The organism is Paenibacillus amylolyticus (assembly GCF_050990605.1).
In the GTDB taxonomy this organism is placed as follows: Bacteria; Bacillota; Bacilli; order Paenibacillales; family Paenibacillaceae; genus Paenibacillus; species Paenibacillus amylolyticus_H.
This window is the reverse complement of sequence record NZ_CP158832.1, coordinates 5,243,860-5,301,530: the sequence shown is the minus strand read 5'-3', so window position 1 is coordinate 5,301,530 and position 57,671 is coordinate 5,243,860. Positions and strand designations below refer to the sequence as shown.

The window sequence follows — 57,671 nt, the reverse complement described above, 5'->3', positions numbered from 1 at the left end:
GGTAAAGATTCCGTTGGTGCGGGACTATTCGTGTATCCATCATTAATGGCAGCTGATATTTTGTTATACAATGCTGACCTTGTGCCAGTAGGCGAGGACCAGAAGCAGCATCTGGAACTGACACGTGATCTGGCAGGACGTTTTAACCACCGTTATGGGGAGTACTTCACCATTCCAGATCCCTATATCCCACAGGTGGGTGCTCGGGTCATGTCACTTGATGATGCCTCTTCAAAGATGAGCAAAAGTAATCCTAACGCTGGCAGCTATATTGCCCTGCTGGATCCGCCAGATGTTATTCGCAAAAAAATCAGCCGTGCTACTACAGATTCGGGACGCGAAGTCGTATATGATCCGGCAAACAAACCGGAAGTTAGCAATCTGATGAGTATCTACGCTGAATGTGCAGGTATGACGCTTAAGGAAGTAGCTGAGCGTTATGAAGGCAAGATGTACGGTCCATTCAAAAAGGAACTGGCTGAAGTGGTTGTATCTGTGATTGAACCGCTGCAACAACGATATAATGAGATTCGTGAATCTGGCGAATTGGCTGAAGTGCTGGATACGTCAGCCCGTCGTGCAGAAGAAGTTGCTGCTCAAACGTTGGATGCAGTGAAAGAACGTATGGGATTTGTTCCGAGACGTAAACAGTAGTCCTGAACAAGATCTTCATATTTTACACAATGAATAGTTAACACAAATAAAGAGGAGCCCTATTGAAGGACTCCTCTTTATTTGTGCGTTCATTATTGAACTATCAAATGACCTGCTCAAGAAGTCGGCTCTGAAGCAGTCGAGCGAACTTCCTGACGTTCCTTTTTGGCGCGAATCACAAATCCCCAGCCAATGTTGGCAATGGACAGGACAAACAGTAGTGCAGCAAACCAACCGGAGTAGGAGATCATAATTGCTGAAACCGTTAACAAAATAATCGAAGAGAATGCGAACCATAAGGATAAGCCTTTACTCATTGGGAAAAACCTCCATCTACAAATTTAGTAAAACTCCGTATAACCTGTAGCCTACGAGCCATAATAATCTTGCAAGCTTGCAATTACATTACAGACACAGATTGAAAGGAGATTATAAATTATGGCTCAAGGATCTCGTTCTTCAAACAACTTGGTGGTACCTCAAGCGACTGCAGCACTGCAACAATTGAAAATGGAGGCTGCACAGGAACTGGGTGTAACGATCCCACAAGACGGTTACTATGGTAACTACACTTCCCGTGAAACAGGATCTTTGGGTGGATATATCACCAAACGTCTGGTACAAATCGCTGAGCAGTCTCTGGCTGGGTCTGGCAAATAATTTATTATAACCAAACAGCAACAAAACAGGATAAACAGAAAGCCCGGAGCGGAAACGCTCCGGGCTTTCTCGCGAATCAGTTCCTATGTTTGATTGTGCCTTGCCATGCTCACTTCGTCAAGGGCGTGCAGATAAAAGTTTTTTATCCATTTTCTCATCGCTTAACCAGCCTACATACGTATCAATCGTCTCAAAATTCCGATCCATCACAATCACCGCGACAAATGGATATTGTTTCCGGTGTCGATAACGTACATCTGCCCAGCGGACCTTGTAACCGGCAGGCAGTTCTTCAACCTCTGCCACCGCATAGGAGGTGAAATAGAGGAAGGCACTGACTTCCGGTGATTTGCGTGAAGCAGCAACAGCCGCATGAGTAGAAGACGAGGCGTGCAGACTCCATACCAGATTAGAACCATCCATTTTACCGATCACATAACTGCCGTCCTTAACTCGTTTAACCACATGCCAGCGGTTCCAGGATATCGTTGGAATAACGATGTATCTGGCCTGTTCTGGACTGTTGTCGAGACGTCTAACTTTTCTGACTGCTTGTGCACGAGCAATCGTTCGCCATATATAATATAAACCGGTCAAACTATACAACGTAACGAAGAGTGGTGCAGGGGCGATCAGATCAAAGGCCCATAACAGGATAGCTATGACATGGGTAGTGAATAGAAACGGATCAAAAATATGAATGATGTTCCAGGCGATCCAGCGTTCCGTAAAAGGCCGGGCGGCTTGGGTTCCATAGGTGTTGAACAGATCGGTGAATACGTGAAAGCCTACGGCCACAGCGGTCCAAGTGGCAACGTGTCCAATAGGGACACCAGGGAATATCAGTGCAATGACGCCGGTGATGAGCAAAACCCATAACAGGAGAAATGGCAGAGAGTGTGACAAGCCCCGATGATTCCGAATGTAAAGCGAATTGCTTTTGAGACGTAACGCAGTATCGATGTCAGGGGCCTGGGAACCGGCGATCGTGCCAACCATTACCGCAGTTGCAAGCATGGGACTCGCCGTGACGACAGGATCGACATAAGCCAGACCGGCTAGACCAATCCCCATGACAAAATGTGTAGAGGTATCCATAAACGTCTCCTTTGTGTGGTGTATCGTTCTAAGGCACATTACTTCTCTATCTAGGTGATACCCATATATAGTGTATAATATCCGTCTGTCTGGATGCAAAACACCCCTAATCTCCAAAGTTATTACAATTAACAGTATTATACCCAATAAATGTACGTAGTTTGTCAAACTATTTTGGCATTTCCTATGATAAACTTTATATCGGATACAGTGAGAAAAATCGCCAGCGAACGTACGATACTATTCGAATGATATACAACGCTAAAATAATTTATGGGCATTGTTCCTATAAACCGTTACAATAATATAGAATCTCATAAAAAGTAGGTTTCTTTGAATACATATGTCACAGTAGATGGATGAAGCGTAAAAAACGTGATTTTGGGTTCACATATGTATGCGTATTCATAAGAGAAGATACAGGAGGGACGAGGAAGATGCTGAAAAAGTACAAATGGACATGGATGCTGCTCGGGCTCGCACTCATTATGGCTGTGTATCTGATGTGGGGCACCGTATTTGCCAGTAAGGAAAAATTACCCGAGATTCGTGAAATACAATCCTTTTCCATGGAAAATGTAGATGGCAGTACGGTATCACTGGAGGATACTCAAGGGAAAGTCCGATTGTTCTACTTTTATTTCACTAGTTGTCCGGATGTCTGCCCTATTACGACCTTTACGTTATCCCAAGTGCAGGATCTGTTGAAAGAGGACGACACCTTTGGTAAAGATGTCTCGTTTGTATCCATTTCATTCGACCCGAAAGTCGACACCAGAGAGAAGATTAAGACGTTTGCGGACCGCTTCCATGCGGATTATTCCGGATGGTACTTCTTGCGAGGGGATATGGACAAAACAAAACAGTTCGCCAGGGAATCATTCCAGATCCTGATCGATGGGGAGACCAAGGACGATTTTGCCCATATGAACATGATTGGTCTGGTGGATGAGAACAACCAGCTGCGCAAGGTATATAATGCATTTAATACAGAGGACGTTGTGCCTGCTGTGATTGCCGAGGATATTCGCAATCTGATTAAGGAATAACACCTGATCTTCATACTGTAAAGGCTGCCTTCTGGTTATATCAACTCAAAGGCAGCCTTTTGGTATTTCATTTTAATACGAAGGATGTTCAGGGTATTGGATGTATGTCTCTAACCCGGCCTTTTCCAGTTGGGCAATGATATACTCATCAGGTGTTCCTTCCACACCCGCATATCCTCGTCTTGTATACATCTGTACTGCATCCGGGAAAGCATCCCGAAGAACACCTCTAATTTTTTTGCCGGAACTGTCATTATCCATAAATAAAAAGACTTCATCGTAACCGACCTGCTTGCGCAGATTCTCCAACTTAAGGGAATTAAGTGTCCCAAACGTACATAGAATGTTGATTTCGGGTCCAACCAGACGTTTTAGTTTGCTTCGATCATTCTTACCTTCCACAATGACATGAATAGGCATGGTATTCACCTCTTGTTCGAGAGCTTATGTCGACATTCCCCGGGAAATGTTGCAGCGAAAATCGACTGATTATATAAAATGGACTCCTTTCTTTACACTGTTTCACCACACGGACAGGAGCACCTCTGACTTCTAAGTTCTTTTTCACATACATCAGGAATTAATTACTGATTAACAGTGGCCGTTCTGGTTACGGATCGTTCCTTCGATCGCTGTTGTCTCCAAATTTCTGATTGATTTTTTATAGGTTGAAATATGGAGACAAAGGCGAACGCTACCGCTTCTTCGAAATCGATTCCGTCCCCTTCACTACTTCCAATGATCGTCCATACCTAATGATGATATTCAAGAAAAAGATGAAATCTTGAAGACGGCGCTTATGATCGTTTAGCCGCTCCGTTCGTGTGTAAAACGTTAGTCCATTTTATATAGTTTAGCTGTAAATGGGGGAATGATGCAAAGCTAACGAAAATACTGGCCTAATTGCTATATATAGAGGTAAGGAGACAGAGACAGATCGAAATTTAATTTAATATACTTTTGGGATCGGCAAGGGAAGCTTCGCTTCTGGTTGTATAGTATGGAAGCAGCAGCATACCAATCATTAACAAAAGAAACGCGATGAAATAGGGTGATAACCCGACACGAAGTTGCCCGGCTGTTATGGGGCCGATAAAAGAGCCGATGGAGGTGGCAATGGATTGCAGCGAGAAAATGCGGCCCAACTTGCTTCCTCCGCTCAGACGGATAAATAGGGTTGCCATAGCTGGAAAGATAATACCTTTGGACATCCCGAGAACAAATAATACGGTAGACAACGGGATTTGCGGAATGGCTGCCATCACAAAAAAACACAAGGACATTAACAGCACGCCCGAAACCAGACGCAGCTTGGGGGAATACCGATTGAGAAATAACATGCTGAGTGTGAAGAGTGCCCCAATACTGATAATAGAGAACAGCAGTCCGGTAGACATGATGGACGATTGTCCTCCGCCCCGCAGGGGTAATTCGAAGAAGAGAATCCCTTGGGCACAGGCAATAACCAGAGGCAAGGCAAAGTATCGCCAGGACACCGGCAGGAATGCACTTGTGGCATCTGCTGGTGAAACGTCAGGTTTGGCAGGTTCAGTTACTCTCTCCTGCTGCTTGATGATGCCGCGGGGCATGGTCAAGAAAGCAATGACACCTGTGAGAATAAGCAGATAGCCCAAGCCTGAAAATGTGGCCGAGAATCCCATGGAACCCACAATGATCGCACCGGCTGCTGGCGATACCACAGACGCGAGAGTATGTACTACCCCGTGTCCTGACATATACTTCCCCTGTTTCACCGGATCGCTGGATAACTGTGCAAGCAGGGCGAGACATGCGGGAGACAGGAAGGCCAGCACAAAACCGCTGATGGAACGCAGCGCCAGCAGTTGCCATGGTGTCTGGACATAGGCTTGCAGGAGCAGGATGAATCCTGCCCCTAGCAGACTGAATACAATGTAGCGGCGACTGCCATGTTTATCAATTTGGGTTCCGGCAATCAGATTGCCGGGAAGATGCGTTAAGGAATAGATGCCCATCATCCAGCCAATGAAAGTAGGGGCGGCTCCCAGCGAGATGGCAAAAGGGGTCAGAATGGGATACTGGGCGTGCAGATCAAATACAGCAAGGAACAAAAACAGGTATAACCAGATGGCCGTTTTCACATAAGCCCCTCCTTGTTAAGCGATGCATGTGCAAACTACGGTCTTGAACGTGTTCCCGTTCGCCAGCAGAACCTCATGGTACTACTTGTACGCCTGGCGGGACGAACTTAGACCGTTTATTTTTAAGGGAGAGGGCTTAGCTGACAGCAGCTTCGGAAATCATGTATAATATTCGGGAGTGTTACAAATGAATTCTAATACGGAAGGTGTAATCATGAACATAGAAGTAATCAAAGAGTTTCTGATGCAGAACTGGCTGGTGATCGTGGTTGCGTTGATCATATTGTTCTTCGTTCTGAATGTGGTCAAAACCGTGTTGAAATGGTTGATTGCCATCATCATTATTGCGGCTCTACTGATATACAGCGGCATCTCCATTGATCAGATCAAACAGACCGTGACAGACGTACAATCCAGCACGATGGACACATTGAAGAAGGAAGCAACCACCATGATGCTTAAGGAGGCTTCCAAAGCGAAATACGTCAAAGGACAGGATGGAGCGTTCACCATTACAAGTCCCAATGTGGAGATTAAGGGCAGAACTCAATCGGATAAAGTCGATGTGACCTTCCGCGGAATTTCACTTGGCGAATGGAAACTCGACAATGAAACCATACGTACGTTTGTCGAACAGGCACAGGAGAACAAAACAGCACCAGCATCGTAGTAAAGGGGGAATCGGTACGTGCTGCAGAATTGGCTGGACAGCCTGAAGGAATTGAATGGCATCACGATTATGTTGTTACTGATTGTGGCTGCTTCATTATTGCAGGGTTGGTCCAGAGGGGCTTCGCGTTCAGCAGGCAGACTCTTTGGGTTCCTGATGGATGGCATTATGGCGGTTATTGGTATTCTGTTGTCGATCGGTTTAACATTGTGGCTTGCGCCATATGTACAGCAGTGGCTGTCTGAATATGCCTCAGCCATGCCTAATCGTGAGTTGAACCGGTGGGAACAGATGTATTATACGTTGGTTACGGCGATTGCAGATTTTCCGCTGATGCGATTCGCTGTATTATTTGTACTTAGCTATGGACTCATCCGACTTATTCTCGGGTTTCTCTCTTCATTTATTTTCAGCAGCAGGCAGGGCTCAGCCGAGAAAAGTGCGCCTAAAGGTATGTTTAGTCGGTTGACGGGTGCATTCATTGGCACGATCATAGGCTCCGTCCGCGGAATGATTGTCATTGCGGTCTTGTTCATGATCGTCAGTCTTTACCCCGGGAGCATGTTCAGCCGATATGTAGAGGCATCTCCGATCTATATGCAAGGGGCCAAATCGGTTATCGAACCGTTGTCTGGCACATTTATCAAGGACAAGCTTCCCGTATTTACGCAGGCTGTGCAGAAGGAACTGGGCGGCATCCTGCAACGCAAATATGAAGTCATTGACCATAATATTCCGACGGACATTGAATCTGCCGCGCGTGAGGTTGTCAAAGGCCAATCGACAGATGAAGCCAAAGCAAGAGCGCTATATGATTGGGTAGGTTCACGTATTCAGTATGACTATGGTAAAGTGGATGACTATGAGCAAAAGGGCATATGGCATGAACAGAATCCGCAGAATACATTTGATACACGCAAAGGCGTATGTATTGATTATGCCCGTCTCTATGCCGTGATGGCCCGTTCACAAGGACTTGAAGTCAAAGTCGTTACAGGACTTGGGTATAACGGCCAGGGAGGATATGGTCCGCATGCATGGAATGAAGTGTATCTGAGTGATTCCGAGAGCTGGGTTCCGCTTGACCCGACATGGGCGATCAGTGGGGACTGGTTCAATCCTCCGAATTTTGCCGATACCCATCTGAAGGATCAATCAGCTTAGCAATACAACGGACATGGGTCCGAAATATGACGACGTTGCCAGGTTATCATGCCGCGAAGAATCAGTTTGAGCGGTATGCATCAAGTCATGAAAGAGGTAGGATGGATGAAAAAGCATTCCAATGAGAAGGATGAACTTACAGACAAACGGCGCTTTAGCTACCGAATGAACGTATTTTTCTTCGCTTCCTTTGTTATTTTTAGTGTTATTATCGTACGGTTGGCCTTTTTACAATTTGTTGAGGGTCCTGAACTCAGTCAGGAAGAAGCAAGTAACATTACCAAGGATGTACCGCTTCCTCCTGTAAGAGGCACGATCTATGATTCTACAGGTGAGGTGAAATTGGCTTACTCGAAGCCCATTCAGTCTCTATATCTGACGCTGTATAAGAATTATGGGGATGTTGATGGGAAACCGAGTCCTAACATAGGGGAAGTGCAGGATATTGCAACCCGGTTGCATGATGTCTTTGAACAGTACAAATTGAAGGATTCAGAGTCACTTACGGTGGAGAAAATTATTGAAGAGATGGACTTGAACTCCCGCAAAGCAAACGGTTTTATGCCACGTCTGATCAAGAGTGATCTGTCCGAGGAAGAAGTCGCTTATTTCCTGCAGCACAAGGACGAGTTCAAAGGTATTCAGATCGTCGAGGAGAGTGTGCGATTCTACGATCCGGATACGGTAGCGGTTCAGACAATCGGTTATCTGAAGAAGTTCAGAAGTTCGAAGTCCTTGAACAAATACAAAGAGGTGGACGAGGCCAATAAAAAGCAAACGGATCCGGGCCTGGTGTATACGGAGAATGAATTTGTAGGTTTTGATGGACTGGAACTGCAATATCAGGATGTACTGCGTGGCAAAAGCGGATATACGTCCGTCGATGTCGATTTGCGTAATTTGCCTGAAGGTGTGGCTGGTTCTACCCCGCCGGAGAAAGGTTACGACCTGATATCCAGCATTAACAAGAACGTTCAGGTGAAAACAGAACAGGCCATTCTAGATCAGTTGAGCTGGCTTCATCGAAACCCGGTTTCTGGTCGATTACATCCGAATGCAAAGACCGGATTTGCAGTTGCGATGGAAGTGGATACGGGGAAAATCGTATCTGCTGCCAGTATGCCGGATTATGATACCAATGTGTGGAGAACTGGCGGTATAAGCAATGAAGACTACGATAAAATAAAATATATCTATCAAAATGGTACGATCCGAGGCTTCCCGCCTGACGATACAGGCAAGCGGGCTGAGTCTGTAGTTTTGCTCGGTTCCACGATCAAACCGCTTAGTGTATTGATTGGTTTGAAAGAGGGTTTCTTTACGACCAATACCGTTTATCAGGATAGAGGTTCAACGACCTTTGGTGGGGACAACCGTAGAGTACAGAACTCATCAGGGCATGTGTATGGTGCGATGCGTCCACATGATGCGATTCGTCATTCCTCGAACGTGTTCATGATTGACGAGATTGGAAAGAAACTGTACTCGAAGTATGGTGCAGAGGGTGTTGACGTATGGGATAAATATATGGAGCAATTCGGTCTTGGTGTATCTACAGGGGTAGATTTGCCGAATGAGCGGCCTGGTCTCAAAGAATACATGGAAAGCTCCGAGAGTTCCTTGACCAAGTTGGTATATGCCTCCTTTGGACAACAAGGAAAATACACAACCATGCAGTTAGCACAATACACGACGATGCTTGCGAACAAAGGAAAACGGATGGAACCCCAATTGGTTAACGAGTTCCGGGATTCGGAAGGTAATGTGGTTGAGAAAGTTAAACCGAAGGTACTCAGCACGGTAGAGTTTAACGACGCCTACTGGAACGAGGTGCAACGAGGCATGGCTACCGAAGTTTCGGCATTTAGCGGCTTCCCTTATGATTTTGCCAGAAAAACAGGTACATCGACGCAACTTGTCGGCGGTAAACTGGTGGATAACGGGGTATTTATCGCTTACGCACCCCGAAATAATCCGAAGCTTGCTGTCGCTGTGGTTATTCCCGAAGGGGGATTTGGTTCGAGCAGTGCGGCTCCGGTTGCACGTGCGATCTTCGATGCCTATGACGAGGAATTCGGTCTTGATGGTGTACCGAAAAAGGACAAAAATAAAGATTCAGAATCGGAATCAGGCGCACAGTGATGTGTGCATTGATTACAGAGAGGACCCTTGGCGGGTCCTCTTTTTTGTTTTTACAAGGAGAATGGATCGTAAGAGTGAACTATTTAGTTGCATTAATATGTAACCATATGAGCTGTGCAACGTTTATATAAGGGAAGGGTAAACGCTTTTTTGAAGAACGAGATATCGTTGATATGTCAGTGCTTACATTGAAATTGGTAGATTGGTCAATGCAACATTTCTGATTACGAAAATGTAACCAAAAATTGAAAGACGTAACAGCTAACCTTTGGTAGACTTGGATGAGTAAGGATTAAATACCGGATTGAATACGTGCACAATAGGGATGAATTATTTTATTTTTATACAGGAACGGGAGAGGCTTAAAACGATGTTTAACCGATTGAAAAAGAAACCCATGTCCGAGGAAGATGCACCCGTCAACAAGCCTTCCACCGCAAGACTGAATCTGTTTTTTTTCGCGGCATTTGTCATATTCAGTATCCTTATCTTCAGATTAGCCTTTGTGCAATTTGTGGAGGGGCCTGAACTGACGTATATGGAAACGAGTCGTAATACCAAAGACATTCCGCTTGCACCTGTTCGTGGCCCCATCTATGATGCGACAGGTGAAGTGGCACTCGCTTACTCGGAACCTGTACAGTCCCTGTATGTGCTCTTATATGAGGATTATCGGAACGATGAACGCAGGCAGGAAGCAGAGGAACTGGCACATGACTTGGCCGCTGTGTTTAAGCAGTTTAATCCAGGGGACAAGGAACAGCCGGATGCGGAAGAGATCATCAAACGACTGGATCTGGATTACCAGAAAACGTTCGGATATGTGCCGAGGCTGGTGAAGTCGGATCTGTCGACCAAAGAGATCGCTTTTTTCATGGAGAAAAAGGCGGAATATCCAGGGGTGATGGTGCTGGAGGAGAACATACGGAAATATGACCCGGATGGTGTAGCGGTTCAGGTTGTCGGTTACACAAGAGAGTTCAAGCGAGCACCAGACAGCCTTGCCAAATATAAGGCCATCCGCGAAGGGGCAAGTACCCAGCGTGATCCTGGTCTTGTATACCATGAGGAGGAGAAGGTTGGCTTCGATGGATTGGAGCTTCAATATCAGGAAGAACTTCGTGGACGAAGCGGCTACCAGTCCATTGATATTGATGCACGTAATCTGCCAGATGGAACGATGTTACAGACTCCACCGGAGAAAGGCTACAGTCTGGTTTCCACCATTAACAAGGAAATTCAGATGGCTGCACAAGAGGCGATAACGGATGAATTGCGAAGACTTCCCAAGGCAATCACCGGATATGCAGTAGCCATGGAAGTGGATACGGGAAATGTGGTGGCTATGGCGAGTATGCCGGATTATGATCCGAACGATTGGGATTATGACAAAATCAAATATGTATTCCGGAACGGAACCACTGAGTCGTTCCCTCCAAATGATGCCAAGCCTAGTCGTGCTGAATCCGTAGTACTTCTTGGATCAGTAATCAAGCCGCTAAGTGTGCTTATTGGATTGAAAGAAGGACTATTTACAGCCGGACAGACCTATCATGATCCGGGATATGCCGTTTTGGGAAAAGACGGACGGCAAGTGAAGAACTCACATTCTGCTTATAATGGTTCTATTACGGCGAGAAGAGCGATCGAGAAATCCTCGAATGCCTTCATGATCGACATGGTGGGTAAACGTTTGTTAAGCAAATACGGCTCAGAGAAAAGCATCGATGTCTGGCACAAACACATGCAGGAATTTGGTTTGGGTGTATCAACCGGGGTGGATCTGCCAAGTGAATACCTGGGTACACTGGAATATAAAAAGGATCATGAATCAGCTCTAACACGTTTGGCGTTTGCCTCGTTTGGCCAACAAGCCAAGTACACCACGATGCAACTCGCCCAATACACGACCATGCTTGCCAATAAGGGAAAGCGGATGGAACCACATCTGGTGAAGGAAATCCGTGACGCGGACGGCAATGTGGTGAAAGAGATCAAACCTAAGGTGCTTAATGAAGTTGATTTTGCCGATGCGCACTGGAATGAAGTGCATAAAGGTATGGTTACCAAAGTAAGTTCATTTGACGGTTTTCCTTACGATTATGCTCGGAAAACAGGAACATCAGAGCAGGGGACTGGACCGAACAAAAAAGAGAATGGTGTATTTATTGCCTTTGCACCACGAGATAATCCGAAGCTTGCTGTCGCTGTTGTTGTACCGGAAGGTGGGTTCGGGTCAGTCAGTGCTTCACCAATAGCACGGAAAATTTTCGATGCATATGATGAAGTGTATGGTCTCGATGGAACGCCGAAAGGTAAGAAAGACGAAGAGAAAGACAACGAGTAATGTAAAAGAAACGCGGCAGATGTAGCGCTTTTACATCACATCTAACAGGTTAATGAAGTGAACAATATATGAATTTGGACAGGCAGGGGAAATAATCCCTTGCCTTTTTTTTTGGCTTCGGATAAAATTTGCACAAGGGAAACATTATTAGTCTAGATTAAAACTTAATACCTTGTACAACAAAATTAGATGTAGACAAGTATTTTAGGAGAGGGAAAGGGGACGGTTGAATTGTTAATGGTGAAAATGAGGAGTATTCAGAGAGGGGTCATTACGCTAGCCGCTCTGGTCCTGGTTGTTGTACTTTCGGCATGTTCCAGTGATGCAGAGACGAGCAGTGGTGGCAAGCTGAAAGTAACCGCTACAACGGGAATGATCGCTGACGTAGCACGTGAGGTAGGCGGGGCATATGTTGATGTTACCGGGCTAATGGGCCCGGGAGTTGACCCCCACTTGTACAAGGCATCCCAAGGTGATATTCGCAAGCTGGAACAAGCAAAAGTCATTTTCTATAATGGACTGCATCTCGAAGGCAAAATGACAGACATTTTGGAGAAAATGTCCTCAAGCAAACTGGTTACTGCCGTTACAGAGACTATTCCAGTTGAGGAGTTACACTCAGGCAAAGATACAGGCGGTACCGAATATGATCCACACGTCTGGTTTAACGTCAGCCACTGGATGCATGCGGCAGAAGCCGTACGCGATACGCTCGTGGAGGCGGACCCGGACCATGCGGAAGAGTACAAGGCTCAGGCAGAGGCGTATCTGGCGAAGCTCGAAGCACTGGATGCCGAGGTGCGTGAGAAGATTCTGGAGATTCCGGAAGCAAGCCGGGTATTGGTTACGGCGCATGATGCATTTGGATATTTCGGTCAGGCTTATGGAATGAAAGTAATGGGGCTTCAGGGCATCAGTACAGCAGCCGAATACGGTGCAAAAGATGTTAGCGAACTGCGGGATTATCTCGTAGATAACCATATCAAAGCAGTATTTGTTGAATCGAGTGTGCCTGCAAAAGCAATGGAAGCCATCATTGCCGGAGCAGCTCAAAAAGGACATACGGTCAGCATTGGTGGAGAACTGTTCTCGGATGCCATGGGGGCTGAGGGAACGGAAGAAGGCACATATATCGGTATGATTCGCCACAATGTTGAGACGATTGTAGAAGCCCTGAAATAATGAATCACATGAAGAGAGGAGTTACAGGATTATGGAAGATACCACTTTATTGGAACAAACTCCTACGAAACTGAACAACAGTCACTTGCAGGGAACGCAGCCAACATCGGCTCCTCTTAGTGTGAGGGATCTGGCCGTTGCATATCACAAAAAGCCGGTGCTTAGCAGCGTATCTTTCGATATTCCGGAAGGACAGCTCATCGGTATTCTTGGCCCAAATGGTGCAGGAAAATCAACACTGATCAAAGCTGTGCTAGGATTGGTACCGAAGATGCATGGTGAGGTACGAATCTTCGGACAATCGTACCGGGAACAACGTCGCCGTATCGGATATGTACCACAACGGGAATCGGTCGACTGGGATTTCCCTACGCATGCGCTCGATGTGGTGATGATGGGACGGTATGGTCATCTGGGCTGGTTCCGTCGTCCGGGGAAAAAGGAGCGGGACTTGGCGGCACACTGCCTGGAGCAAGTAGGCATGGGTGATTACATGTACCGCCAGATCAGTCAGCTGTCCGGTGGACAGCAGCAACGTGTCTTTCTGGCGCGGGCACTCGTACAAGACGCAGATCTGTATTTCATGGATGAGCCGTTTGCAGGTGTGGATGCTACCACGGAGAAAGCGATCATTTCCCTGTTGGAACAGCTGAAGAAACAAGGCAAGACGGTACTGGTTGTTCACCATGATCTGGCGACAGTTGAGGAATACTTCGACCATGTGCTATTGCTCAATGGACGTCTGGTGGCAGGTGGGCCGACAAGTGAAGTATTTGTACCAGATACACTGCAAGAGACGTACGGAGGCCGGATTGCGATGATCGGAAGCCGGACGGAGAAAGGCAAGGTGTAGTGTATGTGGAACTGGATCGTTGCCATCTTGTCTGACCCCAATACACGTTGGATATTGCTTGGCTGTCTTTTGCTTGGATTCAGTAGCGGGATTATTGGCTCCTTCACCTTCCTTCGTAAGCAGAGTCTGATGGGGGACACTCTTGCTCATGCTGCTCTGCCTGGGATCTGTATTGCATTTATGTTGACGGAGACGAAGTCCGTAGGCTTATTCCTGTTCGGTGCTCTGGTGGCCGGCATCGTCGCTACCTTCGGAATTTCGTGGATTACCCGCTACTCCCGGATCAAGCAGGATGCGGCGATGGGCATTGTGCTGACCGTATTTTTTGGGGTTGGCGTAGTGATGCTTACGCGCATCCAACATGGGGCGAGCGGAAGCCAAAGCGGACTTGATAAATATTTGTTTGGTCAGGCGGCATCCATGGTCATGACAGATGTGTATGTCATGGGTGGTGTATGTCTCGTATTGCTGATTGCCTGTCTGGCTTGGTTCAAGGAATTCAAACTGGTGAGCTTTGACCCCGGATTTGCGCGTGGTATGGGACTACCAGTGGCCATGTTGGAGCAGCTCATCCTGCTCTTGACGGTGATCGCAGTGGTGGCCGGGATTCAAGCCGTTGGTGTGGTGCTTGTTGCAGCTTTGCTGGTAACTCCGGCAGCAGCGGCACGTTGCTGGACCGACTCACTCGCTCTGATGGTGGTGTTGGCAGGCATATTTGGTGCATTGAGCGGTGCAACAGGGACCATCTTTAGCACGCTTATCCCTAATCTGCCGACGGGACCTGTAACCGTTCTTGCGGCTACGGTGCTCTTTGCCGGATCTGCCTTGTTGGCTCCGCGTCGTGGATTATTAGCAAGGCGGTTGCGCAGTATTCAGGCCAAGTCCGCGTATATGCGTGAAGAGCGGGCTACACTTCAGACGCTTGCCACACAGCGAAATCAGCAGGAACGGGGGGAGATGTAATGGCAACGTTTTGGATTATTTTGACGGCCGTATTGGTATCTTCTGCCTGCGCTATCCTCGGTTGTTTTCTGATTCTGCGACGAATGGCTCTGGTTGGTGATGCGATCAGCCATGCGGTTCTCCCCGGTATTGCAATTGCTTTCCTGTGGAGCGGTTCCAGAGATTCATTGTGGATGCTGCTCGGCGCAACGGTGTTTGGATTACTTACGGTGTTCTTCATACAGAGTTTACAGGCGGGTGGACTCTCGTCTGATGCCTCGATCGGAATTGTGTTCACAGCACTCTTCGCAGTAGGTGTCATTCTGATTAGTCTGAACGCCCAGCATATTGATCTGGATCTGGACTGTGTCTTGTTTGGTGAGATCGCTTATGTACAGTGGGATACACTAACCCTTGGAGGTACAGATGTCGGACCGAGGGCGGTCTGGATGCTGGGTATCACTTTGCTGGTCATCCTCGTTGTCATTGGGCTGTTCTACAAACAGTTCAAGCTATGTGCCTTTGATCCGGCGCTGGCTGCGGCCTGCGGCATTCCAGTGGTATTGTTCCACTATCTGCTCATGGGACTCGTTTCCATGACTTCCGTAGCTTCATTTGAAAGTGTTGGTTCGATTCTCGTGGTGGGCATGCTGATTGTTCCTGCGGCGACAGCTTACCTGCTCACCGATCGACTGGGCAAAATGATTCTGTATGCCGTCCTGATCGGGGCAGCTTCCTCGGTTGGAGGGTACATCATGGCATACGCCCTGGATGCTTCCATCGCGGGCTGCATGGTGGCCGTTGCTGGGATTTTGTTTGTTCTCGCACTTCTGCTCTCACCGAAACATGGCATCGTATTCCGTTACGCTCGTCGCAAATTCGCGGCACGTTAATTCATAGAGATTGTCAGCCGCCTGCCTTACAGGCGGCTTTTTTTATTGGACTGTAAACGAAGAAAAATTCAATAGCAGCCCCTCCTGCTGGAGTGAGCTGCTATTGGGATGCCTAAAGAGTGGCTATGCGGTAGATGAATATAACAATCCTTACGGTTTCAAAAGCACCCGATGAACCCCTTGGCTTCCTCCAGGTGCGGTTCCGAGATATAAATATTTTCCTTGGCTTACGGCCGTGGTAATGCCATACAATGTTCCCTCAGGATCATGCCAGCTATTCACAAGTTCTCCTTCTGGTCCATATTCTGCGACAAGTCCATGTTTAACCGGCGCGCTGGCTCCATTTAACAAGGCCTGTGGAACTTTGGACATCGTTGCCGCTAACCAAGGATGACTATGCATGTAATCGGCAAAAGGCAGACGGGTTGTGAATATCCCTACCCAGAAGTGTCCCTGAGCGTCACGTGTGATATTGTCCGGAAACCCAGCCAGATTCTCTGCAAAAATATCAGAGGTACCTTGTTTGGGCCCCTTCAGCCAGTACCGGGTCAACTGATAATGATATGATTCGGCTACAAGCACGAAATCTTCTTCGGCAGACAATACGACCCCATTGGCAAAATATAAATCCTCAAGCAGAACGGTCGTCTGCTTGGTCACCGGATCATATTTCAATAATCGTCCATGCGGTTTATTCTCGGCAATTTCTTTGAACATGACCTTACCATAGTTAGAGGTATCGGAGAAATAAATCGATCCGTCTTGGGCGATGTCCAGCTCATTTGCCAGGTAGATCGGCCCTCCATCTACTTCAGTGGTTAGTACTTCGACATCTCCGTTCGGGTCAATGGACAGCAGTCCTTTCTGAATATCTGCCACAATCAAATTCCCTGTAGCATCAAATTTCAATCCGTTAGGTGTACCATGGGTATCTGCGAACACCTCGGCTGGCTGCGCTTTGCCCTCCGCGTCAAAGGTCACTCTGTAAATTTTTCCGTCCGAGTCACCCGTATACAGTCGCCCTTCTTTATCAAAAGTGATAAATTCCGGGAACTTCGCGCGGTCAGTAACCAATTCAGCGGAGCTAAGTTTGTTGTTCTCTTTCCAGGGACCCTCCTTCTCAAAAGAAGGAGCAGTAGGTGCAGACCAAGCAGCAGGTTCCACCGTGGCGGGCATCAGTAGAAATACAACGATGCCCAGCACAATTCCCCCGAGCAGAGTCAGGCTCCACCTACGAAATTGTTGACCCGTGGATCGGTTGCGTTGTTTTTGTTCTGTTGACATTATTTATCCTCCTAATATTGTTTGCGGGGGCGGAACATGCCCCCAATCAGCCGCAGACTTTGTCTGCATGGCGCGGATCTCTACTCTGAAAACGAAGTTTTCTAACGGAAACAATGTTACCGATTTTTCAAAAAAATAAATACTTCACATATGGTAATGATTTTTTGGTAACATTGTTTCCTGTTAGAATCATAGTAACCAAATGGATACATACGTGTCAAACTTTTTTTCAGCGTGCTTGATTTGTTGACAACTTTTCTGTAAATGGTTAGAATGCCTGTTACAAGTCGGTAACTATGTTGCTGGTGAGTAACATGATAACCGAATGAAGGTGATCCTTATTAGTAACGAAGGCAAGCCCTCACCATCCACGGAGCGGGCATTAAAAACATATCAGGAAGCACGTCTGCAAAATACAGAAAATCTCCGTAAGCTTGTGGTTGAGGCGGCTGCAGCCATTTTACAGGAAGAAGGACCAGAGGCCGTCACTGTGCGTAGAGTATCGCAAAGGATGGGCTGTTCCACCAAGATCATTTATAGTTTGTTTATCAATAAAGAAGGTTTGGCCCAGCAGCTGTATCTGGAGGGCTGCAAATTGCTGGCTCGAAGTTTTGAAGAAGTGCCGCCCTCCTCTGAGCTCTTGCAGCAATTGTTGGATTTGGGTGAAGCCTTCTGGCAGTTCGCGCAGGATTATAGCAGCTACTACAAGCTGATGTTCGGAGGAGCTTTTGCTGAGTTCAAGCCGGATGCAGAGAGTATGCAGGGAACGATGACAGCCATACACCGTTTGCTGATTCTAATTAACACCGCCCAGCAGCAAGGGCAGATTTCGGACCAGGAAGAGACGAGAACTCTTGTCAGCACCATATGGGCATCGCTGCATGGTGTAATCCACTTGTATATGGGTGGGTTCCTAGGTGATGTTACGTCTGCTCATACCGTATACAAACAAACAATGGATCTGATGTCCCATGCCTTGTTTGCAGCTTCCAAGGCAGATAGAGAAGAAGGCAAAAAATGATTGCTTTCATCTTGGCTGTGGGCTAGGCTGGAAACTTCCAGAGTGACAAAGGTTAAGCTAAAGCGGTTCATCCTGTTAGGGGTGGCCGTTTTTTTTGGTTTAGGAATTGATACATTACATAAAATGTAATAACTTCGAAGTTTAATCCTGAGCGGGTTATTTTGTTGCATACAGATGATCTGTGGTAAAATGTCGTTAGCTGTGACGTCCGGAGCGTCCGTTTTTGCGGATGCCGGGCGATCTTGTTGTGAAAGAATGTGTACAATTAGGGAGAAATAGAGAGACAACCTAGGAGGAACTACTGTATGAGTGAACTGAAATACAAATTGCTGGCACTAGATATGGATGGAACATTACTTAACGATAATCATGAAATTACACAGGAGACCGCAAAGTGGATTCAAATTGCCATTCGTCGGGGTGTACATGTGTGCCTTTCTACGGGAAGAGCGGTATTCCACGCGATGCCTTATGCGGTCCAACTTGGACTGGAGACACCGATGGTGACCGTAAACGGTAGTGAAGTCTGGAAAGCCCCGCATGATCTGCACATGCGTCATCTGATGGACCCGGCATTGATTCGTCAAATGCAGGAGATCGGTGAGAAATATAACAGCTGGTACTGGGCATATTCCGTGGAAGAGTTATTCAACCGTGATCGCTGGACGGACAATATTGAAGGTCTGGAATGGTTGAAATTCGGCTTCAATACCGAAGTGGATGAAGTGCGTCACCAGATCATGATGGAACTGCAACAAATGGGTGGTCTGCAAATGACCAACTCCTCACCCGTTAATATTGAGATCAACCCTGCCGGGGTATCCAAAGCGAGTGGTGTAGCGGAAGTCTGCAAGTTGCTGGGCATCGAGATGTCCGAAGTTGTTGCTGTTGGAGACAGTCTGAATGATCTGGCTGTCATTGAGGCCGTGGGTCTTGGAGTAGCAATGGGTAATGCGCAGGAGCAGGTGAAGGAAGCGGCTGATCTGATCGTAGCGAGTAACAATGAAGACGGCATCGTCGAAGTGATCCGTGAACATATTTTGAAGGGGGAGTAACCTTTGCTCGCAACCATTGCCTGGATTTTAATTGTGCTGCTGTTTGCTTTGGGGATGGCTGGAACGGTATATCCCATACTGCCTGGTGCTGTAGCTATTTTCTTCGCGTTTCTGGTCTACGGCTGGTTCTTCAGTTTTGATCCGTTCGGTGTATGGTTCTGGATCATCCAGATTCTGATTGTGGTTGTGTTGTTTGTGGCTGATTATGTCGTCAGCGCATGGGGTGTGAAGAAGTTCGGTGGCTCCAAGTTATCGACCACGCTGAGTACCATTGGTGTTATCATTGGTCCATTTGTCATTCCAGCATTCGGACTGGTATTGGGACCATTTATCGGTGCTTTTATCGGGGAACTGATCGGAGGGTCTTCACCTTCCAAAGCGTCGAAAGTTGGATTTGGTTCCGTCGTGGGGCTATTTACGAGTACTGTGATGAAAATTATTTTGCAAATTGTCATGATTGTTCTCTTTATTATCTGGGTGGTAAGATTCGCCTAAACGTTCAGGATTAGCTTCAACGGGATGCACGTCCGGTGTGGAGGAAAGAAGGGGAATTGGTTTGTCTAAGAAAGAAACATTCATTAGGGGTACGCTCATTCTGGCGGCCGCTGCGCTGATCGCGAGGGTACTCGGATTGGTTCAACGGGTGCCGCTGGAGCATATCCTCGGGGATATCGGTAACGCATCGTTTACCATCTCCAATACGGTATATTTAATGCTGTTAACTGTAGCAACGGCGGGCATTCCGAGTACACTTAGCAAAATGGTGTCGGAACGCTATGCGCTCGGACGCGCGGGCGAAGCACAACAGATCTACCGTGCAGCCCTGATCTTTGCGGCTGTCGCCGGGGTAGTCATGTCTGCTTTACTGTGGTTCGCTGCACCTTATTATGCCACGTATGTCTCCAAAGTACCGGAATCGGTCAGCGCCATTCGTGCGTTGGCTCCAGCCTTGCTGCTATTCCCGGCCATTGCGATGATGCGTGGATATTTCCAGGGACGGGGGAACATGACAGCGGGTGGCATTTCACAGATTGTGGAACAGTTCGCCCGTGTAGGTACAGCCATTATCGTGGCTTATGTCATGCTGCAATGGAATTATGATGACCAAACGATTGCTGCGGGTGCCTCATTTGGTGGGGTACTAGGAAGTATGGGTGCCTTTGGTGTCATGTTGTACTTCACTTTGAAGCTGCGTCGTAGCGACCGTGCGGCCCAATTGAATTACGAACGTGCAGAACAGTTGCCGATGCGAGGCATCTACAGTGATATCTTCAAGCTGTCTATTCCCATTGTGTTGTCCTCACTTGCGGTTCCAGCGATTAACTTTATCGATTCATCCCTTGTGGTCCCACTGCTCAGTGGCCAGATCGGACTTGAAGAAGCGACAGGCGTTCTTGCCATCTTGGGTGCTAAGGCCCAAAGTATTGCGGGTATTCCTCCGATTCTGGCGATCGCTTTGAGTCAATCGTTGGTGCCAGTCATATCGGCAGCATTTGCCCGCAAGGATGAAGCGCATCTGAAGAGTCAGGTTACACTTGCGTTGCGCATTTCGATTCTGACAGGTATGCCGATTGTCATTGCACTTTGTGCGGCAGCGTATTCGGTTAACGGATTGCTGTTTACCAATCTGGATGGAACGCCGATCATTGCCTTGCTGACATTCGGTACCATTTTCCAGATTACGATGATGACCACTAACTCCATATTGCTTGGGGTAGGGAAACCGCGGATTACGATGATCAGTGTCGCAGCAGGTGTTGTGGTCAAGCTGATCGCAAGTCTTGTTTTGGCGCCGATCTTTGGCATTTACGGTATTATTATTGCAACGGCCCTTTGTTTCCTGGTCATCACGTACCTGAATCTGCGGGTCCTTCGTAAAATCGTTGATTTCTCCATCATGGGAGATCGTTGGAAAGGGTTTATCATTACGGTCTTGCTTGCAGCAGGTGTAGGATTTGCTACGAACTGGATTGGGAATATGATCTTTGGACTGTTCCTGCCAGCTCGTGTATCCTTCTTGTTTACCTGCCTTGTGGTTGGTGTGCTTGTTGTTGTGGTGTATCTGGTTCTCATGGTTGTGCTGCGTGTACTGCGCAAGGACGAACTGGGCAGTTACCCCCGTATTCTGCAAAAAATTCTTCGTCCACTTATGCGTCTTCAACGTGGAGCTGGGCAAAGAGGTTAACAATGCAAGGAGCATCATTCAAGCATTAATATTATGTGAAAATAGGATACAAGCTCTGTCTGCTGTTAAGCGGACAGGGCTTTTTGTATAGATAAGGAGAGCTGAGCGACTGAGCTCTATATTGGTCCCTCAAGGGAGGATTAGCTCTGCATCGGGTATTCAACATCATCCGGCTTTGCCTGCTCTATATGATCTTAAGCGTTAGTGTTTAATGGCTTTTGCATCATGAGCCAGTGCTGTTTTCAGCATGCCATACCGATGTTCGTGACTCATCTCAAACAGCCATGGCCGACGAGGTGCCGTCAGATAACCGAGACAATCCCGAGTCTGAAGCCAGTCATGTCTGGTGATCGGTTCATAAGGCGTATCCCCCCATACGGAGAGCAGTTCCGGACTATATAATCGTTGCCCTTCTGGAAGCCATTCTTCATCAAGCAGCGCCTGAGCGTATAATGTATGATCACCCGCTTCATCTTCACGATTGGTAAACAGGCCAGGCCAATATTCAGCACGCGAGCCACGATGGGGAACCGAACGTGCAAACGCCAACACTTGTGTGTGTACTTGCTCCATGCCAAACAACAGAGCATATAGGCCTTTGCCAAACATGATTCGCTCATCCAACTTGCCAAAATGTTCAATGACGCGTCCTGCAAGTCCTGCTCCCCGTCCGAGAGGAAAAACGATATGATTCAGCCCCGCCAGATTATGCAGATGGAATGCGGGTTTGGAGAGTACTTCTTTTTGAAAATAAGGATGCTGCACGACCCGACTCTCGATATAGTTCTGCTCATTAATAATTAATGCCACACTAAGCAGTGAACTGCATCGTTCCAGCCAAAAGCGTTCCCAAAACGGCGTCATAAACGCCGATACGTGAAAGTGGGACAAGAGATGGAAACAGCTTCGTCCGATCCGGCGACTGTTCATATACAGCAGAAGCTGGGGATATGCATCCTGAAAAATGAGTGCATTGCATCGCTCCAGCAGCCGATACATATGCTCGCGATCGCTTTGATTCTGTAGATTATGCATTAAGTCACTTTGAAGATCTGTCATGTGATATCCGCCGTTGCGAGAGACCATATGAGCTAATAGAGCCCAGTGCAGTTCGGGATATTGCTCATAACATTCCAGATAGGCAGCCGTGCGAGTGATGTTACTCCGATTATGCTCTTGGGTCAGTGTCTGAATCTCTTCCAAAATGATGCAATCTTCTTCGCAGACGAGTGCGCTTTGAACCTGGTCCGTGCGTGCAAAAGACTTGCCGCTGGCAGGTAACAAACGCTCCACCTCAGACTGTAAGGCAGCTGCCGTATCTGTATCCCACTCGATGTCGCGCAATGGGTGACGAAGCTGTGCTGAAGCTTGCCATGCAGCCTGTTTGCCACGCCATATTTCCCGGGCAGCCCCCGGAATGGAACGGACCATCTGCAGGAGGGACCCATGATGCTGTTCGCTGGAAGAATCGGTTCTGGTGGAAGTCATGATGTGACATCCTTTCATGATGTTCTGGGTTTAAATTCACAGAGCATGTGGTTTATTCTAAGTATGCGCTGATTATTTGACTTCCACTCGCCAATTTGCTTCACTTAGGGTAAGACAAGGTACAGAAAGGGAGATGAACCGAATGGAACAGATTACTTCCAAACCGGCTTTTGATGTAGCCATCCAATCCCCACGTTTGACGATTGCCGTATTCAAGGCTGACTGGTGTGGTGACTGCAAATACATCGATCCGTTTATGCCTGAGGTTGAAGAGAAATATGCACGTGAACTGACTTTGATTGAGGTCGACGTGGATCAGGTTGGGACGGTTAGTGAAGAACAGAATATTCTTGGCATTCCAAGCTTTGTTGCGTATACAGATGGCCGTGAACTCGTGCGGTATGTGAATAAGCTGCGTAAGTCGAGAGAAGAGATTGAGCAGTTCCTGGATCGCGCAGTTGAGGTGTACAACACGATCCATAAATGATTTTAAAAGTATGACAGGTTCATGTTGTAAAAGGGTATACTTCAATGAAACGCCATTTCTCTTGAAATAGGGAAATGGCGTTTGTGTGTTCGACACGTTCTAGGTAAGAAACGTTTCTGTTTCTGTACATAACCTCAATGACCTGTGGGTCATTATTTCACCAGACGTTAACATTTTGTCACAAAGCGCGACGTCAATGAACATTTTATCCGGTATAATGAATTTAGTTGTGAAATAAGTGTCAAAGTATCGAAACAAGCGGAGAATATTCTTCGCCATCTTAAACCAACAGCGGGTGAGAAAAAATTGAAACACTTAACTTTGTTTAAATGGTTAACCGTATTAACCTGTCTTGTCATGTTTCTGGCCACTTTTGGTGGAGGCATCGTAACCAAAACGGAATCGGGCCTTGGCTGCGGAACAGAATGGCCTTTATGTAACGGAAAACTCGTTCCTGCACATACTGTCGCTTCACTTATTGAATATTCCCATCGTGCTGTAAGCGCACTGGCTGGACTGCTGTCCATTGCCTCGTTTGTTGCTTTTCTGCGGTTCGGCAAGTCACGCCGTGACCTGCAATTGTTTTCTTTCTTAACCCTGGTATTTGTTATCGTCCAGGGAATCATGGGGGCTTTTGCCGTCGTCTTCTCCCAATCTTCAGCAGTCATGGCACTGCATTTCGGCTTTGCACTGATTGCTTTTGCCAGTTCCCTAATGATGGCCTTGGGCATAAGGCAGGAGGCAAAAGATGGTGGATTGGAGCGCCTGAGTAAATACCCTAGGGTTAGCAAGAAATTCAGGAATTTGGTATGGTTCTCCACCATTTACACATATCTCGTGGTATACACGGGTGCATTTGTGAGTCACACGGACTCTGCCGGCGGATGTTCCGGATTTCCGCTCTGTAACGGGCAAATTATTCCTGAGCTTTCGGGTGGGGTAGCGGTTGCTTTTGCTCACCGTGCAGCAGCAGCGTCGCTCGTGATTGTTATTGCAATCCTGGGTCACTTCGCTTACCGTAATCATCCGGACAACAAGGAAATGCGCACCCTTGGCGTGGTATCCGTTGTTCTCATCCTGATGCAAGTAGTCATTGGTATTTTCATGATGGTGACAATGAACCGTCCGGAAGTATACATGTTCGTAGCTCTCGCACATATGCTGGATATCGCCATATTGTTCGGGGTTTTGACGTATATGAGTTTCCTGGTGTACAAGCTGCATCGTCCGGTTAATCGTTTTTGAATATGAAAGTCCACCATCCAGTGATGTACATCATTGGACAGGTGGACTTTGTTTGATGTCAGGGGGATCAGGGCAACCTATGGCAAGCAGCAATTACACGGATTGGATGATGTGTTACGTTTACGGTGATGAATTCTTGTTGATTTGCAAAAGAGGAGGTTAGATATGCTGCGAACGTTGCTGGGGGAAAAACTGCGTGTAAACGAAGGGAAATTGAAGGAAGCGATGGACGCAATGGCGCACACGCTTGAGTTATTTCAGCGACAAATGCATGTGGACCATGATCTCACGCACGACTATCGAAAACTGTATGTGTGGACCCAGGGACTCATCTCCTCACTGGATGAACTGGAGCAAAGCTGCTTCGCTGCTGCTCATTTTCGCAAAAAGGTCGTTGCAGGCTCAACGGACGACATGACGCAGGCTGAAAAAGCCGAGTATGCCCGGTATGTGTATTTTTACAAGGATGGCTTCATTCGCTGCTTTGCCATTCTGGATAAGGTCGGCACCGTATTGAATGAAATATTCCAGTTGAATACTTCAAATACAAAAGCGCATTTTTCTTATTTTACCGTGTTAAGGCAGTTCGATTATGCGAGGGAGCATCATGAGCTTGCCTTGCAATTAATACAGATCAAGGACTCTTATCGTGAACCGATGAGCAAGCTGCGCAAACGACGTAATATGGAAATTCACTACATGAACTCCGAAATGCACGATGACCTGTGGCAGTTACACCAGACCTTGCAAGGTAAAGTGAAGTTGGAGGATCTGAATCAGCATGTGCAGGAAATGCGTCAGGGCGTGGATATGGTCTGTGAAACGTTAACAACCTCTTATCGTTATATCAATAATATATGGAAAAGAAATAATTCCCTTTGACAAATCGGAATACTTGGAATATACTGAGTTTTAATTAGAATGGTCACAAGGACGAAGATTGAACTGATATTTCACAAGATACGTTCACATTATAAAGCATAAACTACATGAACTTATAAAATCCTACAACAACATATTTCTTATCGAGAGCGGCGGAGGGACAGGCCCGATGAAGCCCGGCAACCGATTTGTAACGACATGATACATGTATCATTCGTTATAGATGTTAGGTGCTAATTCCTACAAAATGGTGCTAGGCACGATTTTGGCAGATGAGAAGGTATATTCTTTCACGTGAAGAGCCCTCTTTGTATCTGCAAAGGGCTCTTTTTTGTACTTTAAGGGGAGTTTTCCTTTAGATCGGGTAAAGATACATGTAGGTGGTTGGAAAGGGGCAAGTGCGATTGATTGAATTAAAAGGTTTAACGAAAACGTACGGCAAAGGGGCAAAATCTACAACAGCACTATCCGAGCTGAATTTGAGCATCCAAAAGGGTGAAATCTACGGAGTGATCGGCCATTCTGGAGCGGGTAAAAGTACACTGATTCGCTGTATTAATTTGCTGGAGCGGCCTACGGAGGGTGAAGTATGGGTTGATGGGATCAACCTGACTGAACTGAGTAAAACCGAATTGCAGCAACAGAGACGCAAGATCGGGATGATTTTTCAACACTTTAATCTTTTATCCTCGGCAACGGTATATGACAATGTGGCGTTTCCACTAAAGCTTGTGAATACACCCAAGGATGCCATTGATCGCAAAGTGAAGGAAATGCTCAATTTGGTTGGTCTGGAGCACCATAGCAACAAATATCCAGCTCAATTATCGGGTGGACAGAAACAACGTGTAGGGATTGCGAGAGCACTTGCGAGTGATCCGAATGTACTTCTCTGTGATGAGGCTACTTCAGCGCTTGATCCGCAGACGACAAATTCAATCCTGAAGTTATTGCTCGACATTAACGAAAAGTACAACCTTACCATTGTGCTGATTACACATGAGATGCATGTCATTCAGAACATCTGTGACAAGGTGGCTGTTATTCATCAAGGTGGCATTGTGGAACAGGGACCTGTAACAGACGTGTTCCTGAAGCCGCAGCATGCAATTACGCGGGACTTCATGATGCGTGACCATGAAGCTGGACTGGCTCTGGAAGAGACCGCTCTGGCGAATGCAGGGGTTGAATTGCAGGCAGGGGTTGCTTCCAAACTTGTGAAAATATCCTTTCTGGGGAACAAAACATATGAAGCGATTTTGTCCAGAACGGTTCGTAAGACGGGTGTGGATTTTGCCATCCTGCAAGGAACGATCTCTACGATCAAACAGGTTCCTTATGGTCAGCTGACCGTTCGGTTCGAGGGTGATTCCAATGCGATTGATCTGACGATATCTGAATTAACCGCTGAGGGACTTGATGTGGAGGTGTTACGTTAGATGGATTTTTCAACTGTACGTTGGGAAGAGGTTGGTAAAGCTTCCATAGAGACACTGCAAATTCTGGGTGTATCAGGCCTGTTCACCGTTATCTTTGGTTTACCACTTGGAGTTCTGCTGTTTATGACAGCCCGATCTGTTTCGATCAAGTCACGGACAGTTTACACTATACTATCCCTGATTGTTAATATTTTACGCTCGGTACCCTTTATCATATTGATTGTTGCTCTTATTCCATTCACTCGTATACTTGTCGGTACAGCTACGGGGGTTCTCGGCGTAATACCTCCTTTGGTTATTTCAGCAGCTCCTTACTTTGCTCGATTGGTGGAGACGACGTTGCGAGAAGTTGACCGGGGGGTAATTGAAGCGGCGCAGTCAATGGGGGCATCGACCGGACAGATTGTAAGACGGGTGTTGTTGCCTGAGGCACTGCCTGGTCTGCTCGCTGGTATAACCATCACTATCGTTACGCTTGTATCGTATACGGCGATGGCTGGTATGGTTGGTGGTGGAGGTCTAGGAACGCTGGCAATCAACTATGGGTATTATCGTTATCAAAATGAAATCATGATTATATCCGTCGTGTCGATGATTATTCTAGTGCAAATTCTCCAGATGGCTGGAGATCGCTTTGTTACATTTTTTACCAGGAAATAACACATAGATAACATGATGGATATGCATTGATGCGGATGCCACATGAAAAATGATTAGAGAAGGGGTTTTACACATGAAAAAATGGTCTTTTGCTTTACTTAGCCTTATGTTGATTGCAGTTCTCGCAGCTTGCGGTAACAACAAGGACGCCGATAGCGGCGCAGACAATTCAGCAGGTGCACCGCGCACGGTTGAATTAAAAATTGGAGCTTCACCTACACCACATGCAGAGATTCTGGAAAGTATCAAGCCTGAACTCGAAGCACAAGGTATTCGTTTGCAAGTCGTTACGTTTAATGACTATGTTCAACCCAACCAGCAACTCGCTGACGAAAAATTGGATGCAAACTTCTTCCAGCACCAGCCTTATCTGGACACAGAGAATAAAGAACGTGGATTCAACCTCGTTGCTGTAACACCTGTTCATGTTGAACCTTTTGGCGGATACTCCAAAAAGATTAAGTCTCTGGATGAATTGGCAGACGGCGCAAAAGTAGCAATTCCAAATGACCCATCCAATGGTGGTCGTGCACTGTTATTGCTCGCGAAGGAAGGCATCATTACGCTGAAAGACAACACAAATATCACATCTACGATTCAAGATATCACAGCAAATCCGAAAAACCTGGATATCATCGAGTTGGATGCAGCCATGATGCCTCGTCAATTGGATGAAGCGGATCTGGTATTCATCAACGCTAACTATGCGCTTGAAGCAAACCTGAATCCGGCAAATGATGCGTTGCTGATCGAAGATCTGCAAGGTAACCCATACGCCAACATCCTCGTTACCCGTGAGGACAACAAGGATGCAGATGCTATTCAGAAATTGGCTGCTGCCCTGCACTCTGAGGAAGTGAAAACATTCATTAAAGAACGTTACAAAGGTGCAGTTGAACCTGCAACTGAATAATTCACAACACAATATGTATGATATGATGTGAAGCTATTAAGAAGAGGATGTCCTATAAGTCATGAATATGACGAAAGGACATCCTCCTTTTGCGTTAATTTGTTTTAATGAACCTGACACACGCCAAGTCATAGTTTTTCTGATTTATCAGCGTTGGAGTGATGTCCAGAATGGCGGTAATAGGATAATTCATTTTGATCAGCATACTGCTGTTCATCTGCTTCCTGCAGGTACGTCCTCTCGGAGGGAGAAAGTTTTTCTTCTTCTCCGTGTGAGCTTTTGATTCTGTATCTGATCCACCCAATCAAACCGAGAACGACAACCAGGATCAAGGCCCATCCTTTTTTAAGCAAAAGAAGAGTACTGAATTTCTGGGAAGCCGTGTATCCGATCCCGCCCATCAGAAGACTGTTGAGCCCTATGGTGGATGTTTTGTCAGTCGAAGCATTGTACTCCTCATAGGTATATCCTGCATTGATGTTAAGTTGATTAAGGACAGTTTCCTCGAATGCCCGGCGGCTCTGTTTAAAGTTAGCCGTATCTGTAACCAGAATGGCTGTGATGTACCCTTCGCGTGTCAGGAGTTTTACATTGTAATTGACCATGGCTTGCTGGTAAGCATTCTTGAAACCAAGGGAGTAGACCAACTGATGTTTGGTACTGTCATATGCCGGTTCGATTTCCCACCCCGTTATGTACGTTCTATATTCAGGATCAAGCCCTCTGTTATCTTCTTCTGTGCCTCGGATATAACTGCTTAACAGTTCTTCGGCACTCAAATTTTGATCGTCATCATGAATATGACCTGTTTTCACGTATTCAAACACAACATACCACGAGCCGGATTCGCTATTGCTGGTTAGGCTTCCGATTTCATTTCCGTTAGGTTTGCCCCCGCTGTTAAGTATCGAGCGTTGAGTGTTGGCTTTATCCAGATAGGAATGGCTTTCAGGGACTTCCAGGGTGGCTTTGCCATCCAGCATTACGGATGCCGGTCCGGTAATCCAATCATACTCATCTTGGTCAGACTCATTTGCGGCTGAAACCTGCAAAGCACCAGAGACTGTTAATAAACTCACCATTAAAAGTGTAAGAAATGATATCCATCTTTTGTTCTTCATATTCATGTAGAGGTCCTTTCAGGTTATATCCTCGACAGTACCATAGGTGTTTGATTTCGATCAAGATATATTTGGAATTAAAGGTGGATAATCCCTTGTGGATAAGCGAGTTGTAGGAGGACGATAAATCTTTTATACTGGATAGTGACTGCTCTTTGAAGAGGGGGATGAACGTGAAGGGAAAGATTGCCCTCATAACGGGAAGTGCCAAAGGTCTTGGTAAAATGACGGCCCTCAGTCTGGCAGATCAGGGGTGTCATATTGCCCTCAACTATGTACACAGCAGAACAGAAGCTGAGGCTTTAAGGGCTCAGATTACAGCCAAGGGTGTGCGGTGCATTGCTATCCAGGCTGATATATCCAAGGTGGAAGATATCTCTTCATTGGTTGAACAGGTGGAAGACAACCTGGGCAGCATTGATATTTTGGTGAATAACGCGGGTCCATTTGTCCGTGAACGACGATTATTTGCGGATTATTCGGAAGCCGAGGTCCAGATGCTTGTGCAGGGAAATCTGTTGGGACCGATGTTACTGGATCAGCGTGTATTGCCAGAGATGAGACGCAAGCAATGGGGCCGCATTATCCATTTTGGCTTCAGTCATGCTGGAGAAGCGCGCTCCTGGCCTCATCGCGCCGTATATGCGGCTGCCAAGGTCGGTCTGGTTTCTTTTACAAAGACACTCGCCGTTGAGGAAGCTCCTTATGGAATTACGGTCAACATGGTATGTCCGGGAGATATTCGCGGTGCCAATAAAGAGAAAACGATTGATGAAATGGCAGGCATTACCGACGAGGAAACGCCAAGAGGGCGTCCAGGCAGCGGTGAAGATATTGCACGAGTCATTACGTATCTGTGCCTGGATCATTCCGATTTTATAACAGGCAACATTATGGATGTATCTGGAGGACTTGATCCGATTCGTCCGACCATACAGCGCGAGGATGCTTAAGTCGAGACAGAGGAATGTACGTCGAAACTGGTCGGGTTAAGGTGATAGTGATTATGACAGTGGAAATGGACACTCTGCATATGTTCACAAAAAAAGAGCCCTCCGCTTCATGCGAAGCGAAAGGCTCTTGAGGTTTATTTCGTGAAGGATTGATTAGAATACTTGTACGACTTCTTGTACACCCTCAACTTCTTCAAGAAGGGCGCGTTCAATCCCGGCTTTTAAGGTAATAGTGGAGCTTGGGCAACTGCCGCAGGCACCGACCAGTTTCAGCTTAATGATGCCGTCTTCCACGTCAACCAGTTCCACGTCACCGCCATCGCGCTGCAGGAACGGACGAAGCTTGTCAAGAACATCAGATACCTCATCATACATGGTGTCTTGTGCGTTTTCGCTCATATTTTTCAACTCCTTTCCTTATTATATTATATTACAAATGGCCATAAATTAAAATGGTCAAACAAAGCAGGTGAACCTACATGAGACCGATTATTGAATTTTGTGCCAACAATATGCATTTTGGCACAGATGAAGTCATGGATCAACTGGAAGAAAATCCAGACTATGATGTGATTGAATACGGCTGCCTTACCAACTGCGGCCAATGTTCTATGACTCCATTTGCACTGGTGAATGGTGAAGTTGTCATCACGGACAAAGTGGAAGATCTATATAACGCCATTCTGGCCAAAATTGCCGAAGCCGATGTCTGGGACGAGCTCGATCTCGACTAACCGAGATGGCGCTTGGACATCCAGAGCACACCACTTTTCAAAATACGAGGTACACGTCCCATCATGGACGTTTTGCCCATCAGCCCAAACCCAGACTTCTTGCCGAGTGCACCCAGTGTGCCACGAAGCTTGAGTGGATGTGGATTGGGCTTTTCGCCTTTCCAGAGGGCATGCTGAATATGAGCGATCTGCTCACCCTGCACTTCGGCAGCTTGACCGCTAGGTGCATAAGGGACACTCGCACAGTCACCAACGACATATACATCGGTATATTCCGGGATTTGGTAATATTCATTCAGGACGACACGACCTTGAGGGTCTTTGGTCACGTCCAGATCCTGTACCACTTTGACTGGCTGAATACCTGCAGTCCATACGACAGCATCCGTTAGAATCTGTTCATCCCGGTTGTAGATGGCATTAGGTTCAACGCGTGAAATGGCGATATGCCCGCGTGTCTCTACCTGATGTTCGTTGAACCATTCATGCACATACAAGGATAGACGTTGTGGGAAAGCAGATAATACACGTTCACCTCGATCCAGAATGCTGATGTTCAGATCCGGTCTGCTCTCACGGAGTTCGGCTGCCATCTCGACACCACTTAATCCACCGCCTACGATATGCACATTGCCATAGGCTTTGACTTCATTAAGGCGCAGGTAGGTCTCGCGTGTTTTGCTAAAGCTCTGAATGGTACAGCTGTAGTCTTCGGCGCCTGGCGTATTGTGGAAACGGTCTGTACAACCAAGTCCGATGACAAGCTTGTCGTACACGAGCGGGTCTTGGCCTTCAAATTCTATCTGACGCTGTTCCAGGTCAATCGAAGTAACTTCTCCATAACGGTAAGTGACTTTATCGTTCACTGGAAATTGGATACGCAGGTCATAATCCGATACGGTTCCTGCTGCGAGTGCGTAATATTCGGTCTTTAATCCCTGAAAGGGGCTGCGGTCCACCAAAATAATTTGTGTATCGGATGGAATTTTACCTTCCAGAAGTTCCTTGATGATGGTGAGGCCGCCATAGCCGCCTCCAAGAATGACGAAATTTTTCATGACTCGGCTTCCTTTCTGCATCAGTCCCACTGAAATGGGGCTGTAAACTGTGGAGCAGCTATGCATAAAAAAACATAGCTGCTCCTTTTGTTAGGATTTGATTTGTTGAAAAGTAGACATTGAAAAATAAAGATATTATTCAGCAGTTTGCACCACTCGAATTCAAACTTCTTCCTATCATGAAAGCTGCGTTCTGGAGTGGTGCGTGTGCCGTATTGATCGTAAATTGTATTGGATTTATATTCTATTCGTACACTTGAATTTCATTGTAGAACGTATCGCGTTCTACCGGAATACGTCCTGCACCTTTAATAAGCCATATGAGCTCTTTACGTGTAAGGCCTTCAGGTGTGAGTGCACCTGCCGCATGGCTAATCCGTTCACGAACGATCGTACCGTGTGCATCTGAAGCACCGAATCCAAGGGCAACTTGAGCCAGCTGAGGACCGATGTTAATGAAGTATGCTTTGATATGATCGATGTTATCCAGCATCAGACGGCTGATCGCAATTGTTTTGAGATCCTCATAAGCCGAGTTACGACGCATAATGCTCGCGTTTTTACTTTTTGGCTGCATGGAAAGCGGGATAAAGACCATGAATCCGTTGGTCTCGTCTTGCAGTTCACGAATCTGCACCATATGGTTAACGCGATCCTCATAGGATTCGATCGATCCATACAACATCGTAGTATGTGTACGCATGCCGAGCTCATGAGCTGTGCGGTGCACCTCAAGATAACGGTCCACGTTGGCTTTGTCTACACGCATTTTTTTGCGATATTCGTCTGACAGAATCTCAGCCCCGCCACCAGTCAATGTTTTCAGACCTGCTTTTTGCAGCTCTTGCAGAACTTCTCTGATGCTGAGTCCGCTAATCCGGGTGAAGAAATCAATCTCGGCTGCCGTGTAAGCTTTCAGCGTAACATCCGGATATTTCTCGTTTAAAGCATGCAGGGAATCGACATAATATTGAAAAGGTACATGGTTGTTATGTCCGCCTACGATATGGAACTCACGTACGCCTGGATGAATATGCTGTTCCACATAATCGATCATTTCCTGACCGGATAATGTATAAGAGCCTTCTTCACCCTGGTCTTTGCGGAAATTACAAAAAGCGCAGCGGGCTTCGCATACGTTTGTAAAATAAAGACTCATATTCTCGATGAAATATACTTTCTTACCATTCTTCCGCAGGTTGGCCTCATTGGCCAGCTGGCCCAAAGTCAGCAGATCATCTGTTTCATACAGATATACGCCGTCTTCTACGCTCAGCCTTACGCCGTTCTGCACTTTCTCAACGATCTCAGCCATTCTTTTGTCTGTGAACGGTGTTACCAATGTAGACATACTGTTTCCTCCTGTTCTTAACCGGATTTGAGTTGTGTGTAGGATCTGCATACAGAACTACATACAAAAGATGCGGTCAACTGCCGCCTTCTTAGTTGGACTAACTCCTCTTATTTACCCGGTGCAGCGTGTGCTGCATATGAAAGCTAGATTTTTTCAAAAAATGGAGTCGGTTGACTCATATATGCATTGGGGACTGCGTTGCAGTCTCGAAATGTGAAAAAAATTACAACTCCAATTATGACCATCGTCTGAATAAGTCATGACAAAATATCGACATTTCAGTGCGACCACCTATTCATTATAAACCTCGTGTCGCGGGGGTTCAATACACTGGGAAGAAAAAGGAGTACAAGGGGAACGCGGAAAGAGGCAAACATGACTTGAGACCCTTGACGGGGTGGAGTATAATTTAAAGAAGAGTTAATGAAAGGTTGTTCAAAAAGTACGCTTTTGATTACGAAGGATGCCTAGCGGCATCTCAGCGTCGAATATGGGATTCAGTCGAAATAAGCGGGAGGCTTACGAAGTATGTTTCCTTTGGAAACATTGTAGTTGCTCACGTAGTTTTGCCTACGCTCCGCTACTCCATTTCTATCTTCATCCCATCTTCTTGGTACTGAAAAGAGCCCTTTTTGAACATGATTTTATATGAAAAAGGAGAGTGACCTGGCATGATTAACATCAGCGAAACGGCTGCTGACAGATTGAAAGAGATGCTTGCACAGCAAGAGACACCTGGTATGTTCCTGCGTCTTGGCGTAGCACCGGGCGGTTGCACCGGATTTTCGTACGCCATGGGCTTTGACGATAAAGAGTCCGATGAGGACCTGTATATGGATATTCAGAACATGAAGGTTGTAGTTGAGAAGGAAAACCTGAAATATCTGAATGGACTTGAGATTGATTTTGAAGAGTCCGGTATGTCGGGTGGGTTCACCATCCATAATCCAAACGCGGTAGCTACGTGTGGTTGTGGATCTTCTTTCCGTACGAAGGAAGATGCGGGTGTGCCTGATAAGGATTGTTAATATAAGTGGTTGCAATGATAAGGCACAGTTCCAGCGAAGAACATTCGCTTGGGATTGTGTTTTTTTTGACTTCATGGCAGGGGTAGCTGAGTTCTCTAATTTAACGTTTCCAAGAGATATATAAGGTATAAAATTACGTTTCTTCAGTATTGACATTTTGTTCCAAGGGAAAGTATATTATTTGTGCAAACGTTTGCAAATTGTGAGCGCGGTATCCCTGTTAAACAAGCGGTTTTACAGGTTAAATGTTCTAGAAAAACGTCTAGGATATCCCCTTTTGTGCAAACGTTTGTACAAGGATGGAGTTATGACATCCAACAAGAGCCAAAGGGAACATCAATTGAAAAAGTACAGAAGAACACGAAACAACATGGAGGCAAGATTAGAGGAAAGGGGGGGGGAGTTTTAGAGATTTTAAAAAGTGTCTTGAGTCACGCCATGCTAAAACGTTAAAAAGGTTAGAGAGCCTAGACAAATAACGAGAATTCTTGTTTCCCATAAGGGAGCAAATAAGGGAGGAAGAACATGAATCTTAAGCGCAAGCTCGGCGCATTAATGTTGGTATTATCGATTATTATTTCTACCCAAAATACAGCGGCTTATGCCGAAATTTCGGCTTCTCATGTGTATCATAACCATATGCCTAATTTTTGGGCATACTACGACACATCCAAGTATGCTTCTGCACCTGTAGGGTCTCCAATCCGGTACACATATGATGGGCAAGTGATTGATCTGAAAAATAACCCTCCGGAAGGTTATCCATACTTTTTACCCGGGGGAGCGCCTATGCCACATGATGATCTCGTGGCGTATTATAGTCACCATGCAAAGACAGGTGCTTATCTGAACTGGCCATGGCAAATTGCTGGTGACCTGAGGAACAATCACCCTGCTGCAGGGATGCAGGTGACCATGTCAGGGTCGGTACTGAACAATGTGAACAGTTTTATGTATACCAATAATGTAAACGGTTACAACAATAAAGATTGGGGTGCGCCATGGAAGAATGCATACAATAACCTCAAAACAACGAATGGAGAACAGACGATGGATCTCATTCACTTCTCTGGACACCATTCCATGGGGCCATTGGCTGGCAACGAATATCTGTTAAAGGATTTGATCTACCAGAATGCTGTGCTGGCACAACCTTTTTTTCTGGGAGACAGCTTTAAATCGTCTAAAGGTTTTTTTCCCACCGAGCTGGGTTTCTCGGAACGGATTATCCCGGTCTTGGATCAACTCGGCATTGAGTGGTCCGTAATTGGCAATAATCATTTTTCGCGAACTCTCCAGGATTATCCGCTACTGAACGATCCGGGCAAAGATACTATGGTGTCACCGCCAAACCGAGCGGATTTGCAGAATACGAGCAATGTGGGTTCGTGGGTATCTTCTCCCATGTTCAATGAGAAACAGGTGGTTCATAATAAATATCCATTTGCTTCTACGCCCCATTGGGTGCGTCATGTGAATCCTGAAACCGGTGCGGAGAAAAAGATTGTTGGTATCCCAGTGGCCCAGGCAGAGTCGTGGGAAGAAGGATATCAGGGTTCAGTCAAGGCAGATGCACTGAAGCCTTTTGAAGGAATGGTTGATCAGAAGCAGTTCTTCGTGATTGCCCATGATGGGGATAATTCTTCAGGACGTGCAGGATCAGAGGATACTTGGCGCAATGCAGGAAATGTGACTTATGCTCAGCCGGGTGTGAAGGGAGAGAGTATTAATGAATACTTGCGGACTAACACACCAAAAGCCGACGATGTAGTGCATGTTCAAGACGGTTCGTGGATCGATACGCGGGACTCCTCATCAGATCCGACGTGGTATCACTGGCGTCTTCCATTTGGAATCTGGAAGGGGCAGTTTGAAGCGTTTAACAAGGCTACAGGCCTTAATCTGGAGCCGAAGAAAAACCTGGATGGTGTACAGGAAGGGATGACCGTGTCGTTTGAGTATGGGTATCATTATCTGGAACGTAATTTTGCGCTTGAGCAAGCTGCACTGAATTATGCCAAGACAGCTGAACAGATTTGGCTGGACAGCAATCCGAACCATTGGAAGCCAACGACGGCACTAGATCGTGAGATCACTTATGAGGGCAATCAGCTTAATCCTTGGATGATGGCTTACCCGGTAAAAGGAGACCCTGCTAATAATTATAAGGGAGGTGCGAACCCGGCAGAGTTAAGTTGGTATTTCCTCCTGCCTGCACTGGATTCCGGGTTTGGTTATTATGATGAAAATGTGGATGATGGGGTGAAGCCGACGTTATCTTTCAATCAGTCGCTTTTCTTTTCCAAGCCCTATGTAAGTAGTCAGCTCGCGAAGGACCGTACCGGACCATCAATGTGGTGGCCGCAGCGTTATCCATATAATCCTGGAAGCGCCAATGTCAGCAAGGCGGAAGGATGGACACTTCATTATTTTGACAATACGTTCGGCATTTATACCTATGCTTATGATGTTAACGGTGTGAATGATATTAAGGTGAAGGTACGGACACATCGGGATAAGCTGGCAGATGCCAAGGACAACACCTTCCGTGTGTACGATCCTGCTGCGCTCAAGGCCAAAGGGGTATCCAACATCGATCCGACGAAAGTTAGCAGCTGGCAAGAATATCCGATGACGAAACGTGATCTTAAATCCGATATGAACGGTGTGGCCTGGCAGCCAAGCAGCACAGATATGTTCAAGCGTGTACCTGCTCAGGAGATCGGGGATATGTATTACACGTATTTCAACGATTTCCAAGATCAACTGGTGGATTATTATATTGAAGCTGTCGATGCGAATGGCAATGTTACGCGCAGTGAGATACAGACGGTATATGTGGGTATGGGGAAATATAAAAAAGACACATCGGGCAAAATTGTGGAGGATGCGAATGGAACGATCCAGGGCACACATCCGTTCCTGGTGGTTGATCGGACACCGCCGTCGGCACCAACAGATGTCAATGCTGTACGTGTGGCGGATCGCAGTGTCACGCTGCAATGGACTGCATCTACAGATAATGTGGGTTTAGAAGGTTATGACATTTATCGTGATGGAACCAAAGTGGGGAGTTCCCAGACGACAGGATACACCGATACGGGACTTGAGCCTGAGAAAACCTATGCTTACAGTATCAAGGCCAGAGATAAGGCGAATAACGTCTCCACCGCCAGTTCGCCCGTACAAGTGCAAACTTTGGCGGCAGATAACGAACCACCAGTAGCACCGGCAAATGTAGTTGTACAAAATTCAACTTCATCCTCCGTGACACTCGGATGGTCGGCCAGTCAGGATAATTACGGTGTAGCAAGATATGAGATCTATCGGGATGGCAGAAAAGTGGGAGAATCCACAAAACTGACGTACACAGATGAATCCCTTACACCGGTAACGAATTATGTTTATACGATCAAGGCGGTAGACGCGGCAGGCAATGTCTCACCAGCCAGCGAACCTCTTAAAGTGAAAACAAAAGAGGGTAATATCGTAACGATCTATTACAAACAAGGATATACCACACCATATATTCATTATCGTCCGACGGGTGGTACATGGACGACATCTCCCGGTGTGAAGATGCCAGCAGCCGAGATGCCAGGGTATACTAAGATGACAATCAACGTGGGTACAGCGACGGGGGTGGAAGCTGTATTCAACAATGGTAGTGGTACGTGGGATAACAATGGGGGCAAGAATTATCAGTTTCCGTTAGGGGTGAGTACCTACATTGCAGGAGTCATCACTCCAGGAGAACCTCAAGTGGATGTAACTCCACCAAGTGTGCCAACAGATCTGACAGTTACCTCCAAAGCGGCTGATCGTGTAGAGCTAGCTTGGACTCCATCGACAGATAGTGTAGGCGTGGTCGGATACGAAATATATCGTGACGGTGTTAAAATCGGAACGAGTACTGCGCCTGCATTTACGGATAACGGCTTAAAGGCATCAACGAGCTATGTTTATAAACTCACTGCCTATGATGCGGCACAAAACAGATCGGCTGCAAGTGCCGAACTAAGTGTAACAACCGATGCTGCACCGATAAGCAATAGTGTAACCATCTACTACAAGCAGGGTTATGCTCAACCTAATATTCATTACCGTCCGACAGGCGGCACATGGACGACTCCACCAGGAGTTGCCATTCCAGCATCCGAGCTCACCGGATATAACAAAATTACCATTGATCTAGGAACTGCTACGGGACTGGAAGCGGTATTTAACAACGGTAGCGGCACATGGGATAATAATGCGGGAAGGAACTATCTCTTTCCTCTCGGGGTAAGCACATACAATGCAGGTGTTATAACTTCTGGAGCACCAGGAAATGTAACCAGTACAGACGTCATCGAGAGTCCGACAGCATTTCATTCCACTCAATTTAAGAATGCGTCACTGTTGAGTTGGGGGCGCCTGAGCGCATAAAGTATCCAGAATGCAATCTTCATTAATGAGCCTTGTTCAGCTAATAAGTGAACAGGGCTTTACTTATTTATAGATGGGATGAGCAACGTAGTCAGAATAAAATCCATCCCCAATACACAATCTTTTTCGGAGAGGTAAAGAGAGATGGCAAGTACTAGTTGACAAACTAAGTTGTAATAATTATAGTTACAACATAAAGTTCAAACATAAACAATATTGATAATTTAAAGGAGAGATTACGATGAACATTGCAATCATTGGTGCAACAGGCAAAGCAGGAAGTGTGATTTTGAAAGAAGCAGCAGACAGAGGGCATAAAGTGACGGCAATCGTTCGTAATGCATCCAAATTGGAAGATAAAAGCCTCAATACGCTGGAGAAAGATGTATTCGATCTTACAGCTGAAGATCTTAAAGCGTTTGATGTGGTTGTAAATGCATTTGGTGCTCCAGCGGGTAAAGAAAACCTGCATGTGGAAGTAGGACAAGCGTTGATCAACATCCTGAAAGATGCACCAAACACTCGTCTGATCGTGGTGGGTGGAGCAGGAAGCCTGTTCACGGACGAGTCCAAAACATTGCGTGTCTTTGAATCCCCAGGATTCCCTGATGCTTACAAAGCAACTGCAACGAACCAAGGTCAGAACTTGCAGGATCTGCAAGCATCCTCAGGTATCCAATGGATATTCCTGAGCCCGGCTGGATTCTTTAATCCAGAAGGTGTACGCACAGGCAAATATCAAGCAGGTAACGACGTTATTCTCGTGAATAGCGAAGGCAACAGTTACATCAGCTATGCTGACTATGCGATTGCTTTGGTTGATGAGATCGAGAATCCACAACACCAAAACAAACGCTTTACCGTTGTTGGCGAAGTGAAATAATTCATCTCGTATAACGTATAATGAACCTTACAAAACGGACGCTGATCACGACAGATCAACGTCCGTTCTTTTTGTGTTAGGATAACGCAACGAACATAAGTTACCTGCGTCTAATAGCTTGTTGGGAAAATATGAGAGGGGTTGAATGATAAAGATGACAGTATCATTTTCACATAAGCCCGAAGGATACGAATGTCCATTTTGTTGTATATGGGGTATCGAGCGACCTAATCAGGGAACAAAACAAAGGGATATCATCTATCAGAATGAAAAGGTAACGGCATTTATAGCGGGCAAATGGTGGCCTAACAATAAAGGACATGTTCTGGTAGTCCCTAATCAGCATTACGAGAACATCTTTGAACTCCCTGCGGATTACGCTGCGGAAATTCACCGTGCGGCTCAGCTTACAGCATTTGCGATGAAAAGTACATATGGATGTGATGGGATTTCGACGAGGCAACACAATGAGCCTGCTGGCAATCAAGACGTGTGGCATTATCATCTTCATGTTTACCCTAGATATGTGAATGATCAACTTTATCTATCCAAGGGTTTTCCTTCCGATCCAGATGAACGTGCTCTTTATGCTGATAAGTTGCGTTCTTGGATAAAGGAAAATATTTAAGGTCTAGGGGGAGAACAAGAAACGATAAATCTAGAGTGCATTGATCAATGGTTAACGGATAGAAAAGAGGTACCAATATGCTAGAAATGCAAACAAAGGATAACCGAAAGTTTACAAATCAACTCCCAAAATGGGCAATTGGTTTTCATACAGGTCTGATTTCAATTTTTTCTATCATTGGACTCGGGTTAATCGTCGTAGCGGTGTTAGGGATGATGAACAATGAAACTGGTGTCGCGATTACGATTTTTGGAATAGGCATTTTGTTTAGCTGGCTAGGCTGGTTTTGTTTTAAAAACCTTCAAAAATATCTTGATTATATTTTCAAAATAGAATTAAGACAGACTGGATATTATACGTATTTTAAAGATAAAAAGAAAAATGAAGAAAGAGAAATTTTTCTAACTTATGAACGAATGGAGTATGTATTAATTGGGATGGATTATCAACTCATCCCTAGACAAAAGGTTCGAGCAGGTACGATAACTACTAAACTCGTACCTTATAGGACGGCAAAATTTATGTTCTATGGTAAGAATGCGGACGGACAACTCGAAGTCCTTTCTTTTACCCACTCGGATCTTGCGATAATTGATGCCTGGATTGACGTACTTCAGTCTAATAATGTGAAGATACTCCATACTGACCTGGCTTTAAAAGCAACACCTAACAATCCTGAAGGAATAAAAGCAGTGCCCAAGAATTCGTATGAGGGTTCACTTTTATTCACACCAGGATCTGAAGCCGAGGATATCGACAATATTTTTTATACCGATGAGCAGAAAAAGACTTTGGCACAAAAATCAAAAGCAAGACGAAAAAAGGGATTCTATTTGACTGTAACTTTAGGTTTCCTGCAAGTGATCATGATTTACTTCTACTTTCCTTCATGGGACATTGAAGAAGGTTTATTTAGTGAAGATTCGGATGAGATTTTTGCAGTACTGTTCACTGTTATGGCTGTATTCGCTATCTACATCTATAAGCACCAAGTTAGGTGGCATGATCCAATCAAAGATATGTTAATTCTCGGAATAGGAATCTGGGTAGGTACCATGATCTCACCTGCAACTCATCCTGACTTTCAATCAGCTGTAGGAATGTACTCAACTATTATTTTCATGATCGTACTTGTTGTAGTTTATCTATTCAAATTATTTGGTTGGATCGGTAAGATAAAGAAAGAATGGAAGAATAATAGAGAGGAATCAGTCTATAAAAATATTGGGAATTAAATTAAATCCTTGTGACTAAAGATTACGGCAATGCTACTGACCTGATCATATGTCGGAGCGATTTAATGTCATCTATGGCCCGGGAGCCGCGTAAGCGGCTTTTTAGTTTATCAAAATCTCATTGATTGAAGATTACAGTTGAGAATAAACCAAGTTTATAACCTCTTATTAGAAGCAAACCTAGAATTAATTGCTCTAATAGGAGGTTTTACTATGATTTTAAGTGAACTTTGGCATCATTATTCGGTAGAAAACGATGATAGATTGGGGGCAAAGCGACCTTTTTCGTTGAGGGAAGTTCCATGGCAACCCAAATTACAGCAAGATCTGAAAAGTAGGAGCAGGCCTAATTTGTTAAGTTATACTCGATAAGCGAAACCATAATAAGGAAGGGGCTGTAACAAAAAGGTTTAGAACATATGGAGGTTTGGAGTCAAAAACGTGTGATGTTGAGAAAAGACTGAATCATTTTATATAACCTAGAAGTGGAGGAATCATTTGTGAATATAGTGCGCGATAAAAAGGTTAGTCAATCAATAATAACAGTACATGATCTCAACCGGTGGTCAGGATTTATGGCAATAATAGCAGGGATTCTATATATCGTTATTCAGTTTATCCACCCGACAGATCATATCTCTTCTGTAAATACAAACTCTTGGGTAGTGGTTGCATCCCTGACTATGGCTATGTCGCTCTTTAACCTGATCGGAATTACTGGATTTTATGTAAGCCAAGCGAAAGAAGCGGGGTGGCTTGGCCTGGTCGGTTTCCTTTTGTTCAATCTGTTCTGGTTAATCTCATTCATTTTTAGTTTCATCGAAGCATTCGTTTTGCCGTTGTTAACAAGTGATGCTGAAAAGTTTGTGGAAGGAATGGTTGGGCTCTTTGGAGGAACAGTTAGTGAGGTTAATCTCGGGATCTTCCCAATATTAGCACCGCTCGCGGGAGTAATGTATATGCTAGGAGGTCTACTGCTAGCCATCGCTACAATACGTGCCAAAGTCTTGTCTCGCCTAGCAGGAATTCTGTTGGCCTTCGCTGCTGTAGTCACCATTACTGCTGCAATCATCCCCCATCCACTTGATCGGGGGTTGGCGATACCTATGGGAATTGCACTTATATGGATGGGGTATGTTATTTGGTCGAAACGTAAGTTAGCATCGAACTAGAGATGCCTTCGGGCTGATTTATATGGATGTAATGAATAGTCCTCTGACGGTTTGCTTCCTCGATACCATCAGATTTCCAGATCGTCAGGGAGTTTCTTGATTGGTGCGTAGATATGGTAAGTGGAGTCCAGGTTGTGGACGTCATTAAAAACCTGGATAAGTTCAATATCCGATTGATCAGCCTCTTGCTTGGAAATCTTTAAGAATCTGGCATAGTCTGATTTAAGCACTTCTCCAATATCAAGCAGGTCACCAAAATAGTTGAACCTCGCGCAAAAAATAGATGGTACATCAACCGTGAAATAAAAGGGTTTATCAATTTGAATGTCGTGTGGGATTCCGAACAGGACTTTGAATCGGGTTGAATTTGGTTGACAGTTTGAATAAATGACAAAACAAGAACCATGTATGCTTTCATCAATATGGTTCAACATCATTTTTGAATGGGAGTGAATCTTCTTCTTGTAATCATCAGTGGCTAGGTCTACTTCAAAGGCAATCCCGCTTATTCGGGTTTCTTTGAACTCTGTCAGTGTGAAATCCGTGATGATATCACCATTGATATTTTTAAATGGTCTTTTAATCACAGCAGGTATTTGAGTCGGAGAGATTTTTTTTAAGCCTGCTCTTAGTGAACTTGGAGCTACACCGTAATGTTGTTTGAATGCCCGGGTGAATGAGGCTTGCGTACCAAAGGCTAATTGATAAGCAATATTGGTTAGAGACATGTTGTTGTCATAAATGAGTGATAGGGTGGCATTCAATCTTCTAGATAGGATGTACTGATTTAACGAACAGCCCATCATGGCTGAAAAGAGCCTATGAAAATAGTATTTAGACATATTGAAAGTAAGAGCAACGGATGACACAGTTAGAGGCTGTTCTAAATTCTCCTCGATATGAATTAATACTTGTTCTATTATCCTATGATGGTTCATACTAACTCCCTTCATCTCACTTTCTAATTTTAGTGTTGAAGCTCTTATTTGTCTAGAACTGGGTAAACTTTAGTCCAAAGAAAATGTCAGTTGAACGGGAGCATAGCAACTGGCCTGCCTATTAATCTCTTTACTTAAGCGTAGATAGAGGCGTATAATCCCTTGAGTATCAGAGCATTGAAGAGGGGAAATCGTTATGAATAGTGGACTAATCAACGCAATCATTGCGTATATCATGTGGGGGGTTCTCCCACTGTATTGGAAGTTGTTTGAACATGTACCGGCAGGCGAGATTTTATCGCACCGGGTTGTCTGGTCATTTGTCTTTATGGGGATTTTCGTTGCCGTCCAACGTCGTTGGAGGGACATGAAGCGTATTCTGACCAGTCGTTCGACCCTGCTGTCCCTTACCGCGAGTGGGCTGCTAATTGCTATCAATTGGCTTATCTTCATCTGGGCAGTTAACAACGGTCATGTCGTTGAGACAAGTCTGGGTTATTATTTGAACCCTTTGCTGAACGTGTTACTGGCAGTTGTCTTCCTTCATGAAAAGCCAAACCGCGGACAATGGCTCGCGATTGCCATCGCTGGTGTCGCGGTGCTTATCATTGCCATCGACTACGGGCGTTTCCCATGGGTCGCGATCTCGCTGGCCGTGTCATTTGGCTTGTATGGTCTAGCGAAGAAGAAGATTAAGCAAGACGCTTCTGTGGGCTTATTTTCAGAGACAGCTGTAGTTCTGCCCGTCGCACTTGGCTACTGGATCTACTTGGCCGTTGTAGGAAAAGCAACAGCATGGACATTGCCTGCGCCGATGTTCTTCGAATTGATTCTTTCCGGTGTGGTGACGGCGCTGCCGCTGTTGTTCTTTGCAAGGGCGGCTGCTCGAATGTCGTTGTCCACACTAAGCTTCGTGCAGTATATTGGGCCAACAATCATGCTGATATTGAGTGTGTTTGTGTTCAAGGAAACCGTCTCGCCAGTTCTGCTCGTTGGTTTCGCGCTCATCTGGACAGCGCTCATCGTATACGCTGCTGCATCGATGCGCGCTACGAGACTTGCTAAGGTCAGCTGAACGTAGAGGTATTCTGGTATCATCATAGGTTGCCCTGTCTGCCAATCAGGTGGACAGGGCTATTCTTTGTTTGAGCGGGAACGATAACTCGACAAAAAACTAAAAAGTAGCTAGATCAAATTTATGGTAAAATACAGGAATGTTAACCAAAAAGAGTAATCGAAAAAAAGAGGAGGCAACAGATATATGTTGGTCAATGAGCTGTACCGTAAACGTGGTTTGTTCTTTACAAAGAATGATGTAGTTCAGACATTATTTCAGTTTTCTGTTTCAGCGATCATTGGTGTTATATATGGAGTTATGCTTATCAACGAGACGATGGGTGGATTTATTAATAAACTATTGCCGAGTACGGATGGTCCTGATCTTCATTTATATCTGCCTGTTGTGGTTGCGGTGCTTATCTACTCGTGCTTTATTCAGAAGAAACAACGAATTCTTCTTGAAAAAATCTCATTTAGTTGTCTCCATATTTTTGTTGCCCTGCTAGGCTGTGTTTCTTCAGTTATCGTGTTATTGGTAATCTAATCCGGATTCCTACGTATCCATACCTTCAGGCCCATCAACTGCGTCAATGACACCGACAGCGAGTGTTGTTACTGCAGCAGCAGCTAAAAGATTCTTGGCACCAAGCTTGACTCTGTCTTTATCTTCCTCTTTCAAGCCCACAACAACATCTTTACCGCTGTTATATACATACTTGGCTGATATCGCCACACCTTTTGCAGTAGTGGTTACGGCACCTCCAATATCGGCAAGCCCTGCGTCTATGGCGGTATCATCTTTTCGAATGGCACCACTGGCCAGATCATATGTCCCACTAGCCAGTTGTCCAACGGTTTTGCCTGTACTGATCGTAGCTTTCTCTACACCGTTCCCGATTTCTTTGATATAGGTGCTTCCCGCAAGTTCACCGACCACCCTCACACTGCCGCCCAATACTTTCCCGGTAACTTCCCCAGCCAATTGACCCATCCCTTTTAAAAAACTCATCCTTATGCCTCCGCTCCAATAAGAAGTTGATTCTACGTGTTATCTCAATAAACTTATTATATTCATATCTAAGCCAAAGAACATCAGTCTCCAGCCCGAGTGGTGCCACTCCTCGATTGATCGCGACACGCTATAGAAGTGCCCGACCCGATCCCGGAACGCCCACCACGCTACGCCCTAACGCTACCCAAATGGCACTCTCAGCTTGTGCAACTTGCTCCAACGCAAAAAAGGCGCTACTCCCACCAGGTAGCGCCCACTGCCTTGTTTTACCTTACTACCTACTCCATTTGACTACACACGGTTTTAGAAGTGTCTCAAGGAGCAGCAACGTAGTGGAGGGGGCGGAATCGATTCTGAAGAAGCGAAGCGTTCGCCTTTGTATCCTAATTTCAACTTATAAAAAGTTGTTCAAGAAATTAGGATACAACAGCGATCATAAGAACGATCCGCCACCGTAACGCCACCACTGCTCCCATCCAAACTTCTACCCACCGTACCTAGTCAATAAATCCTTCCATGACAGCCGTCGGCATCATATTAGACTGCCATGCGCCTTTGCCGTAGCCGCCGTTGTATCCTGGTGTAGCCTGTGGCTCCCAGTAGAATACACCTTTACCTTTGCCATTTGGCAGATTGCGAATTTGGTTTTTCATCGCTGCAACAAAACTTTTACCAGCTGCAGCCTGGTTATTGTCCATGCCAATTTCGGAGATCATAATCTCTTTACCATAACGGTTGATCATATCCTTGGCGTTGTTTACCGTATTTGTAACAGCGGTGTTCCAGCCGGAAGCGGAAGGATAGAGGGACATGGCGATCATGTCAAAGTTAGCTCCGTTATTGATCAGACCACCAATATTCCATACATACAGGGCGTTATCATCTCCACCGGCCAGATGCACAATGGTTTTGGTGCCGCTGCTTAGGGATTTTACTGCGTTATGGCCTGTGTTCACCAGCCACGCATAGTTTTTCATGTTGGTGGATGCTTTGCCATCTTCCCATAACATGCCGTTGCTTGTTTCATTCCCGATCTGTACCCAGTCAGGGGTAACGCCTTTGCTTTGCATCGCCGTCATCACATCACGAGTGTGGTTCCATACCGCATCCATGAGTTGTTGGAAGGTGTAATTTTTCCAAGCAGCAGGTTTGGTTTGTTGACCCGGGTCTGCCCATGAATCGCTATAGTGCAGGGTAAGCATTACACTCATGCCGGCATTTTTGGCACGTTGGGCGAGTGTAGCCGCACGATCCTTATTCATGTAACCGTTCCCATAATCATTCGAAGGATTAACAAAGACACGAATGCGAACCGAGTTGATTTGATAATCGTTTTTCAAAATATCAATGATGTCGCGCTGAACCCCGTTTTTATCTTTCCATTTGTAACCTTGGGCTTCCATACCGGGAACCCAACTGATGTCGGCTCCTTTGGCGAAACTTGGTGCTGCGCTGGCATGCTGACCTGCGGGCAACAGGATGGAGGTGAATAACAAAACAAAAGCCAACATGATGGATGTCTTGAAACCCCTTACATTTTTGAACATTACAAGATGCCTCCTCGGATTTTGGTTGAGTTGCATCCTAATTATAGCCATCTTGGTTTGCTCTACTAAAGGGTCTATTTCCAATATTTTGGGTGTTTTTTTAACCTCTCTACAGAAAATGAGAAAACAAAAAGCCGTCCGAAGACGGCTTTTCTACCCGTGGCGCTTTTTGAAACATTGATCCGTATCCCGCGCCTCCACCAGACTCTTTTAATTTGAGCTAGTGGATCGGGTAAGGGACACGTTCAACATGACATTAGAAATGTTGACGCACCTCCTTTCCTTGTGGCAAGAGTATACAACACCTTGTTTCGGAAAGCTAGTCTTTTTTACGTATTTATGCAAAATTATTTTTCGGTCTGGAACATCGTGATATCTCGTGCATAATGGCTCTTCGTTCCGTCATTGTTTCGGATGCGTACGCTGTCTTCACTGATCCGTTCCACAACGCCGCAACCCACTTCACAGTAGACGCCAGCCGGGTCTTCCTGCCATGCGCTTACCATACATTGGGATAGTGCAGCCGTGAAAAACTCTATATTTTTTTGTAACGTTCTAGGTTTGTTGGATTTCATTATATACTCCTTTAATCAAATATATTTGGAATGAGAACAAGCAACCGGACAAATCACACTGTACTTCACTTTACTCTGTCTATTGACCTTTGTAAAGGGATGGAAAAAGTTGCGGCCATGAGGTATCATTTACATAAATTTTACGTAGCGTTTACACTGCGCTGACGCTTGATGTTGATTACGAATAGTACAATTATAGGAGAACTTCTAACGAAGAATAGATATGCAACACATTCGGAGGCCATACATGCATAGAGACGTCAAAACAGGCAACTACGTTAATCGTGATTTGAGTTGGGTTGAATTTAATCGGCGCGTACTTCAGGAGGCCCAGGATCCAACAACGCCTCTGCTGGAACGCATGAGATTTCTCGGCATTGTCGCTAGTAATCTGGACGAGTTCGTCAGTGTCAGGGTGGCGGAGACCAAAGAGAAGATCAAGGCCGGATTCACGCAAAAAGATTTTACAGGATACACGCCTTCGGGATTATACCGCAGATTGATCAAACGAACCGGGACCATGGTCGCCGAACAGTATAAAACGTATCGTGAACTTATTCGTCTACTCGCCAAAAAAGGCGTGAACATTCAGGAATATACCGATCTTAATGTGACACAGCAGCGTGCAATGGACCAGTACTTTCATGAGATTATTTTTCCGGTACTCACACCGATGGCAATTGACCAGAGTCGTCCGTTTCCGCTGGTACACAACAAGTCTGTCTATCTGTCCGTGATGCTTCAGAAGGAGGGAGAGCAAGAGGGCGAGCCGTTTATGGCTATTGTTCAGGTACCTTCCAATCTGCCGCGAGTAGTTCAGGCTCCCATTCGGGCGAATAGCAAAAAGAAAACATTCATCCTGATTGAAGACCTCATCAAACATCATATTCACACGCTCTTTAGCGGATATGTCTCACTTGCTGCACAGGAATTCCGGGTGACCCGTAATGCGGATCTGTTCATTAATGAAGAAGAAGCGGAAGATTTGCTTGAGGCTATTGAAAAAGAATTGCGCCGCAGACGCCGCGGGGCTCCTGTACGACTGGAAGTTTGCAAGGATTTTCGTCCGGATGCCTTATTGGAATTGCAGGATGAATTCGATATTCAGGACCCGGTATATGAAATTGATGGACCACTTGATCTGAGTTTTCTGGCGGGATTCGTGGACAGTTTGGAAAGTTTCTCACATCTTAAGTACAGTCCGGTAAAGCCGGTCTATCCACCGGAGTTTCTACCAAGAGAAAGCCATTTTGAGCTGCTGCGCAAACGCGATGTACTGGTGCATCATCCGTATGAATCGTTTGAACCGGTCACTGATTTTATATTGGAGGCTTCCGAAGATCCAAGAGTACTGGCCATCAAGATGACATTATATCGAGTTAATGGCGATTCGCGTCTTATTCCAGCACTTGCACTTGCGGCTGAAAGTGGTAAGCAGGTCACGGTGGTGGTGGAACTGAAAGCCCGGTTTGATGAAGAGCGCAACATCGCTTGGGCCCGTAAGCTGGAGAAGGCCGGTTGTCACGTGGTTTATGGACTGGTTGGACTCAAGACCCATGCCAAAATCATTCTTGTTGTACGCAGGGAACAGCAGGGGCTGAGACGTTATGTTCATGTAGGAACCGGTAACTATAATGAGAGTACAGCCAAAGTGTATACGGACGTGGGACTGTTCACCTCCAATCCGATTATTGGGGAAGATGCATCCGAGTTGTTCAATGAGATTACCGGATATTCCGGTCCGAAGGCATTGCAGGCATTCCGCGTAGCTCCGGATGGTATGAAGGATGAACTGTTCGCACTGATTCGTAGAGAAACGGAGCATGCGCTGAAAGGCAAACCTTCCAGAATCATTGCCAAGATCAACTCCTTATCCCATCAGGATATGATTGATGAGTTGTATGAGGCTTCTCAAGCCGGCGTGCAGATCGATCTGATCGTGCGCGGCGTATGTTGTCTGCGTCCGGGGGTAGAGGGACTCAGTGAGAATATTCGGGTGATTAGTATTGTGGATCGTTTTCTGGAGCATTCACGGTTGTTTTATTTTGAAAATAGCGGCAACCCGGATGTATTCATCTCCAGTGCAGACTGGATGACACGTAACCTGAATCGAAGAATTGAACTGATGTGTCCTGTATTTGATCCAGAACTGAAGAAGATGCTGGTCGATATTCTTAATCTGTCCCTTATGGATAATGTCAAAGCCAGAGAGCTTATGCCTGGTGGCAATTATGTATTTGTCAAAAATGAAAAGCCCCCGCTGAGAAGTCAGACGGAGGCCATGGGGATTATCCCTTGGAAGCCTGCTGAATGGAGTGCGTTAACGTAACTCCCCAGGCTTCCTGCAGATCCTTAACGGCCTCTTCCAGGCCATCAAGTTCCAGTAACGGCTCTGCTGTACAGGTGAACTGCACCTGCAGCGAGTCGTTTTCTTTGGTTGCTTCGATCGCAGCGATGCTCTCGGATCGATTGATGGCTTCGGCTACGCGCAGCAAAGAGCCTATACGATGAGCATGTTGCTCATCCGAGTTTTTTAGAATGTCCCGATGCTTATTCAGCAGTTGGGGCGTTCTTTTTTTGGGATGATAGTCGGCCGCACTGGCACTGAGGATCGTCTCCCGGTGAGAAAGTCCATAAATGCTTGCATTCATAATCCAATAGGCCGAGTGCTGCGTATAACGGAAATAGTTAATCTGCTTACCTGCCATGTGCAGCATGGAGGACGCATACAGGATTCGGGCATCTGCTTGATCAGGAGCAGTACCTTGTAGTGCCGTATACAGGGTAACCGCATCCTGATGAATCCGTTGCAGACGTTTCTCCGGAATAGGCGGACCAAAATGGATAAAGTTGCGGATGCTGTCCTTCAGCGCGTCCGGAACGACCGGCTGACCCCCAGCCAAGTAATCACGCAGCAACCCGTCTCGTAGACCCGCACCACTAACCACATAACGATCTCCCTGTATTAACTGGAAGACGGTTCGCAGGATCAGTACACCGGGCACAATGATGTCTGCGCGATCTTTGGCGAGCCCGGGTACCTTTTTACGCTGTGCTGAGGTGAGATGTGGTAAGGAGCGAGCGATGTTCTCCATCGCTTCTTCACTGATCTCATAATGATGAGTAACAGGCAGCGAATACTGGGTACGCTTCTGTTCCACTTTGGCAAGTGTACGCATTGTGCCGCCAAGTCCGATGAGTGGCAGGCCGGGATGCTCACGAATCCAATCCTGTCCACGGAGAGCTTCAGTGACTTCGTTGCACAATGCATTTGCATTCTCCTCGGTCCACTGATCTTCGCCCCCGTATCGGGCATGTGAATTCACTGCACCAATAGGGAGCGAGATGCTATGTAACCTTTTCCGATCCCGAAAGACCGTGATCTCTGTGCTGCCGCCTCCAATATCCACGACGTAACCGTCTGCCAGATCAATGGATTGAGTGACACCAAGGAACCCGTAATAGGCCTCCCGATCTCCCGATACACATTCAATGGTAAGCCCCGTCTCTGTCTGCAGCCATTCAATAATCTGCAGGACATTGCTTGCATTCCGAATGGCTGCCGTAGCTGCTGCGCGAATCAGTTTGGTCTGATACGCTTCACAGGTCGCTTTGAATTGACGCAAGATGGTGATGGCTTTATCCAGAGAAGGGCGCAGAATGGTTCCATCGGACTCAACAACGCTGCTCAGACGAGCGGCGTATTTGTCTTCATGAATGATGCGATAGGCTGCATCATGATCCAGTTCATAGATAACCAGACGAATGGAGTTCGAGCCGATATCAATAATTCCTAAGGTTTCATTAGTACGTGTCATAAGCATCTCCTTCTACAGAGGTTCAACTACCCAAAGTGAAGAAGGGCAGCCATGGCTTCCGGTGAACCCGGCGGTGTGGCAGAGAAGGGCGTAGTTAACATAACAACAATGATAAAGACAATGAAACAGGCAAATATAAGACAACTCACGGCAAAGCCGCGATTACGCTTTTGCATAAACAGTCGAATACCTGTGACAAAGAGAAGTACCGTAACGGCTACCAGAACGATCGACATTGCAAAATAGGCTACGCCATAAAGTGATTTGAAAAATGCTTCCATTTGTTCTGAACGCTCCTTAGATCCTCATATTTAAGCCCTTCCAAGCCATTCCTTAGTAGCATACGACAGATTGACTTGTTTGAAAAGCAAACCGGGCGCTTGTTCCCGTTTCCGCCATCACCTGGGACAGGTTACATGGAAAAGGGGCCCTTGCCGTGGACAGACATCCAAGAAAGCAAGGCTTCTGTTGAGTATGTATAAGGAAGGACTATTGTTTCAAGGAAGGAGATCAACCCATGTCGAGACAACTTGCAAGCAAATGGCGGAAGACAGCGGCTCTGATGAAATACCCGGTAGCTGCTGTCCATATCCCACAGACCAAGGCATTCAACTCGGGTAATCTGCTGCACATGCTCAGTCGTTATGGAATGGTGTATGTCAAACCTATTGTAGGTGGTGGAGGTTACGGTGTCATCCGAGTATCGACGAGCGGTGGGGCTTATCGATACACCCATATGAAAACGACCTGTTCTTTCGCCAGTTTCAGCCAGATGTATCGCTCTCTGGTGCGTGTAAAGGCTAGACGCAGGTACTTGATCCAGCAAGGCATTCATCTGGCAACGATTCAAGGGAGACCTGTTGATTACAGAGTCAAAGTTGTCAAAACGGAACGAGGCTGGGTATTCCGTTCCTTGGTAGGACGACTCGCTCGTCCCGGGCTCTGTGTGACGAATCTGAGCAAGGGTGGCACCATGTTATCTGGAAGGCGAGCTCTTGGTTTATCCCTGCCCCATGTATCCGGTCGGCACAAACGCCGGGAGATGCGTTCACTTACACTGACATGTACGAACATTATGGAACGTCAGTTCCCCGGTGTAGGCCAGCTTGGTTTTGATTATGGACTGGATTACTCAGGGAAAATATGGATTTTGGAAGTGAATACCAGACCACAATAGAAAATGAATGGGAAAGCTCAAGAAAATCCAAGAAAAACCGATAATATATAGAAGAAAACGGTATGAAAAACGTTTGAAATTTTACATTACAGGGTAATTTACTCGCAACAAGTCTTGAAACTATGAATTTATGCCAAAAAAAATACGCTGATAAACGTTCTGAAAGTAGTACAAACTTCCTGTGCATAAATATTGTCCACACTATACACGTTGATTACTCTATATTTTTTCCATTTATCAACAAACTATGCACAGGATTTCCACATATCATTGTGGATAACAAGAACGCTTGTTCTCTATATGAATCTCTGATATGATAGTTTTGAGGAAAAAAAAGGAAAGGTTGTGGCGGGAAATGGCTATGTTATCCGATGAGATGTTGTTGGATTCCTACCATAAAGCGATTGAGTTGAATCTCGAACGAGATTTCATCGCACTGCTGTTGGCAGAAATCCATAAGCGCAAACTGGGTACCGACGTATCTGCCATTCTTCACTAGAGATCCTCATTGCAGGCAATGTTACAGGTTTCCGGACAAGTCCCATAGTGAGACAGGCCATGGCGTGCTCGTCTGACAATGGGAACAATACATCACATGATTGCAAACGGTTTCGACTTCGTCTGCCGTGTCAGAGGAAGGTTGGAATACGTAGGGGCTGTATGGTCCGGTGTAGTCGTCCAATTTGCCGCATTCTAACAGTCCCTGAAGGCAGTGGGGGCAAGCCTGCTCCGGTACAACCAGACCGTTACACAGCGGGCATATATAAGACAAGGGTATCCCTCCTGATTATGGATTCACTCAGGAGTAAGATACCCTTTTTTGTATCAATATATGTTCATTCAGCGAAACTAGCGTTTCATGTTACTGCTGTGTCCTGGGGACAACTTGGCGTCTGGGTCGAAGTATACCTTTGCATTGTTGACGGCTGTTGGAGCTTCGCCGAATCCGACAGCGATCAGCTTCAATTTACCCGGGTAAGTTGTGATATCCCCTGCAGCGAAGATTCCTGGAATGGATGTTTCCATGCGGGAATCCACAACGATGGAATTGCTGTCAATTTCGATGCCCCACTCGGCAATGGGTCCGAGAGAAGAGACAAATCCGAAGTTAACGATTACGTCATCTACTTCGATTTCCTGAGTTTCTTTCGTTTTCACATGGGAGAGGGTTACCTTGGTAATGGTGTCATCCCCATGAAGTTCCGTGATTTCGGTCGGTGTAACGACATTCACCTTGGAATTCATCAGGTTTTCGACACTGTGCTCATGCGCACGGAACTTGTCCCGGCGATGGATCAGCGTCACTTGCTCAGCGATAGGCTCCAGCATGAGTGCCCAGTCTACCGCGGAGTCACCGCCGCCACTGATCAGTACTTTTTTGCCAGCGAAGGCATTCAAATCACTGATGAAGTAGTGCAGGTTGCTCTTCTCGAACTTGGCAGCACCTTCAAGTTCCAGGCGACGTGGTTCGAATGCACCTACACCAGCTGTAATGATAACGGCTTTGGCATGATATTCATTCTCATCCGTCTTCACGATGAAATGTTGTTCTTCCTTTTTCTCCACCGATACAACCTTTTCTTCAAGGCGAATGTTTGGGTTAAAATGACTCATTTGCTCAATCAGGTTATTCACCAGTTCCTGAGCGGTTACTTTCGGGAATCCGGCGACATCATAGATGTATTTCTCCGGGTAAAGAGCGGCAAGCTGTCCGCCAAGCTGTGGCATACTTTCAACCAGTGTAACGGATGCCTGACGCATCCCACCGTAAAATGCGGCGAACAGACCCGCAGGGCCTCCACCGATAATAAGTAAATCAGTCATATCATGACTGGAATTCTGTGCAGTCAAGAATCAACAACACCTTTCATATTTTAATAGGTAGTTAACAGGAAAAATGTGCAGGCTCGTATCGGAACCGGCATTGGTGCTGAACTGTCTTTCCTATTATAAACGGTGTATTCAGGGTTGCAAAGTTAGCGGCGTCACGAATCTGGGAACAATTGATGAAGATCAGATGAGAATAGGATGAAATTGGAAATGAAAGGTTATGAAAAATAACAAAAAAAACCTTGATCTTTACTAGAAATACAGATATCCTTGACCTGTACTATGTGTTTTTTTTGTCTAATTTAGAGTCAATATGTAATCTGAAGGCAGATCCCGTATTTTGTATAATCTTGTGGTTAATTTCACAACTTGAAACGATAACTTGCGTGGCAAACGAATCAATGGAATGAGCTATGAAATTGATGCAAACGTTTAAATAAATTCGCGAAGTTAACATTTGTCGTCATAATGGGCAAGACCTCATCAATATTTGTAAGTATGTGCATTTTGCATCTCAACCAAGATTGGGCTGATGCAAGTGAAACCGGAAGGGGTATAGACATGAGCAGTATTCCCAAAATCGTCATCCTCGGCGCGGGCTATGGCGGGATTCTGACAGCCCAGCGGCTGCAGAAGGAATTGAACTATAACGAGGCCGACGTCACATTGGTGAATCGGCATGATTATCATTATATTACTACACATCTACATATGCCGGCAGCCGGCACGGATACCATTGAGCATGCCAGAGTCCCTATTTCGAAGCTGATTGATGAGTTCAAGATTGATCTGGTCAAGTCTTCCGTGAAGGAGATTCGTCTGCAGGATCGGAAGATTATTCTGGAGGACGGTACGTTATCCTATGATTATCTGATTATTGGACTAGGCGGTGAGCCTGAGACCTTCGGTATTCCGGGTATGCTCGATCACGCCATGACAATCCGCAGCATTAACTCGGTCAGACTGATTCGAGAGCACATCGAATATCAATTTGCGATGTACAAAAACGATAACAAACGAAATCGTATTCGGTTTGTCGTAGGAGGAGCGGGTTTCAGTGGTGTTGAATTCGTAGCTGAACTTGCAGATCGTATTCCACAGCTGTGCAAGGAGTTCGACGTGAATCCGAAACACGTGCATATCTATAATGTAGAGGCAGCACCTTCGGCCTTGCCTGGATTTGACCCGGAACTGGTTGAACATGCGATGAACGTGCTGAAGAAGAAGGGCGTCACCTTCAAAATCGGTGTTCCAATCAAACAATGTCTCCCGGATGGGGTTATTGTGGGAGAGGGAGAAAAGCTCGATGCTGCCACAGTAGTGTGGACCGGTGGTATTCGTGGTAACTCACTGCTGGAACAGGCAGGTCTTGAAGTGATGCGTGGACGTGTGAAGGTAGATGATTATCTGCGTGCCCCTGGACATGAACATGTTTATGTCATTGGTGATAATTCACTTGTCTTCAACGCGGAAGGACGGCCTTATCCGCCAACAGCCCAGATTGCGATGCAGCAGGGTGTGAACTGTGCCAAAAACGTCGTGGCATCCATTCGCAAGAAACAGCCGCAACCTTTTGTATTTACGAGCAAAGGAACGGTTGCTTCATTGGGTAAAGGTGAAGCCATTGCTGTTGTAGGCGGCAAGAAATACAAGGGCTGGAAAGCGGCTCAGCTGAAGAAGCTGGTTGATCTGCGTTATCTGTTCATCATAGGTGGTATTCCGCTAGTGCTGAAGAAAGGGCGGTTTTTTGGATGAGACATTGCAGTGTTCAGGTCCGGGGATTATTAACGCGTGACGAACTGGATCGATACAACGCCCTCATGCAGGTTGGTGGTTATCTGGAGGAACAGGATCAGTATGATCTGGCCTACATCGTGCAGAAAGAAGTGGATATTCTCATTTTGCCCGCGATTGAGCGGCTTAAAGAGAAAGGTCGTGACCGTGACCGGGCCACAGCCGAATTCCTCGAATCACTGAAAGCGGTTGATGAAGAGGACGAGGATTAGAGACAAACCTTTCAATCGCTGTTATCCCCAGATTTTTTTTGATTCCCTTTTGTTATAGGGAAAATCCGGTGATAGCGTATGCTTCCTATGCTGCTTTCTTTCAGAAAGCTTTTAGGCGAAGTGGATGCTTTCGAAGTAGCTTTCTTGCAGAAAGCGTGTAGCTTCGCTTTTTCAGGTTTTTTCTGTCCTTTCCGTTTTTGTGTAAATAAATAGTTCAAACAATATAGATCTGAATCAAGCTTGAGGTAGTAGAATATTGATAGATAAAAAAGCACCGCAGACAGTATCCTTTACAGGAGATGTCGCGGTGCTTTATTGTGCGTTGCATTATGTTTACAGCTTAAGCATGTCTTCCAGTGTTCCTTCGTTCAACAGACTTCCCACATAAAACGAGCCGAATTCGCCATAACGAGCGCTAACTTCATCGAAACGCATCTCATAGACGAGTTTTTTGAACTGAAGTGCATCATCCGCAAACAGCGTAACGCCCCATTCCCAATCGTCGAAACCAACAGAGCCGGTAATAATCTGTTTCACTTTACCTGCATAGCTGCGACCAATCATGCCGTGACTGCGCATCATGGTACGACGCTCGTCCATGGACAGCATGTACCAGTTGTCATTCAGCTCACGTTTTTTGTTCATCGGATAGAAGCAGATATATTGCCGTTGTGGCAGAACA

Annotated in this window: 55 protein-coding genes and 1 riboswitch (2 of these 56 only partly in view); of the genes, 36 read left to right on the top strand and 19 right to left on the bottom strand. The window is 46.0% G+C overall.

Annotation, left to right across the window (positions count from 1 at the left end):
- Positions 1–654: the 3' portion of a tryptophan--tRNA ligase gene (gene trpS, locus ABTV53_RS23305; protein ID WP_307542251.1), read on the top strand. Its footprint begins 339 nt before the window's first position; the window shows 654 of its 993 coding nt (coding positions 340–993); its start codon lies off the left edge, out of view; it ends in the stop codon at positions 652–654.
- Between the two features lie 116 nt (positions 655–770).
- Here trpS and ABTV53_RS23300 read toward each other — a convergent pair whose 3' ends face one another.
- Positions 771–971: a hypothetical protein gene (locus ABTV53_RS23300; protein ID WP_433747015.1), complete on the bottom strand. Its 201-nt coding sequence runs from the start codon at positions 969–971 to the stop codon at positions 771–773.
- A 121-nt stretch (positions 972–1,092) separates the two neighbouring features.
- Here ABTV53_RS23300 and ABTV53_RS23295 point away from each other — a divergent pair, with 121 nt between their 5' ends.
- Positions 1,093–1,314, top strand: coding sequence for an alpha/beta-type small acid-soluble spore protein (locus ABTV53_RS23295; RefSeq protein ID WP_056702318.1), 222 nt, complete (start codon positions 1,093–1,095; stop codon positions 1,312–1,314).
- A 117-nt stretch (positions 1,315–1,431) separates the two neighbouring features.
- Here ABTV53_RS23295 and ABTV53_RS23290 read toward each other — a convergent pair whose 3' ends face one another.
- Complete coding sequence (locus tag ABTV53_RS23290) at positions 1,432–2,412, bottom strand: metal-dependent hydrolase (RefSeq protein WP_433747012.1); 981 nt, start codon at positions 2,410–2,412, stop codon at positions 1,432–1,434.
- Between the two features lie 437 nt (positions 2,413–2,849).
- On the opposite strand from ABTV53_RS23290, the gene ABTV53_RS23285 reads away from it, so the two are divergent.
- Positions 2,850–3,461 (top strand): SCO family protein, encoded by a 612-nt coding sequence (locus ABTV53_RS23285; protein WP_433747009.1) that lies wholly within the window; start codon positions 2,850–2,852, stop codon positions 3,459–3,461.
- A gap of 72 nt (positions 3,462–3,533) precedes the next feature.
- Here ABTV53_RS23285 and ABTV53_RS23280 read toward each other — a convergent pair whose 3' ends face one another.
- A complete protein-coding gene (locus ABTV53_RS23280; RefSeq protein ID WP_433747006.1) occupies positions 3,534–3,881 on the bottom strand; it encodes a toprim domain-containing protein in 348 nt (115 codons plus the stop codon).
- 524 nt (positions 3,882–4,405) lie between these two features.
- A complete protein-coding gene (locus tag ABTV53_RS23275) occupies positions 4,406–5,581 on the bottom strand; it encodes an MFS transporter (protein ID WP_433747004.1) in 1,176 nt (391 codons plus the stop codon).
- Positions 5,582–5,768: 187 nt separating this feature from the next.
- On the opposite strand from ABTV53_RS23275, the gene ABTV53_RS23270 reads away from it, so the two are divergent.
- From ABTV53_RS23270 to ABTV53_RS23235, 8 genes are all read left to right on the top strand, one after another.
- On the top strand, positions 5,769–6,251 hold the full coding sequence (locus tag ABTV53_RS23270) for an ATPase (protein ID WP_433747001.1): 483 nt from the start codon (positions 5,769–5,771) through the stop codon (positions 6,249–6,251).
- Between the two features lie 69 nt (positions 6,252–6,320).
- Entirely contained in the window at positions 6,321–7,415 is a 1,095-nt protein-coding gene (locus tag ABTV53_RS23265; RefSeq protein WP_433754330.1) for a transglutaminase domain-containing protein, read from the top strand.
- 105 nt (positions 7,416–7,520) lie between these two features.
- The gene (locus tag ABTV53_RS23260; protein ID WP_433746998.1) at positions 7,521–9,557 is read left to right on the top strand and encodes a peptidoglycan D,D-transpeptidase FtsI family protein; all 2,037 of its coding nucleotides are present in this window, start codon (positions 7,521–7,523) and stop codon (positions 9,555–9,557) included.
- Between the two features lie 370 nt (positions 9,558–9,927).
- Complete coding sequence (locus tag ABTV53_RS23255) at positions 9,928–11,904, top strand: peptidoglycan D,D-transpeptidase FtsI family protein (RefSeq protein WP_433746995.1); 1,977 nt, start codon at positions 9,928–9,930, stop codon at positions 11,902–11,904.
- A 237-nt stretch (positions 11,905–12,141) separates the two neighbouring features.
- Positions 12,142–13,086, top strand: coding sequence for a metal ABC transporter solute-binding protein, Zn/Mn family (locus ABTV53_RS23250; protein ID WP_433754329.1), 945 nt, complete (start codon positions 12,142–12,144; stop codon positions 13,084–13,086).
- Positions 13,087–13,117: 31 nt separating this feature from the next.
- Complete coding sequence (locus ABTV53_RS23245; RefSeq protein WP_433746992.1) at positions 13,118–13,939, top strand: metal ABC transporter ATP-binding protein; 822 nt, start codon at positions 13,118–13,120, stop codon at positions 13,937–13,939.
- 3 nt (positions 13,940–13,942) lie between these two features.
- Positions 13,943–14,902: a metal ABC transporter permease gene (locus ABTV53_RS23240; protein ID WP_421891780.1), complete on the top strand. Its 960-nt coding sequence runs from the start codon at positions 13,943–13,945 to the stop codon at positions 14,900–14,902.
- Positions 14,902–15,774 (top strand): metal ABC transporter permease, encoded by an 873-nt coding sequence (locus tag ABTV53_RS23235; protein WP_047841304.1) that lies wholly within the window; start codon positions 14,902–14,904, stop codon positions 15,772–15,774. The genes ABTV53_RS23240 and ABTV53_RS23235 overlap by 1 nt, the downstream gene beginning before the upstream one ends.
- Positions 15,775–15,924: 150 nt before the next feature.
- On the opposite strand, the gene ABTV53_RS23230 is transcribed toward ABTV53_RS23235, so the two are convergent.
- The gene (locus tag ABTV53_RS23230) at positions 15,925–17,058 is read right to left on the bottom strand and encodes an SMP-30/gluconolactonase/LRE family protein (RefSeq protein WP_433746988.1); all 1,134 of its coding nucleotides are present in this window, start codon (positions 17,056–17,058) and stop codon (positions 15,925–15,927) included.
- 325 nt (positions 17,059–17,383) lie between these two features.
- Here ABTV53_RS23230 and ABTV53_RS23225 point away from each other — a divergent pair, with 325 nt between their 5' ends.
- The 4 genes from ABTV53_RS23225 (at position 17,384) to ABTV53_RS23210 (ending at position 21,319) form a co-directional block, all read left to right on the top strand.
- Complete coding sequence (locus tag ABTV53_RS23225; protein ID WP_433746985.1) at positions 17,384–18,079, top strand: TetR/AcrR family transcriptional regulator; 696 nt, start codon at positions 17,384–17,386, stop codon at positions 18,077–18,079.
- A 305-nt stretch (positions 18,080–18,384) separates the two neighbouring features.
- Positions 18,385–19,134 (top strand): Cof-type HAD-IIB family hydrolase, encoded by a 750-nt coding sequence (locus ABTV53_RS23220; protein WP_076253219.1) that lies wholly within the window; start codon positions 18,385–18,387, stop codon positions 19,132–19,134.
- 54 nt (positions 19,135–19,188) lie between these two features.
- Positions 19,189–19,629 (top strand): DUF456 domain-containing protein, encoded by a 441-nt coding sequence (locus ABTV53_RS23215; RefSeq protein WP_047841365.1) that lies wholly within the window; start codon positions 19,189–19,191, stop codon positions 19,627–19,629.
- 61 nt (positions 19,630–19,690) lie between these two features.
- On the top strand, positions 19,691–21,319 hold the full coding sequence (locus ABTV53_RS23210) for a putative polysaccharide biosynthesis protein (RefSeq protein ID WP_433746981.1): 1,629 nt from the start codon (positions 19,691–19,693) through the stop codon (positions 21,317–21,319).
- A gap of 201 nt (positions 21,320–21,520) precedes the next feature.
- Here the strand turns inward: ABTV53_RS23210 and ABTV53_RS23205 are convergent, their stop codons facing one another.
- Positions 21,521–22,807, bottom strand: coding sequence for a DUF2515 family protein (locus tag ABTV53_RS23205; protein WP_433746978.1), 1,287 nt, complete (start codon positions 22,805–22,807; stop codon positions 21,521–21,523).
- A gap of 142 nt (positions 22,808–22,949) precedes the next feature.
- Between ABTV53_RS23205 and ABTV53_RS23200 the strand changes: the two genes are divergently transcribed.
- The 6 genes from ABTV53_RS23200 (at position 22,950) to ABTV53_RS23175 (ending at position 28,433) form a co-directional block, all read left to right on the top strand.
- Positions 22,950–23,294 (top strand): thioredoxin family protein, encoded by a 345-nt coding sequence (locus ABTV53_RS23200; protein ID WP_017692403.1) that lies wholly within the window; start codon positions 22,950–22,952, stop codon positions 23,292–23,294.
- Positions 23,295–23,600: 306 nt separating this feature from the next.
- Complete coding sequence (locus ABTV53_RS23195; protein ID WP_433746975.1) at positions 23,601–24,539, top strand: COX15/CtaA family protein; 939 nt, start codon at positions 23,601–23,603, stop codon at positions 24,537–24,539.
- 165 nt (positions 24,540–24,704) lie between these two features.
- A complete protein-coding gene (locus ABTV53_RS23190; protein ID WP_433746972.1) occupies positions 24,705–25,421 on the top strand; it encodes a Cthe_2314 family HEPN domain-containing protein in 717 nt (238 codons plus the stop codon).
- Between the two features lie 137 nt (positions 25,422–25,558).
- Positions 25,559–25,700, top strand: a riboswitch (SAM riboswitch).
- A gap of 125 nt (positions 25,701–25,825) precedes the next feature.
- A complete protein-coding gene (locus tag ABTV53_RS23185) occupies positions 25,826–26,860 on the top strand; it encodes a methionine ABC transporter ATP-binding protein (protein ID WP_433746969.1) in 1,035 nt (344 codons plus the stop codon).
- Entirely contained in the window at positions 26,861–27,520 is a 660-nt protein-coding gene (locus ABTV53_RS23180) for a methionine ABC transporter permease (RefSeq protein WP_433746966.1), read from the top strand.
- 73 nt (positions 27,521–27,593) lie between these two features.
- Complete coding sequence (locus tag ABTV53_RS23175; protein ID WP_433746963.1) at positions 27,594–28,433, top strand: MetQ/NlpA family ABC transporter substrate-binding protein; 840 nt, start codon at positions 27,594–27,596, stop codon at positions 28,431–28,433.
- A 128-nt stretch (positions 28,434–28,561) separates the two neighbouring features.
- Here the strand turns inward: ABTV53_RS23175 and ABTV53_RS23170 are convergent, their stop codons facing one another.
- Entirely contained in the window at positions 28,562–29,554 is a 993-nt protein-coding gene (locus ABTV53_RS23170) for a DUF2167 domain-containing protein (RefSeq protein ID WP_433746960.1), read from the bottom strand.
- 173 nt (positions 29,555–29,727) lie between these two features.
- Here ABTV53_RS23170 and ABTV53_RS23165 point away from each other — a divergent pair, with 173 nt between their 5' ends.
- Positions 29,728–30,507, top strand: a complete 780-nt coding sequence (locus ABTV53_RS23165) for an SDR family oxidoreductase (protein WP_433746957.1) — start codon at positions 29,728–29,730, stop codon at positions 30,505–30,507.
- Positions 30,508–30,660: 153 nt separating this feature from the next.
- On the opposite strand, the gene ABTV53_RS23160 is transcribed toward ABTV53_RS23165, so the two are convergent.
- The gene (locus tag ABTV53_RS23160) at positions 30,661–30,906 is read right to left on the bottom strand and encodes a NifU family protein (RefSeq protein ID WP_062837977.1); all 246 of its coding nucleotides are present in this window, start codon (positions 30,904–30,906) and stop codon (positions 30,661–30,663) included.
- A gap of 80 nt (positions 30,907–30,986) precedes the next feature.
- On the opposite strand from ABTV53_RS23160, the gene ABTV53_RS23155 reads away from it, so the two are divergent.
- Positions 30,987–31,241 (top strand): YuzB family protein, encoded by a 255-nt coding sequence (locus tag ABTV53_RS23155; RefSeq protein WP_036605750.1) that lies wholly within the window; start codon positions 30,987–30,989, stop codon positions 31,239–31,241.
- On the opposite strand, the gene ABTV53_RS23150 is transcribed toward ABTV53_RS23155, so the two are convergent.
- Positions 31,238–32,299, bottom strand: a complete 1,062-nt coding sequence (locus ABTV53_RS23150; RefSeq protein WP_433746953.1) for an NAD(P)/FAD-dependent oxidoreductase — start codon at positions 32,297–32,299, stop codon at positions 31,238–31,240. The two genes, ABTV53_RS23155 and ABTV53_RS23150, sit on opposite strands and share 4 nt — an antisense overlap.
- A 244-nt stretch (positions 32,300–32,543) precedes the next feature.
- The gene (gene mqnE, locus ABTV53_RS23145; RefSeq protein WP_433746950.1) at positions 32,544–33,650 is read right to left on the bottom strand and encodes an aminofutalosine synthase MqnE; all 1,107 of its coding nucleotides are present in this window, start codon (positions 33,648–33,650) and stop codon (positions 32,544–32,546) included.
- 674 nt (positions 33,651–34,324) lie between these two features.
- On the opposite strand from mqnE, the gene ABTV53_RS23140 reads away from it, so the two are divergent.
- The 6 genes from ABTV53_RS23140 to ABTV53_RS23115 all read left to right on the top strand — a co-directional run bounded on the left by ABTV53_RS23140 (position 34,325) and on the right by ABTV53_RS23115 (position 43,027).
- Positions 34,325–34,681, top strand: coding sequence for a HesB/IscA family protein (locus ABTV53_RS23140; protein WP_253440679.1), 357 nt, complete (start codon positions 34,325–34,327; stop codon positions 34,679–34,681).
- Positions 34,682–35,206: 525 nt separating this feature from the next.
- Positions 35,207–39,109 carry a carbohydrate binding domain-containing protein gene (locus ABTV53_RS23135; protein ID WP_433746947.1) on the top strand — a complete coding sequence of 1,301 codons (3,903 nt, stop codon included), beginning with the start codon at positions 35,207–35,209 and terminating at the stop codon, positions 39,107–39,109.
- Between the two features lie 241 nt (positions 39,110–39,350).
- Positions 39,351–39,992: an NAD(P)-dependent oxidoreductase gene (locus ABTV53_RS23130; RefSeq protein ID WP_433746944.1), complete on the top strand. Its 642-nt coding sequence runs from the start codon at positions 39,351–39,353 to the stop codon at positions 39,990–39,992.
- 145 nt (positions 39,993–40,137) lie between these two features.
- Positions 40,138–40,620 carry an HIT family protein gene (locus ABTV53_RS23125; RefSeq protein ID WP_433746942.1) on the top strand — a complete coding sequence of 161 codons (483 nt, stop codon included), beginning with the start codon at positions 40,138–40,140 and terminating at the stop codon, positions 40,618–40,620.
- A 77-nt stretch (positions 40,621–40,697) separates the two neighbouring features.
- Positions 40,698–41,855: a hypothetical protein gene (locus ABTV53_RS23120; RefSeq protein WP_433746939.1), complete on the top strand. Its 1,158-nt coding sequence runs from the start codon at positions 40,698–40,700 to the stop codon at positions 41,853–41,855.
- 500 nt (positions 41,856–42,355) lie between these two features.
- Positions 42,356–43,027 (top strand): hypothetical protein, encoded by a 672-nt coding sequence (locus tag ABTV53_RS23115; protein WP_433746936.1) that lies wholly within the window; start codon positions 42,356–42,358, stop codon positions 43,025–43,027.
- Between the two features lie 68 nt (positions 43,028–43,095).
- Here ABTV53_RS23115 and ABTV53_RS23110 read toward each other — a convergent pair whose 3' ends face one another.
- Entirely contained in the window at positions 43,096–43,965 is an 870-nt protein-coding gene (locus ABTV53_RS23110; protein WP_433746933.1) for a helix-turn-helix transcriptional regulator, read from the bottom strand.
- Between the two features lie 196 nt (positions 43,966–44,161).
- Here ABTV53_RS23110 and rarD point away from each other — a divergent pair, with 196 nt between their 5' ends.
- Both rarD and ABTV53_RS23100 read left to right on the top strand, forming a co-directional pair.
- Positions 44,162–45,040 (top strand): EamA family transporter RarD, encoded by an 879-nt coding sequence (gene rarD, locus ABTV53_RS23105; protein ID WP_433746930.1) that lies wholly within the window; start codon positions 44,162–44,164, stop codon positions 45,038–45,040.
- Positions 45,041–45,226: 186 nt separating this feature from the next.
- The gene (locus ABTV53_RS23100; RefSeq protein ID WP_433746927.1) at positions 45,227–45,568 is read left to right on the top strand and encodes a hypothetical protein; all 342 of its coding nucleotides are present in this window, start codon (positions 45,227–45,229) and stop codon (positions 45,566–45,568) included.
- Between the two features lie 9 nt (positions 45,569–45,577).
- Here the strand turns inward: ABTV53_RS23100 and ABTV53_RS23095 are convergent, their stop codons facing one another.
- The 3 genes from ABTV53_RS23095 to ABTV53_RS23085 form a co-directional block, all read right to left on the bottom strand.
- On the bottom strand, positions 45,578–46,033 hold the full coding sequence (locus tag ABTV53_RS23095; protein WP_421891715.1) for a hypothetical protein: 456 nt from the start codon (positions 46,031–46,033) through the stop codon (positions 45,578–45,580).
- A gap of 500 nt (positions 46,034–46,533) precedes the next feature.
- A complete protein-coding gene (locus tag ABTV53_RS23090; protein ID WP_421891712.1) occupies positions 46,534–47,583 on the bottom strand; it encodes a glycoside hydrolase family 53 protein in 1,050 nt (349 codons plus the stop codon).
- Positions 47,584–47,930: 347 nt separating this feature from the next.
- The gene (locus tag ABTV53_RS23085) at positions 47,931–48,158 is read right to left on the bottom strand and encodes a hypothetical protein (RefSeq protein WP_338588477.1); all 228 of its coding nucleotides are present in this window, start codon (positions 48,156–48,158) and stop codon (positions 47,931–47,933) included.
- A gap of 247 nt (positions 48,159–48,405) precedes the next feature.
- Here ABTV53_RS23085 and ppk1 point away from each other — a divergent pair, with 247 nt between their 5' ends.
- Positions 48,406–50,487 carry a polyphosphate kinase 1 gene (ppk1, locus tag ABTV53_RS23080; protein ID WP_339310725.1) on the top strand — a complete coding sequence of 694 codons (2,082 nt, stop codon included), beginning with the start codon at positions 48,406–48,408 and terminating at the stop codon, positions 50,485–50,487.
- On the opposite strand, the gene ABTV53_RS23075 is transcribed toward ppk1, so the two are convergent.
- Both ABTV53_RS23075 and ABTV53_RS23070 read right to left on the bottom strand, forming a co-directional pair.
- A complete protein-coding gene (locus ABTV53_RS23075) occupies positions 50,447–51,976 on the bottom strand; it encodes a Ppx/GppA family phosphatase (RefSeq protein ID WP_433746922.1) in 1,530 nt (509 codons plus the stop codon). The two genes, ppk1 and ABTV53_RS23075, sit on opposite strands and share 41 nt — an antisense overlap.
- Before the next feature lie 26 nt (positions 51,977–52,002).
- Positions 52,003–52,257: a hypothetical protein gene (locus ABTV53_RS23070; protein WP_017692428.1), complete on the bottom strand. Its 255-nt coding sequence runs from the start codon at positions 52,255–52,257 to the stop codon at positions 52,003–52,005.
- Positions 52,258–52,493: 236 nt separating this feature from the next.
- Here ABTV53_RS23070 and ABTV53_RS23065 point away from each other — a divergent pair, with 236 nt between their 5' ends.
- Together ABTV53_RS23065 and ABTV53_RS23060 are read left to right on the top strand one after the other, a co-directional pair.
- Complete coding sequence (locus tag ABTV53_RS23065; RefSeq protein ID WP_433746919.1) at positions 52,494–53,153, top strand: YheC/YheD family protein; 660 nt, start codon at positions 52,494–52,496, stop codon at positions 53,151–53,153.
- Between the two features lie 355 nt (positions 53,154–53,508).
- Positions 53,509–53,652 carry a sporulation histidine kinase inhibitor Sda gene (locus ABTV53_RS23060; RefSeq protein ID WP_017692430.1) on the top strand — a complete coding sequence of 48 codons (144 nt, stop codon included), beginning with the start codon at positions 53,509–53,511 and terminating at the stop codon, positions 53,650–53,652.
- A gap of 21 nt (positions 53,653–53,673) precedes the next feature.
- Here the strand turns inward: ABTV53_RS23060 and ABTV53_RS23055 are convergent, their stop codons facing one another.
- Both ABTV53_RS23055 and ABTV53_RS23050 read right to left on the bottom strand, forming a co-directional pair.
- The gene (locus tag ABTV53_RS23055; RefSeq protein ID WP_433746916.1) at positions 53,674–53,925 is read right to left on the bottom strand and encodes a hypothetical protein; all 252 of its coding nucleotides are present in this window, start codon (positions 53,923–53,925) and stop codon (positions 53,674–53,676) included.
- Between the two features lie 77 nt (positions 53,926–54,002).
- Positions 54,003–54,977 carry an NAD(P)/FAD-dependent oxidoreductase gene (locus ABTV53_RS23050; RefSeq protein ID WP_433754328.1) on the bottom strand — a complete coding sequence of 325 codons (975 nt, stop codon included), beginning with the start codon at positions 54,975–54,977 and terminating at the stop codon, positions 54,003–54,005.
- A 567-nt stretch (positions 54,978–55,544) separates the two neighbouring features.
- Here ABTV53_RS23050 and ABTV53_RS23045 point away from each other — a divergent pair.
- Both ABTV53_RS23045 and ABTV53_RS23040 read left to right on the top strand, forming a co-directional pair.
- Positions 55,545–56,738 carry an NAD(P)/FAD-dependent oxidoreductase gene (locus tag ABTV53_RS23045; RefSeq protein ID WP_036605766.1) on the top strand — a complete coding sequence of 398 codons (1,194 nt, stop codon included), beginning with the start codon at positions 55,545–55,547 and terminating at the stop codon, positions 56,736–56,738.
- A complete protein-coding gene (locus tag ABTV53_RS23040; protein WP_421891693.1) occupies positions 56,735–56,989 on the top strand; it encodes a hypothetical protein in 255 nt (84 codons plus the stop codon). Before ABTV53_RS23045 ends, ABTV53_RS23040 begins: the two co-directional genes overlap by 4 nt.
- A 333-nt stretch (positions 56,990–57,322) precedes the next feature.
- Here the strand turns inward: ABTV53_RS23040 and hemQ are convergent, their stop codons facing one another.
- Positions 57,323–57,671: the final stretch of a hydrogen peroxide-dependent heme synthase gene (hemQ, locus tag ABTV53_RS23035; RefSeq protein WP_062837936.1), read on the bottom strand. Its footprint extends 398 nt past the window's final position; the window shows 349 of its 747 coding nt (coding positions 399–747); the start codon falls outside the window, past its right edge; its stop codon occupies positions 57,323–57,325.

Bases quoted from the DNA above. Each gene is read 5' to 3' on its own strand.
- ABTV53_RS23300 (WP_433747015.1), bottom strand. From the start codon at position 971: ATGAGTAAAGGCTTATCCTTATGGTTCGCATTCTCTTCGATTATTTTG.
- ABTV53_RS23295 (WP_056702318.1), top strand. From the start codon at position 1,093: ATGGCTCAAGGATCTCGTTCTTCAAACAACTTGGTGGTACCTCAAGCG.
- ABTV53_RS23290 (WP_433747012.1), bottom strand. From the start codon at position 2,412: ATGGATACCTCTACACATTTTGTCATGGGGATTGGTCTAGCCGGTCTG.
- ABTV53_RS23285 (WP_433747009.1), top strand. From the start codon at position 2,850: ATGCTGAAAAAGTACAAATGGACATGGATGCTGCTCGGGCTCGCACTC.
- ABTV53_RS23280 (WP_433747006.1), bottom strand. From the start codon at position 3,881: ATGCCTATTCATGTCATTGTGGAAGGTAAGAATGATCGAAGCAAACTA.
- ABTV53_RS23270 (WP_433747001.1), top strand. From the start codon at position 5,769: ATGAATTCTAATACGGAAGGTGTAATCATGAACATAGAAGTAATCAAA.
- ABTV53_RS23265 (WP_433754330.1), top strand. From the start codon at position 6,321: ATGTTGTTACTGATTGTGGCTGCTTCATTATTGCAGGGTTGGTCCAGA.
- ABTV53_RS23260 (WP_433746998.1), top strand. From the start codon at position 7,521: ATGAAAAAGCATTCCAATGAGAAGGATGAACTTACAGACAAACGGCGC.
- ABTV53_RS23255 (WP_433746995.1), top strand. From the start codon at position 9,928: ATGTTTAACCGATTGAAAAAGAAACCCATGTCCGAGGAAGATGCACCC.
- ABTV53_RS23250 (WP_433754329.1), top strand. From the start codon at position 12,142: ATGGTGAAAATGAGGAGTATTCAGAGAGGGGTCATTACGCTAGCCGCT.
- ABTV53_RS23245 (WP_433746992.1), top strand. From the start codon at position 13,118: ATGGAAGATACCACTTTATTGGAACAAACTCCTACGAAACTGAACAAC.
- ABTV53_RS23240 (WP_421891780.1), top strand. From the start codon at position 13,943: ATGTGGAACTGGATCGTTGCCATCTTGTCTGACCCCAATACACGTTGG.
- ABTV53_RS23235 (WP_047841304.1), top strand. From the start codon at position 14,902: ATGGCAACGTTTTGGATTATTTTGACGGCCGTATTGGTATCTTCTGCC.
- ABTV53_RS23230 (WP_433746988.1), bottom strand. From the start codon at position 17,058: ATGTCAACAGAACAAAAACAACGCAACCGATCCACGGGTCAACAATTT.
- ABTV53_RS23225 (WP_433746985.1), top strand. From the start codon at position 17,384: ATGAAGGTGATCCTTATTAGTAACGAAGGCAAGCCCTCACCATCCACG.
- ABTV53_RS23220 (WP_076253219.1), top strand. From the start codon at position 18,385: ATGAGTGAACTGAAATACAAATTGCTGGCACTAGATATGGATGGAACA.
- ABTV53_RS23215 (WP_047841365.1), top strand. From the start codon at position 19,189: ATGGCTGGAACGGTATATCCCATACTGCCTGGTGCTGTAGCTATTTTC.
- ABTV53_RS23205 (WP_433746978.1), bottom strand. From the start codon at position 22,807: ATGACTTCCACCAGAACCGATTCTTCCAGCGAACAGCATCATGGGTCC.
- ABTV53_RS23200 (WP_017692403.1), top strand. From the start codon at position 22,950: ATGGAACAGATTACTTCCAAACCGGCTTTTGATGTAGCCATCCAATCC.
- ABTV53_RS23190 (WP_433746972.1), top strand. From the start codon at position 24,705: ATGCTGCGAACGTTGCTGGGGGAAAAACTGCGTGTAAACGAAGGGAAA.
- ABTV53_RS23180 (WP_433746966.1), top strand. From the start codon at position 26,861: ATGGATTTTTCAACTGTACGTTGGGAAGAGGTTGGTAAAGCTTCCATA.
- ABTV53_RS23175 (WP_433746963.1), top strand. From the start codon at position 27,594: ATGAAAAAATGGTCTTTTGCTTTACTTAGCCTTATGTTGATTGCAGTT.
- ABTV53_RS23170 (WP_433746960.1), bottom strand. From the start codon at position 29,554: ATGAAGAACAAAAGATGGATATCATTTCTTACACTTTTAATGGTGAGT.
- ABTV53_RS23160 (WP_062837977.1), bottom strand. From the start codon at position 30,906: ATGAGCGAAAACGCACAAGACACCATGTATGATGAGGTATCTGATGTT.
- ABTV53_RS23155 (WP_036605750.1), top strand. From the start codon at position 30,987: ATGAGACCGATTATTGAATTTTGTGCCAACAATATGCATTTTGGCACA.
- ABTV53_RS23150 (WP_433746953.1), bottom strand. From the start codon at position 32,299: ATGAAAAATTTCGTCATTCTTGGAGGCGGCTATGGCGGCCTCACCATC.
- mqnE (WP_433746950.1), bottom strand. From the start codon at position 33,650: ATGTCTACATTGGTAACACCGTTCACAGACAAAAGAATGGCTGAGATC.
- ABTV53_RS23140 (WP_253440679.1), top strand. From the start codon at position 34,325: ATGATTAACATCAGCGAAACGGCTGCTGACAGATTGAAAGAGATGCTT.
- ABTV53_RS23135 (WP_433746947.1), top strand. From the start codon at position 35,207: ATGAATCTTAAGCGCAAGCTCGGCGCATTAATGTTGGTATTATCGATT.
- ABTV53_RS23130 (WP_433746944.1), top strand. From the start codon at position 39,351: ATGAACATTGCAATCATTGGTGCAACAGGCAAAGCAGGAAGTGTGATT.
- ABTV53_RS23125 (WP_433746942.1), top strand. From the start codon at position 40,138: ATGATAAAGATGACAGTATCATTTTCACATAAGCCCGAAGGATACGAA.
- ABTV53_RS23120 (WP_433746939.1), top strand. From the start codon at position 40,698: ATGCTAGAAATGCAAACAAAGGATAACCGAAAGTTTACAAATCAACTC.
- ABTV53_RS23110 (WP_433746933.1), bottom strand. From the start codon at position 43,965: ATGAACCATCATAGGATAATAGAACAAGTATTAATTCATATCGAGGAG.
- rarD (WP_433746930.1), top strand. From the start codon at position 44,162: ATGAATAGTGGACTAATCAACGCAATCATTGCGTATATCATGTGGGGG.
- ABTV53_RS23100 (WP_433746927.1), top strand. From the start codon at position 45,227: ATGTTGGTCAATGAGCTGTACCGTAAACGTGGTTTGTTCTTTACAAAG.
- ABTV53_RS23095 (WP_421891715.1), bottom strand. From the start codon at position 46,033: ATGAGTTTTTTAAAAGGGATGGGTCAATTGGCTGGGGAAGTTACCGGG.
- ABTV53_RS23090 (WP_421891712.1), bottom strand. From the start codon at position 47,583: ATGTTCAAAAATGTAAGGGGTTTCAAGACATCCATCATGTTGGCTTTT.
- ABTV53_RS23085 (WP_338588477.1), bottom strand. From the start codon at position 48,158: ATGAAATCCAACAAACCTAGAACGTTACAAAAAAATATAGAGTTTTTC.
- ppk1 (WP_339310725.1), top strand. From the start codon at position 48,406: ATGCATAGAGACGTCAAAACAGGCAACTACGTTAATCGTGATTTGAGT.
- ABTV53_RS23075 (WP_433746922.1), bottom strand. From the start codon at position 51,976: ATGACACGTACTAATGAAACCTTAGGAATTATTGATATCGGCTCGAAC.
- ABTV53_RS23070 (WP_017692428.1), bottom strand. From the start codon at position 52,257: ATGGAAGCATTTTTCAAATCACTTTATGGCGTAGCCTATTTTGCAATG.
- ABTV53_RS23065 (WP_433746919.1), top strand. From the start codon at position 52,494: ATGTCGAGACAACTTGCAAGCAAATGGCGGAAGACAGCGGCTCTGATG.
- ABTV53_RS23060 (WP_017692430.1), top strand. From the start codon at position 53,509: ATGGCTATGTTATCCGATGAGATGTTGTTGGATTCCTACCATAAAGCG.
- ABTV53_RS23050 (WP_433754328.1), bottom strand. From the start codon at position 54,977: ATGACTGATTTACTTATTATCGGTGGAGGCCCTGCGGGTCTGTTCGCC.
- ABTV53_RS23045 (WP_036605766.1), top strand. From the start codon at position 55,545: ATGAGCAGTATTCCCAAAATCGTCATCCTCGGCGCGGGCTATGGCGGG.
- ABTV53_RS23040 (WP_421891693.1), top strand. From the start codon at position 56,735: ATGAGACATTGCAGTGTTCAGGTCCGGGGATTATTAACGCGTGACGAA.